Raw genomic sequence first — 52,467 nt, 5'->3', positions numbered from 1 at the left:
GGTCCGCCGTAACCGCGGTATCCGCCCGAGGTCTGACCGAACCGGCCGGAACCGAAACCGGCGCCGCCCTGCTGGTCGAACATCGAGAAGAAGTCGTCGAAGCCCCCCGGAGGAGCCCCGGCGCCGCCACTGCGCGGTTGACCGAACCGGCTGAAGACGTCGTCGAAACCGCCGCCGCCGCCGGTACCCGGTGCCGAGAAGCGCGCCCCCGAGCCCATGGCCCGGATCTGGTCGTACTCCTCGCGCTGCTCCGGATCGTTGAGCACCGAGTAGGCCTCGCTGATCTCCTTGAACTTGGCCTCGGCCTTCGCGTCACCCGGGTTCGAGTCGGGGTGGTACTGGCGCGCGAGCTTGCGGTAGGTCTTCTTCAGATCGGCCGCGCTGACGCTCTTGTCGACGCCGAGGACCTTGTAGAAGTCCTTGTCGAACCAGTCCTGACTCGCCATGTGTCCTCCTCTTAGGCCGGCACGGCGACGACGACCTTGGCCGGTCGCAGCTCGATCGAGCCGAGGCGGTAACCGACCTCGACGACCTCGAGGATCGTCGTCTCGGTCACGCCGGGGGTGGGTGCCTGGAAGATGGCCTCGTGCTGCTGCGGGTCGAAGACGTCGCCGACGGCGCCGTACGACACGACACCGAGGCGCTCGGCCACGGCCCGCACCTTGTCGCCGATGGCGGCGAAGGGCGTGCCCTCGACGAGGTCGCCGTGCTTGACCGCGCGGTCGAGGTCGTCCATGACGGGCAGCAGGCCCTTCACGGCTTCGCCCTTGGCCCGCTCGATCTCGCGCTCGCGCTGGTCTTCGGTGCGCCGGCGGTAGTTGGCGTACTCGGCCTGCAGTCGCTTGAGGTCGATCAGCAGCGAGGCCTCCTTGTCGGAGGAAGCCCCCTCTGCCGCGGCCTCGGGCGTCTGCTCGGCGCCGAGGATGTCGTCGATGGTCAGACCGTCGGCATCCGCGTCGGTCGTCTCGGACTGCTCGCCCGACGGCGCGGGGCCGGAGGTGTTCTCCTCCGGCCCCGTCTCGTCAGGACCGGCGCCCGAGCCCGTGGGCTGTTCGTCGTCCTTGTGTGCCATGGTCTCTGCTTACTTCTTCGTCTCGTCGGTCGGCTCGTCGTCGACGACCTCGGCGTCGATGACGTCTTCCTCGGGGTTCGGCGTCTCACCGTTGCCGGGCTGGCCGACGTTGGGGTCGGCGGGCTCGCCCGCGGCCTGCGACGAGGCGTAGATGGCCTCGCCGAGCTTGCCCTGGCTGGCGTTCAGCTTGTCGAACGCGGTCTTGACCGCGTCGTCGTCATCGCCGGCGAGTGCCGTCTTGAGCGCGTCGACATCGCCCTGGACCTCGGTCTTGACCTCGGCGGGGAGCTTGTCTTCGTTCTCTTTGATCAGCTTCTCGATCGAGTACGACAGGGTCTCGGCCTGGTTGCGGGTCTCGGCGGACTCGCGGCGCTTCTTGTCGTCGGCCGCGTTCTCTTCGGCCTCGCGCACCATGCGCTCGATGTCTTCCTTGGGCAGCGACGAGCCACCCGTGATCGTCATCGACTGCTCCTTGCCGGTGCCCTTGTCCTTCGCCGAGACGTGGACGATGCCGTTCGCGTCGATGTCGAAGGTGACCTCCACCTGCGGGATGCCACGGGGGGCCGGGGCGATGCCGGTGAGCTCGAAGGTGCCGAGCGGCTTGTTGTCGCGGGTGAACTCGCGCTCGCCCTGGAAGACCTGGATCGCGACCGACGGCTGGTTGTCGTCGGCGGTGGTGAAGGTCTCGCTGCGCTTGGTCGGGATGGCCGTGTTGCGCTCGATGAGCTTGGTCATGATGCCGCCCTTGGTCTCGATACCGAGGCTCAGGGGGGTGACGTCGATGAGCAGCACGTCCTTGCGCTCACCCTTGAGGACACCGGCCTGCAGGGCTGCGCCCACGGCCACGACCTCGTCGGGGTTGACGCCCTTGTTGGCGTCCTTGCCGGTCTCCTTCTTCACGAGCTCGGCGACCGCGGGCATGCGGGTCGAGCCGCCCACGAGCACCACGTGCGCGATGTCCTCCACCTTGACGCCGGCCTCGCGGATGACGTCGGAGAAGGGCTTGCGTGTGCGGTCGAGGAGGTCCTTGGTGAGGTCCTCGAACTTGGCGCGCGTGAGGGTCTCGCTGAGCGAGACGGGGCCCGAGTCGGTGAGCGACAGGTAGGGCAGGTTGATGGAGGTCGAGGTCGAGCTCGACAGCTCCTTCTTGGCCTGCTCGGCCGCTTCCTTCAGACGCTGCAGGGCGATCTTGTCGCCTGAGACGTCGACACCGGTCGTGTCCTTGAACTGCTTGATGAGGTAGTCGACGACCCGCTGGTCCCAGTCGTCGCCACCGAGGCGGTTGTCGCCCGAGGTGGAGCGCACCTGGATGGTGGAGAAGTCGTCGTCCTTGCCCACTTCGAGCAGCGAGACGTCGAACGTTCCGCCACCGAGGTCGAACACGAGGATGAGCTCGTCTTCTTTGCCCTTGTCGAGGCCGTACGCGAGAGCCGCGGCGGTGGGCTCGTTGATGATGCGCAGCACGTTGAGGCCCGAGATCTCGCCGGCCTCCTTGGTGGCCTGACGCTCGGCGTCGTTGAAGTACGCGGGGACCGTGATGACCGCGTCGGTCACGGTGTCGCCCAGGTACTCCTCGGCGTCGCGCTTGAGCTTCTGCAGGATGCGGGCCGAGATCTCCTGCGGCGTCCACTTCTTGCCGTCGACGTCGAACGACCAGGTCGTGCCCATGTGGCGCTTGACGCTGGAGATGGTGCGGTCGACGTTCGTGACGGCCTGGCGCTTGGCGGTCTCACCGACGAGCACCTCGCCGTCCTTCGTGAAAGCGACGACCGAGGGGGTCGTACGGAAACCCTCGGCGTTGGCGATGACCTTGGGCTCGCCACCCTCGAGCACGCTCACGACGGAGTTGGTCGTACCGAGGTCGATTCCCACTGCACGGGGCATATGTGTCTCCTTGCTTGTGAGCCGGACGGATGCCACGACTCGGGGTGTGATGAAAGTCTCTGCGGGGGTTGAGCCCCGATGACTCAAGGTTATCGGGGCCGCGCATCGAGGTCAAGCCGAGTTGATATGAATTGGCTCAACTTCTGGATGCCGTGTGTCGCACGCCGCCGGCCATGTCCCGAAATGTGCAGCAGCGAGGGGTCTAGGCAGCACGAAGTGGGACATGCCCCGCCCCACAGCGTGCCCAGCGTCTCGCGCAGCGCAAACCGTGTCCCGAAATGTGCAGCCCCGAAGGGCCCAGGCAGCACGAAGTGGGACATGCCCCGCCCCGCAGCACGCACGCGGCGTGAGGACGACACCGGGCGGCGGCCGCGCCTGCGACGCGCTGCACGCACGACGCCCCCGCGACCCGAAGGTCAGCGGGGGCGTCGGACGGATGCCGCGGGGTCAGTCGCGATCGCGGTCGCTCTCACGGCGCTGCGGGCGGTCGCTGCGCTTGGCGGAGCGTCCGCCGCCGTCGAGGCGCAGGTCGATCAGCTGGCCCGAGATGCGGGTGTCGGCGAGGCGGCCGATCGTGTCGCTCGACAGGTCGGCGGGCAGCTCGACGAGCGAGAAGTCCTGACGGATCTGGATCGCACCGAAGTCGTTGCGACGCAGCCCACCCTCGTTCGCGAGAGCGCCGACGATCTGACGCGGCTCGACGCGCTGGCGACGACCGACCGCGATGCGGTAAGTCGAGAAGCGCCCCGAGGTGTCGCGGCGCGGACCGCTGTCGCGCGATCCACCGTCACGCGAACCCCCGTCGCGGGAACCGCCGTCGCGCGCGGGACGCTCGCTGTCGAAGCGCTGCTGACGGAAGGCCTCGGCCTCGAGCAGCAGCGGGGTGTCGCCCTGGGCGACCACGGCGAGCGCTGCGGCCACGTCGGCCTCGGGCACGTCGTGGTGCTCGACGTAGTGGGCCACCACGTCGCGGAACGTCGCGATGGCCGCGGTGTCCTCGAGGGCGGTGGTGATCGCGTCGTCGAACCGGGTGAGGCGCGTGGCGTTGACGTCGTCGACGCTCGGCAGCGACATCTCGGTCAGCGGCTGGCGCGTGGCCTTCTCGATCGCGGTGAGCATGCGGCGCTCGCGCGGGGTGACGAAGCTGATCGCGTCGCCCGTGCGGCCGGCGCGACCGGTGCGGCCGATGCGGTGCACGTACGACTCGGTGTCGATCGGCAGGTCGTAGTTGACGACGTGGCTGATGCGATCCACGTCGAGACCGCGCGCGGCGACGTCGGTGGCGACGAGGATGTCGAGCTTGCCGGACTTCAGCTGGTTGACCGTGCGCTCGCGCTGCACCTGGGCGACGTCACCGTTGATGGCGGCGGCGGTGTATCCGCGGGCACGCAGCTTCTCGGCGACCGTCTCGGTCTCGTTCTTCGTGCGGGTGAAGACGATCATGCCCTCGAAGTTCTCGACCTCGAGGATGCGCGTGAGGGCGTCGATCTTCTGCTGGTACGACACGATCAGGTACCGCTGGCTGATGTTCGTCGAGGTCGCGGTCTTGGTCTTGACCGTGATCTCTTCGGGGTTGTTCAGGTACTGGGCCGAGATGCGGCGGATCTGCGCCGGCATGGTGGCCGAGAACAGCGCGACCTGCTTCGTCTTGGGGGTGTCGGCGAGGATCGTCTCGACGTCTTCGGCGAAGCCCATCTTGAGCATCTCGTCAGCCTCGTCGAGCACGAGGTACTTCAGCTCGCTCAGGTCGAGGGTGCCCTTGTCGAGGTGGTCCATGATGCGACCCGGGGTGCCCACGACGATGTCGACGCCGCGGCGCAGCGCCGACAGCTGCTGGCCGTAGCCCTGACCGCCGTAGACGGGGAGCACCGAGACGCCCTTGATGTGGGCGGCGTACTTCTCGAACGCCTCGCACACCTGGAGCGCGAGCTCACGGGTGGGGGCGAGCACGAGGGCCTGCGGGTTCTTGTGGCCGGTCTCCATCTGCGACAGCACCGGCAGCGCGAACGCCGCGGTCTTGCCGGTACCGGTCTGCGCGAGACCGACGACGTCGCGACCCTGCAGGAGCACGGGAATGGTCGCGGCCTGGATGGCCGACGGGGTCTCATACCCGACGTCCTTGAGGGCTTTGAGCACGTTGGCATCCAGACCCAGGTCGGAGAAGGTGAGCGGGGCGGGGGTGGTCTCCGCCTCAGCGGAGTCGACGGGGTTTTCGGATGCCATGACTCCACGGTAGTCGGCTCCGCGCCGCCGTGCGGGCTCGGCGGTAGCCTGAATGAGCGCGCCAAGGGTGGCGCGGCGTCGTCTCGGGGGTACCGGGCGTTCACCGGAGGGGCCTAGCGTGACCCATATGACCCCTCCCGAGCCCGCCTCCGCCCCCGTCAGCACCCTCCGTCGGCCGGTGCTCGCCTGGGCCCTGTGGGACTGGGGATCCGCCGCCTTCAACGCGGTCGTGACCACGTTCGTGTTCAGCACCTACCTGGCGAGTTCGCTGTTCGTCGATCCCGCCGTGGTGGCCGCGGCGAACGGCAACGACGACGACCCCGCCCTCGTGCGCGCCCTCGCCGACAACGCGAGCCTGGTCGGCGTGGCGCTGATGATCGCCGGCATCGTCGTGGCGCTCGTCGCCCCCGTGCTGGGCCAGCGCTCCGACGGTACGGGGCGCCGCAAGCTCTGGCTGGGCATCAACACCGGCCTTATCGTGCTGTCGATGGCCGCGATGGTCTTCGTCGAGGGCACGCCCGAGTTCCTCGTGCTCGGCGCCACCCTCATCGCGGTCGGCAACGTCTTCTTCGAATTCGCCAGCGTCAACTACTACGCGATGCTCACGCAGGTCTCCACGCGCGAGAACATCGGCCGCGTCTCGGGCTTCGGCTGGGGCATGGGGTACGTGGGCGGCATCGTGCTGCTGCTCCTGCTGCTGGTGCTGTTCATCCAGAGCTTCGGCGCACCCGATGCCGGGGGGCTTCTCGCCGTGCCGAAGGAGGGCGGGCTGAACATCCGCCTCGCGGTCCTGGCATCCGCGGTCTGGTTCGGGGTGTTCGCCGTTCCCGTTCTGCTGCGCGTTCCCGAGATCCCGCCGCAGCAGCGCCGGGTGCGCGTCGGCTTCTTCCGCTCGTACGTGGTGCTGTGGGGCACGCTGCGCTCGCTGTGGCGCGACAGCCGGCAGGTGCTGCTCTTCCTGGTGGCCAGCGCGGTGTTCCGCGACGGCCTCGCCGGCGTGTTCACCTTCGGCGCGATCATCGCCGCGCAGGTGTTCGGCTTCAGCTCGACGGAGGTGCTCTACTTCGCGGTCGCGGCGAACGTGGTGGCCGGTATCAGCACGTTCTTCTCGGGGCGCCTCGACGACCGCTTCGGACCGAAGCGCGTGATCGTCGTCTCGCTGATCGGCCTGATCGTCCTGGGCAGCGTCATCCTCTTCATCGGCACCTCGGTGCCGGCGTTCTGGGTGGCGGGCCTCGGGCTCGGCCTGTTCGTCGGACCCGTGCAGTCGGCCAGCCGGTCGTTCCTCGCCCGGGTGGCTCCGGAGGGTCGCGAGGGTGAGATCTTCGGACTCTACGCCACGACCGGGCGCGCGGTGTCGTTCCTCGCCCCCGGCCTGTTCGCTCTGTTCGTCGGGATCACCGGCGACACCCGCCTCGGCATCGTGGGCATCGTGCTGATCCTGGCGGTCGGGCTGGTGCTGATGGTTCCGGTGAAGGCGCGGCCGGCCGTCATCCGCTGAGGCGGGCCGGGGCCCGGCACACCGTCAGCTCAGTCGCGCGGCCAGGCGTCGGCGAACTTGCCGAGCAGCCGGGCGAACTCGACGCGCTCATCGTCGGTGAACAACTCCAGCGCGGAGCGCACGGCATCCCGTCGTCGACCGCGAAAACCCGAGACCATCCCCTCGCCCTCGGGCGTGAGGCGCACGCGCGTGCGGCGGGCGTCGTCGGGGTCGGGCTCGCGTGCGACCAGACCCATCTGCGCCGCCTGCTGAACCAGCCGCGAGGCGCGGGGCTGGTCGACGCCCACCGCCTCGGCGATCTCGCTCACCGACAGCGATCCGGATGCCGCGATCAGAGCGTCGAGTAGGCGCAGGCGTGCGGGTCCGCCGAAGCGACCCTGTGCGGGGTCGGCCCAGGGCGCGGTGCCGCGCCCCCAGGGTCCGCCGAATCCCCCGCGTTCGCCGTGAACGTGCGGGTGATGGTGCCCCTCGGCGCCGAAGGGCGGGCGCGGGCGGCGTCCGCGCAAACGCCCGAGGGCGGCGGCGATCTCGTCGGCGGGGTCAGTGGCCATGCGGGAATTTTACATGTCGCTTGACAAGCATCAGAGATACATGTCACAGTACATCTGTTGTCACATGACATGTATCGGCGGATGGACCGCCCCGAAAGGACACCCCATGAACACCTCCACATCACCTGACGCCCGCAGCCTCGCCCACCGCCTCACGACGGTCGGTCACGCGCTGCACCACCGCCTCTTCACGCAGCTGCGCGACAGCGAGCTGCACCCCAAGACCGTGATGATCCTCAGCGCCATCGACGGACGGATCGACGCCCCCTGGGTGCGCGACCGTCTCGCCCGCGGCGGCAAGCGCGTCGACGCTCTCGCCGAGCGCGGCTGGATCGAGCGCGGCGACGACGGCTGGCGACTGACCGACGGGGGTCGCGAGATCCTCGACCGGGTGGATGCCGACCGCGCGGCCCTGCTGGCCGACGTGCCGGCCGAGCAGCTGGAGCGCCTGGCGACGGCTCTCGACGCCCTCTCGGACGCGCTGGGAGTCGACGCGACTGCGACGTCACCGGAGCGCGGCTTCCGCGGCCCGGGACGCGGCGGTTTCGGCCCCGGTTTCGGTCCTGGTTTCGGCCCCGGCCCGCGCGGGTTCGGTGCACGCTTCGGCCGGGGTTCCGGCCACGGCGATCACGAGGCCGAGCACGGCGGTCACCGCGGACACACCGCGGATCGACCGTGCGCAGGCAACGAGCGCGACCACGGCGGCCGAGGCTTCGGCCGGGACGGCCACAGCCACCACCGTGGTCACCGAGCCGCGCAGCACGCGTTCGAGCGCGGCTTCGACGCCGGGTTCCGCCGCGGCCGCGAGTCGTCGGCATCCGAATGATCCCGCGAAACCACGAAGCGGCGAGGACTCCCGAGGGAGCCTCGCCGCTTCGTCGTCGGGTCAGCGCCCGACGGACCCGGCCTCGGTCGAGCCGACGTCGGTGCGGTGGAAGTTGAGCGCGGAGCGCGAAGCCGTCGGCCCGCGCTGACCCTGATACCGGTTGCCGTACGGGCCCGAGCCGTACGGGTTCTCGGCAGGCGAGGTCAGGCGGAAGTAGCAGACCTGTCCGATCTTCATTCCCGGCCAGAGCTTGATCGGCAGGGTGGCGACGTTCGAGAGCTCGAGCGTCACATGGCCCGAGAAGCCCGGGTCGATGAACCCCGCGGTCGAGTGCGTCAGCAGCCCCAGGCGGCCGAGAGACGACTTGCCCTCGAGGCGCGCGGCGACGTCGTCGGGAAGGCTCACCCGCTCGAAGGTCGACCCGAGAGCGAACTCGCCCGGGTGCAGGATGAACGGCTCGTCGGGAGCGACCTCGATGAGACGTGTCAGCTCGGGCTGCTCCTCGGCGGGATCGATGAAGGGGTACTTGTGGTTGTCGAACAGCCGGAAGTAGCGGTCGAGTCGCACGTCGACGCTGGAGGGCTGCACCATGGCCGGGTCGAAGGGGTCGAGCCCGAGGCGTTTCGCGTCGAGTTCGGCTCGGATGTCGCGATCGGAGAGCAGCACGGCCCCAGCCTAGGGCGAGGGTCGTTTTCGCGGGGGTCTGTGACGGACGACGGGGAGCACGACGACCGGACGCTGTTATGCTGGCCGGGCTGCCGCAAGGCGCACGGGGCTGTAGTTCAATGGCAGAACTTCTGCTTCCCAAGCAGATAGCGCGGGTTCGATTCCCGTCAGCCCCTCCAATGATTGCAAGGCATCGCGGGCCGTTTCCGGTCCTGTGCCTACACATGGGCCTACATGTCGGAGGTCACGCCTAGAAATAGGGAGTGACCTTCATGACCCCAAGCATCCCCCGCGACGCCAATGAGGCCGCCCGTGGCTAGCCTCGGCACGCGCACGCTCGCCAACGGCGAGTTGCGATTCCGCGTACAGCAGCGCGTGAACGGGCGCATGCAGCAGAAGACCTTCACCCGCATCGAAGGCGCCGAGCAGTTCAAGGCACTTGCCGAGCGACTCACATGGGAACACGCCGTCTCGGTCCTCGAAGCGCGCACCCGCGACTCGACCATGCCCACCCTGCGGGATTGGGTGGCCCAGTACCTCGACTCCGACTCGGGCATGCTCACCGGGGTTGAGGAGGGCACCCGGGACGATTACAAGCGTGCCGCGCAGCGGTCATTCCTGCAGGTTCTCGGCGACATGCCGGTCGACGCGATCACGAAGGCCGACGTCGGTCGTTGGGTGACGTGGCAGGAACGCCAGCTCACTCAGGGCACGAAGAAGCCCGTGTCGATGAAGACGGTTCAGAACTACCACTCGATCCTGTCAGCGGCTCTACGCGCCGCCGTTGAGCACAAGCTGCGCGGCGACAATCCCGCATGGAAGACGCGCATCACCCGCGGCGAGAAACGCGAGGGCGTCTTCCTCACCGCGGACGAGTTCGCCACCATCCTCGCCGTTGCCCCCGCCCGATACGAGGGGCTACTGATGTTCCTGGCGGGCACCGGCTGCCGCTGGGGCGAGGCCACCGCACTGACATGGGACCGCGTTGACCTCGAGAGCTCTCCGCCCACCGTGCGCATCGACCGGGCATGGAAACGCGCCCCCCGCGGCGGGAAGATCCTGAAACAACCCAAGTCGAAGCGGTCACGACGCACCGTCAGCCTCAGCGCCGACGCCGCCCATGCGCTCGGCACACCCGGCGCACCCGACGACCTCGTGTTCCTGAGCCGCACCGGCCGCGCGATCGACCACCGCAGCTTCCGCTCGAACGTGTGGCTCCCCCTAATCGGTCGAGCCCGAGACGCGGCGCTCTGCGCAGAGCTGGGCGTGCGCCCCCTGCAGAAGTCCCCGAACCCTCACGACCTCCGCCATACGCACGCGTCATGGCTGATCGCATCCGGGGTGCCATTGCCTTTCGTGCAAGCTCGGCTTGGGCACGAGTCCATCACCACGACGGTCAACACATACGGCCACCTGCAGCCCGACGCACACCAGCAGATGTCGGACGTCATCGGAGCGACACTCGCCGGCGTGCGCCCACTTCGACGGGCCATTCCTGGTCCCGCCGACAACACGACTTGACACGGCGGTAATTACCGCTCCATACTCGAACCATGAGCAACGACACCACCAGGCCGGTGGCGGTGAACGCGGGAACGCATCACGCCAGAAGATGAGCAGGGGACGACGGAGTCCCCGCCAACGGCAACGCAAGTCCCCCTCCCCACCCGAGAGAGCCCCATGGGAACCCTCCACAGAAGAACACCCCCTGCCCGCCGCCGATAAGCCGACCGCTTATCCCCCGGCGACCATAAGCCAGACGCTTATCCCCTGGAAGTACAGCCCCCGACTCGCCGAGCGGGGGCTTTCTTCACGCCGCCCGACGCCCACGATCGAGCACGCGTCGACACAGCATGGGGTCCAGCCGTGCCCCCTCCGCCGAGCGTGCGGCGTGCAGCAGCAGCATGTAGTACCTCGCCGGCTTCACCCCGAGCTCGTCGACGATGAGCGCTTCCTTCTGGCTGGTGTGCCGGGGGTGAGCGTTCTCGAAGGCGAACAGCTCGGGGGCGGTGGGCATGCGGATAGTGTCGCGCGGACCTCCGACATTCCCCGTGTCGGTGGGGTGACGTAGCATCACCCGTGGCCGGGGAAGGGGACCGGTCTATGGGTTCGACGAAGGTCAGCGACGAGAAGATCGCGAGAGCGGCGGCCGCTGTCGCGCCGGTGACGCTCCCACCGCAGGCGTGGGGGTCGACGGAGGTCGAGTGGTTCGACTCGCCGCGGCCGGTGTGGGTGTGGGTGTCGTGGCCGAATCGTGCGGCGGAACGCTGCGAGGGGTGGGCCATCGGGTCGAACGATCGCGTCGTCATCGTGAACGTGCCCTGCGACGGAGGCCACTGGCAACCTGTCGTGTGGCGAAACGCCGTCACCGTGCGCACCATACGATGACCGGATGATCGGAACCATCCGCCCCGTCGAAATTCGCACCGTCAACGTGGAGGCGCACTCCCTCGCCGACGTGCACACCGTGCTCGAGCGGCAGCGCCCAGACGGATTCGAGCTCACCGATGCCCCCGTGCGCATGTCGAACGGGACCACCGCGCTCACCGCTACCGGGGTATTCGCCCGCCGCGACGGGACCCGGGAGATCGAGGGTGCCGACATGCCCGCGCTGCGGGGCCAGGTCCCCGACGGATGGGCGCTCGTGAGCGTGCGACAGGCTTGACCACGGCGGGTGTACGCTCGCCGAACCCCAGAGGAAGGGAGGTGACGCTATGCACCGTGGAACACAATCGGATCTCGCGCTCGAGCAGGACATCGCCGACGAGATGATGTCAGACTTCGCTCCCGGCGAGGCGCAGCTTCGCGAGAAGTGAGCCGCAACGACGGAACGCCCCCGGCGTCACCTCCGAAGAGGGACGCCGGGGGCGTTGTCGGTGAGGGTCAGGCCGCGAGGCCGTAGGTGGCGCCGAGGGTGGAGTGCAGGGATGCGATGTCCGCGTTCGTCAGGGCGCGGGAGAACATCATGACTCGGGCGATGTCGCCGCCGAAGAACTGCGCGTTGGCTGCGGAGTTCGTGAACAGCGTCACCCGCGGTAGGTTCGCCAGAGTCGGCGCCGCCTGACCGGTGACGCCCTGCGACTCCACCGTGTCCACCCGCAGGAGGCCGTTGAGTCCGTGACGGATGGTCACGACGTGGAACCCCGCGGTGTCCGCGGAGCTGCCGTTGACGATCTCGCCCGTCGCACCCGCACCGCCGTCGTAGCCCGTGGAGATGCGACGGATACCAGCGAACGCGGACGACGACGTGAAGTTGCCCGAGATGATCGACCCGGTGCTCGTCGCCGCCGCCCGCACCACCACCACCTGAGTCAGCGGAAGCCCCACCGGGGACCCGAACAACGCCGTGCGGAGGTACTGGCTGGATGCCGCGTCCGCACGGACGGCCTTGTGCCCGTTCGGGCCGGCGACGACCGTCGGCTTCGACGTGGACCCGCCGGTGAGGTTGGCCGCCGCGCCGAGGGCGCCCGCGGAACTCGCCCAGGTGCTCACAGCCGCGCCGACAGCGCCGAGCGAGTCAGCGTTGTAGTCGAGCAGCAGTCCCGTGGTGATGTCGGGGAGGGCGATGATCGGACGGCTCGAGGGGAACCCGGAGTCGTCGCCGTAGATGCGCTGAACGGTGGTCGTCATGATGATGCCTCCAGCATCCAGTTGAGGGTGACGGTGAGTGCCCGTCCGATGAGGTTGTCTACGACGGCGCCGCGAGCGGGGATGGAAAGGTGGAGCGGATCGACGGTCCCGGACGGCCATGCGCCGGCCGAGTATGCGGAGATCTGCGGGGCCTTGTTGCCGAGCGTGATCTCGGCGAGGTCGGCGCTGTCGGGGGTGAGCCCGAGATCGGTGAAGATCTGTGTCGATGCGACGTAGGCGCCCATGTCGACGAAGCGGGCGCCGAAGGTGGAGCGCATGGCGTCGTTGTACGCCTTGATGCGTGTGCGGGCCGCGGAGTCCGCCGGGGTGCCGGTGTCCTGGTAGTGCCCCACGACGAGGACGCTCTTCCCGGTGGACGTGGCCCACGCGTACGCGTCCTTCGTCCACTGGATGATCTGCGCGACGTCGGTGGTGACCCCGTCGACCCCGCCGGAGAGGTTGTTCTTCCCGACGTTCAGCAGGATGATCGCGTCTCGGTTCGCATTCGCGTCGGGGATGAACTTCGTCCCCGCGGGGACGGTGAAGCTCGCGCCGTCTGTGTCGCGTGTGAAGGCCCACGACGCGGCTCCGCCACCGCCGGGCTTGCTGATCGTGCCGTGCACGTTCGAGAAGCCCTCGAACGCTCCCGACACGGACCAGGCGTTGAAGATCGACGCGGGCACGTTCGACGACGCGAGCGACGTCGACCCGGTCCCGGCGATCGTGGTCGAACCGGACGTGACGAACGGTCGAGATCCGAGCTTGGCGAGCGTCTGCTCCGCGCCGACGCCCGCGGTGGCCGTGTTTACGAGCGTCGCACCGCGCGCGCCCCCGAACGCCGTGAACTGCGACGCCATGCCCGCGAACGTGGACGTCCCGTTGATAACGAGACGAGTGCGGTCGGTGGGCACGAGTCGAGACCGGATGCCGGTGGTGATGTCGGTGAGGTAGGTGACCCCGTTGACGGTGTCGGGGATGACCGCGGACCCACCGCCGGAACCTCCGCCGCCGATGAGGCCGGGGAGTTCCTGCGTGCCGTTGTCGTAGATGATGCGCGTCGCGTAACCCGAAGGGGTGAGCTCCAACCGGTAGACGCCGGGGATCTTCGCCGCCTCGACGATGTCCGAGACCTGCTCCTTGAAGAACGCCCGCGTCCACGTCGACAGGTCACCGTTGCTCTTCCAGCCGATCAGCGCATAGCCCGACTGAGACCCGAGGTACACGGCCCCGTCGTCACCGGCCGCGCTCGGCGCGTCGACAGCCTTCACGAACCGACCCTCGGCAGCAGCCGTCGTCACCGCGGCAGCCGCAGCATCCTTGATCGTCGGGTCACTGGTGATGATGTTCTCAGCGACAACGCTGATCAGCCCCTCGACCGTCGCGCGGGACTTGGACCCGGGGGTACTGATCACCAGCGACGTCGTCCCGTCGCCCGCGGCGGCGAACTCGTCCACATATTCGAGCGCCATCAGATCAGGGCTCCCTTCGGGGCGTACAGCTTCGGTCGGTCACCGGACACGTCGAGATAGATCACGCCGCTCAGCGACGACGGAGGCGGGCCGTACCCATAGAGGATCGATCCGGGCCGGGGGGTGAACTCCAGCAGGCTGGAGATGTCGCCGCCCGCCGCCGGCACCCGCAACTGCCCGGGAAGCTCGGACCACCCAGATGACGCCCACTCCCCGGTGATGGGGTGCGTCGCGAACCACTCGAACCGCACCGCGTACCACGCGTCAGGTGTGACCGCCGTTGTCGCAGCGAGATTCAGTGTGAACGAACCGTCCGGGCCGGGCTCGACATGTTCCTGCCGCAGTGGCAGGAGGGCGCTGACGCTCACCCCGGCCGAAGACGGTGCGAAGCTGACCAGCAGTCGCTCACCAGCAGGGAATGCGTCGAAACCCCACGTGCGTACGTTCCCGGACACAGCGGGCATGGTGGTCTCCTCTCAGCCCTCAGCCGGGCGGGGAATGTGGGAGTAGAGGGCGGCGGCGGCCCACACGAAGAGGACCGCCGCCAGGAACCGGGTCACTCGTTGTGCGCGCCGTCGACGCGCGCGGGCACGGATCCGAGCCCGACACGGACCAGCAGGTCGTTCACGCCGGGGACGGCCATGATCCGCGCCGCGAGACCCATGAGCAGCGCGGTTACCGCTACGACGGCGTTCACCCAGACGAAAACGACCGGGGCGACTGCGACGTCGGTCTGCGTGTTGAGGTAGTTCGCGACGGCCAGGGCGACGCCGTTGACGATGGGGACGAGGACGATGAGCGCCTGCACGATGGTGCGGAGCACTCGCTGACCCTTGAACCAGATGTCGGGGGTGGTGTTCATAGTTGCTCCTTACGAGCTCGAGATCGAATGTCGACCGGTTCGGTCTTGCGCCACGACGCCCACAGCACGTGCACGAGGTGGCCGATGGTGACCGCGACGGACCACCATGTGGCGGGGCGGAAGAACTCTCGTCCCCAGTAGTCGGGCCCGAGCCACCGTCCCGCGCCAGCGAGCAGCGCCACGGACGCCATCGCGATGAACACGTACATGAGCGCTCGACCCGCGGGTGTGGCACGCCAGTTGAAGAACGTGGCGTACGAGATGACGAATATGATCGCGCCGGCACCGGCGAAGAGGATGCCGATGTCGGCGATGAGGTCGGTCAGTTCGAGTGCTTCACGCATGGCCCCTCCGGGTGAAAGTGATCTGGATGCTTTCCCCGAAATGGTTCAGCGCGCGTCGTTCGACGAGCTTCGAGGTGAGGCGTGACACTTCCTGCCCCTGCACCTTCAGCTCGCGGTGTTGTTCTGTGGCCGCGGTACGCATCTCCTGCGCCTCGGCGACGTCGTCAGGAATGACGGTCGGCGGCTTCTTCTTGAAGGGCCACATCACGGGCCCCCTACCGGCGAGGTGTCAGCGGGTGACGGGCCGGCAGAGCGGAGGAACGCCTCCACCACCTCATTCGCCTTGATGAGCTGCGAGTTCTGCGAGAGCACCTCGGCGTTGACCTTTACGGTCTCCTCCGCGGTCTGCTTCCACTCGTCGCCTCGGGTGATCGCGGTCTTCATCTCGCGATCGTGCGTGGCCTTCGGGATCAGGCGGCCGGTGATGATCATGAGCACGACGAGAACGAGGATCGCGCCTGCGCCGATGTCGCGGAGGGTGGGGTTTGCCAACAGGGAGAGTGCGTCCATCAGCGCCCCCCTTGGTGACTCGCGCGCCCGACCGCGGCGAGCCATCGCATCAGTTCGCCAGGCGCTTCGCGAGCTCAGTCGCGAGGTCGGCGCCGAGATCCTTGCGGATGCTCTTCGCGAGCGCGTCGACGTCGATCTTCCCGCCGCCGAGGCTCAGCTTGCCGACCGCGGACAGCGCAGCGGCCGAGGAGGCGCGGGCCTCGTTGGACGCCACGAGCACGCCGATCTTCGGGTCGGCGATCGCGTTGCGCACGTCGGCCAGGATCGACTCGACGTTCTTTGCCGTCGCCTGGGTGCCCTTCGCGAGTTCCTCACCGCGCACGGCGGCGCCAGCGGCCTCGTTGGCATTGTGCTGGATGCCGTTGGCCTTGTCGCTGATGGCGATGAAGATCGAGCGCAGCATCTCGTCCTGCTCGGAGTTCATGTCTTCCTCTTCCTTCTGGCCCGCGGGGGCCGGGTCGTTGCGGTGGTTGTCGCGCCACCACTGGTACTCGAAGTGGTGCTGCTCGGTGGGGTCCCAGGCGGCGGTGCGGATCCAGCCGTGGTCAACCATGAAGGCGATGAAGCCGGCGACGGTCCAGAGATCGGTGTCGAGGGCGATGCCGCTCGTGTGCCGAGACTGGTCGGGGTGCACGGCGCGGGAGTGGTTCGGCTTCGGGCCGCGGCCCTGCGTCCACGCTTCCCACGCCTGCCACATCGAGAGCTGCAGGCCCCAGTCGCGGTAGGTGGAGTTGCAGGGGATGCGCCCCCACTTGGCCTCCGCGCGGCGGAACGATGCCGCAGCATCCGGGGTGAATCCGACCCCGTCGCGGACCCACTCGATAACAGGTGCGGCCATGAACAGCCCACCGCCTTTCGCTCGTCGGTCAGCGATGTGAGCCAGCACCGCACACGCGGGCTGCTCGTATCGCGAGTAGTGGTTCGGGTCCGCGTTGATCTGCGCCCGGTGGATGGCGAGGGTCGGCGGGAGGGTCGCCCAGTCGCGCACTCTCACGAGCGCGGCGAAGAACGCACCGGCCGCATGCCGCGCATCCATCCGCTCAGCCGGGGTGCCCCACCACCGCTGCTGCTGGAACAGGCCGATCGACGACGTCGGCGAACCGTCCGGGTTGCGGACACCGTTCGTCTCCCAGTCGCCATAGTCGATGTTCCGCAGCGACGACTCACCCATCGCGCACATCACACCGAGCAGCGCGCCGCGATCGCCGAGACCCATCCCGTGGGCGACGTCGGCGATGATCGCCGCGTTGCGCACCTGGGGCTCGTCGTATCCGGCTGCAGCCATGGCGTCACCGTCTTTCCAGTAGGCCCGGGCATATGCCACGAGCGCGGAGGGTGAGTAGGGTGAACGGCATGAAACGTGGACTCGTCGCCGCTGGCGCTGTCGCCCTGCTGCTGCTCACCGGATGCAGCGCAGGCGAGATGAGCGCTCAGCCGGTGCCGACCGTCACGCGGACGGTGCTCGTGCCGGCGCCGGACTACACGCCACCGGACGACGCGGCTGTCGCAACCGAGGCGGGCGTGTCCGAGTTCGCCGTGAGCCTCGCTCGCACGTACAACGCCGATGCTGTCGACGAGGTCACGCCTGCTCAGGCGCAGATCATGGCCGACGCGGTGTGCTCGGAGCTCGCGGCTGGGCAGCCTCCCGAGTCCGTCTCCGTGCTCGGCGGGATCACAGATTCCGTGCTCCGCGGCGTGCTCGCGAAGGGCATCGACTCTTCGTACTGCCAGGCTCCCTAGCTGTACAACTCGAAGAACTCACGCGGGTTCACCGGGACGCCGTCGACAAGGATCTCCAGGTGCAGGTGCGGATCAGTCGAGAGACCCGTCGAACCAACACGACCGACCGTTTCTCCGGTCGTCACCAGGGTGCCCACGGGGGCGCCGGCTTCGATCATGTGCGCGTACCTCGACACCACACTCTTCCCGCGGAGCAGCCCGTGATCGACGACGACCAGGTTCCCGAAGCCACCGGATAGCTGGGACTCGGTCACGACGCCGCGACCAATCGCGCCGATCGGCGTGCCGGCCGGTGCACCGAAATCGAGGCCATTGTGCATCGTCTCTTCGCCGGTGATCGGGTGCGTGCGCATCCCAAACTCGGAGGTCACGAGAGTCAAACTGAACGGGGGTTCGAATCCTCCGCCGGGCCCGCCGACTCCGGGCGGTACGACGTAAAGGCGTTTCGTGATCTTGTGCCGGCCAACCCACTCGATGTCGTCCAACGACTCCGTCGAGGGGAGATCGTCGATGGTAACGACGGGGGCGGAGATGTTCACCTGGCTGGTGCTCACCGTCACCGACGCCCCTAAAGCCCGCATCCAAGCGAGGAGGGCGTTCGCCGAGATGTCGACGACACCACCCTCCGGCACAAGCCCGATGCTCGAGGTGCCACCGGTGAGCCCGACCTGCACCTTCGCCCCATTGCCGAGGGTGAACTCCCCATTCTCGAGAGTCGCCGGCATGAGACCACCGATGGTGATCTTGTCCTTCTCCATCACCACGTTCCCCGCGGTGATCTTCCCGCCCTCGATGACCACGTCACCGATACGGATCTTCCCCGTCCCGGTCACGACAATGTCACCCGTGACCGTCATGATGCCCGTCAGGTCCACGTCACCGGTAATCTCAACCGGCCCCGAGATCGTCAGCGCACCGGTGATCGACCCGTCCCCGTTGAACGTGAACGGACCATCCACCGTGAACTGCCCCGTGACGGTCGACTCGCCGTCGACCTGCAGGGTGCCGACAATCTCGACACGACCACCGGAGTCCACCCGCAGGAGCCCGCCGATGAACCGCATGCGGCCGTTGCTGATGGACGAGTTTTCGAGCATCGCGCCGCCTTCGAGGCGGTCGACGCGGAAGATCAGTCGACGGATCCACCAGAACGCGTCGGAGAGGTCACGAAGCTGCATTCTGCACCTCCGTTTTGAGCTCGAGTCCGTTGCCACCGGACACCTTGATCACTCGTAGCGAGTGCACGGTCGGCGTCTCGAGCACCCACCCGTTTCCGGGCAGGGCGAGCATCGGAGGGTTGTCGTCGCTGATCGTGAACGACCCGACGGTCCACTGGGTGACCGGCCCGGAGTTTGCCTCGTAGTACCGCGTCACCGCGGCCTGCAACGCATCGCCAGTCAGGTCGGGGAACGACTCTTTGGTGTCCCGGATCGGACCAGCGGGCGAGCCTGCCCAGCGGGTCTCCTGGTCATGCCCGGTGCCGTTTCCGACGCCGAGGATGCCGGTAACCTGGCGGCGCCAACTCTTCCGGCGCTTCACCCCGGACAGGGGGCTCTCATCCGCTTTGAGCCTGAACACGGTGCGCCCGTAAACGATCGGGGTGCCGACCACGACTCGGAATCTGATGTCCCGGCCGCCGGGGCTGTAGACCTGCAGGAACGTCTCACATCCGGTGCGGTCCTCGATCTGCTTGAGGATGTCGGAGATGCGAAACTTCTCCCAGAACCTCCACGTGCCGCCGACATCACCCGCACCGTCCGGGGGAAGGTCCAGCGGGTATTGCCAGTCGGGTCCCCACTGCGTCATCCGCTCGAACACAGCCCGGACCGCGCCGGCCGCGGACCGACCCGTGATGGTCAACGTGGAGTCTTTGTCCGCGAGCACGCCGTCGATCATTCGCCAGTCGGCCTCGCGGATGAGGTCGGACGCTGACACCTTGACCTTCATGGTGTCGTAGTCGATATCGTTCTCTTCGATCTTCTGCGCGTAGATGGGAGTGTCCCCCCACCACCGGACGAGGAGTCGACTGTTCCCCTCGAACGTCTCGTCGATCTGCTCTTCGGTCCAGGGTTCGTCGGCGTCACCCATCACGAATTTCTCCGTGCTGGTGCCGTCACCGGCGAGGCTTGTGGACCAATCCGACTCGGCGGGCTGCACGTGCGAGCGGAACGTCCCTGTGATGGAGTCGTTCACGGTGAGGGACCACTCGGTCACGGTTCCTCCTCAGATCCAGGTGGGGGCCAGCAGGATGCGGCCCGGGGCGGACATGGAGTGCTCCCACTCGGCCCCATTCGGTACGGCCCAGAGGGGGCCCGTTCCGGCGTCTTGCAGCCACACGCCGTCGCGGTAGACGCGACCGGTGCGGGTGTCGAGTCGGTGCAGGCCCCCAGCGGGAACGCCGGAGACGGTGAACGTGCCGGCGGGTGAGGTCACGCTCCACGCGGACGGCGCGTCAGGGATCTCGACAGTGGGGTGGGCGGGATAGTTTCCCCGCGACTCAACCTTCACCGTGCCGCCGGGCGTGAGTACCGGGTATGTCTCAGTGGTCCCGTACTGGCGGGGGTCTGCCGCATGAAACTGCACCATGAACCGGCCGTAGAAGTGCTCCCCAGCGCGACGCTGCTCGTTGACACCTTCGGCGGCGATGACCCGGACGTTGATGGTGCGGGTGTCCCCGTCGACGTTGTGCGAGAGGGGGAACCGACCACCCGATGCGCCCCATCCGTTCACGGAGTCGCACCAGCGCTGCACGTCGTACTCGGATTCGCCGAGGATGACACCCGGTTCGATGGTGACGATGCGCGCCGGCAGCCGCACGGGGACGTCGTACTCGCCCGCCGACAGGGGTCGCGCGAGCGCCTCGCGACGCCGGGCGGGGAGCCCCTGCAGCCCCTTCAGCCCGCTCGGCCCGATGAACAGGCCCGTCCGATGTGCGGAGGAGGGGACGCCGCGAACGACGCGCCCCTCCCCGTGAATCTCGACCACGCTCACACGCCCACCGCTTCCGCTATCGCTTCTGCCCGATGGCTCACCGCCTCGATCGCGTCGGTCGGGTCCATCGCAGCGAACTGGTTGATCTGCTGGAAGGCCGGGCCACGGTCACCTTCGGTCGGTGCCGAGGCGCTCCGTGCCTGTGGCGAGATCGCCGATGCGGGCGGCACAGCCGACAGGGCGACCATCGCGCGCTGCACGACCGTCGACGAGTCGGTGACGCCGAGCGCCATCCCTTCGCCGACCATCTGGCCGACCTCGGTGCGGAACACCCGCGAGGGCGACTGGATGCCGAGGGTGTCCTTGGCCCAGCCGATGACGCCGTCGAAGAACCCGCCGACCTGCTCCATGAGCCAGCCGCCCATGCCGGAGATACCCTCCCAGAACCCGCGGACGACGTCGGCGCCCGCGTCGAGCAGCCAGGTGCCGGCGTTACCGATGGCACCCATGACGGTGTCGAAGATGCCCCCGACGAACCCACCGATCTGAGCAATCGCGCCAGACACGGCACCGACCATCCCGTTCCAGATGCCGGCGAAGAACCCGCTGATCGCGGACCACACGCCGTTCCACCAGTCCGACAGCGCCTGCACAGGCCCCTGCACCGCGCCGACGACGGCCGCGATGATCGGGACGAGGAACGCGACGAGCGCGTTCCACACGCCGGTGAAGAAGTCGACGACCCCGGTCCACACGGCCACCCAGAACGCCCACAGCCCGGTGAAGTACCCGACGACCATGCCGACGATGAACTCGACGATCGGGCCGAGGAAGGCGACGATCGCGTTCCACACAGTGGTGACGACGGAGACGATGCCGTTCCAGATCGTGACCAGCACCGCGGCCATGACGAGGATGATGTTGACCCACGTCTCGACGTACACCCGGATGAGGGTGGCGATGAAGTCGAAGATCGGCCCGAGGAACCCGGAGACGTTGTTCCACACCGTGGTGACGACGTCGACGATCCCGTTCCACACGTCCGTGAAGAACGACGCGAGCGCCGTGAACACCGTCGTGGCGACGGAGACGATGTTCGCCCACGCCTCACCGAGGAAGCGGGTGAACTCACCCCAGATCGCCTGTCCGAGCTCGGTCTGCGTGAAGAACCACACCAGCCCCGCCACCAGCGCCACGATGGCGGCGATGATGAGCCCGATCGGGTTCGCGGTCATGGCGGCGTTGAGCAGCCACTGCCCGGCCGCCGCGACACGGGCTGCCGTGTTCGCCGCGATCGTCGCTATGGTGCCGCGCGCGGTGGCGGCCGTGTTGACCGTCGTCGCCGTGGTGGCCGCGCTCGTGGAGCCGGCTGCTGCGGCCTTCGCGATTGCGAGCTGCCGCTCGATGCGCACCGAGTTGTTGCGCATGATGTTGTTCGCGAAGTACACCGGCGTTGCCGCGAGCTCCCCGGCGCGCAGCGCGAGGGTGGCGTTGGCGACGGCCGTTGAGGCGACGCGCCAGGCGATGAACCCGGCGACGATCAGCGGCATGAACTGGATGATCGTGTCGACGTTGTCGGCGAGGAACGACAGCACCTGCGTGAGCACGGTGATCCCGCTCGCGGCGAGCTTGCCGATCGCCTCGCCGATCTTCGGCATCTGACCGGCGAACGACGCGAACGCCGGCTGCAGCGTCGCCAGGGACGCGCCGACGGATCCGATCGAGGTCGAAACGCCCTCGACTCCACCGCTGCCGCCGCGGAACGCGTCGAACATGCTCCGCACGACACCCGCGACGCTGGCGAAGACGTCGTGCGCGATACGCAGGCCCTGCACGACACCGTCAGGCAGGAGCGTCTCGTTCTCGGTGAAGCCGGTGAGCAGCAGATCCTTGACGTCGACGGCGCCGAGGTAGAACTCGCGGATGCCGTTGACGATGGCGGAAAAGTCGATGGAGTCGACCCATGCGCCCATCGCTGCCATCGCAGGCCCGATGCGCTCGGACAAGGACGCGGCGAACGGTTTGAGGGACTCCGCCGCGCGGTCGACGGCGTTGGCGATCGTCGTGAACAGCGACGGCGCCCCGTCCACCCCGGACTGCACGAACATCGCACCCAGGCGAGAGAACGCCGCGCCGATGTTGGCGAGCGCGCCGCGGGCGGTGGTGCCCGAGGACAACGCCGCGCCGCCCACGGAGGACTCGAGAGCGTTCTGGAAGGCCGCGAAGTCGACCTCGCCGCGGGAGACCATGCCCGCCGCCTCGTCAGCGGTCACGCCGAACTGCTTGGCGACGGCCTGCAGGATGGGGATGCCGCGGTCCTGGAACTGCTGCATCGTCTCGGTCGTGAGGCGCTGGTTGGTCGCGACCTTGTTGATGATGCTGCCCATCTCGGACAGCGGAGCCTTCGCGATCGTCGCGGAGTCGGCGGTGAGCTTGAGTGTGCGGGTGAGCGCCTCGCCGGGTGCGATGCCGGCGGCGACGGAGGATGCGGCGATCTGAGCGGACTGGTCGAGTCCGAAGGCAGTGCCCTTCACTGAGGCGAGGGCGGACTCCATGATCGTTCCGACCGACTCGGCCGAGTGCCCCAGACCGACCAGCTGCGCCTTCGCGTCCTGGATGTTCAGCGCACGGTCGAGGCCCTTGCCGCCGATCGCGGCGACGCTGGCGGTGGCCGCGGCGACGCCGACGGCGATGCCCGCGCCGATGCCGCGCGCGGCCGCGCCGAAGGCTGCCTTGAAGCGACCTCCGGCTTCCGAGGCGGTCGTGTTGATCTGGTCGAGCACGTCGCCCCGGAAGCCGGGGAAGGTGGGACTGATGGGGACTTCGCCCGCGCCGACAATTGTCATCAGCACCCCCGTGTGGATCAGTGAGCGAACGCGGACCGCGCCTTCAGCTCGGCGCGCAGCTCGGCGCGTTCCTCCGGCGTGACGTCGACGTCCTGCTTGTCAGGCCAGGGGGTCGGCAACTCCACCGGATCGGGGTGGGTTGTCGTGTCGCGGTTGGCGTTCATGAACGCCGTGGCGTGCGTCCAGGCGAGGAACTCGCCGTAGGTGACGGTGTGCTTCCACCCCGCCACGGACGCGTTCGTGTGCGACCCGAACTCACGCTCGAGCTCGGCGACGTAGTCGAGCGCCTTCCGATAGGAAAGGGATCGACCGATGTCTTCGAGCTCTAGGCGGAGGTAGCGTCGGAAGTCGAAGCGGACTGCCCCTCGGTGTCTTCCGACGAAGACGTAGAGGGCGAGGATTCCCCCAGGCCGGCTCCCATCCGCTTGCCGACCTCTTCGGCGTAGCGCATGAGCATGCCGAACGCCTTCGCACCGTCGCGCATGTTGACGATCTTGTCCCGGTCCTCGGGCCAGAGGATCTCTTCGCGGAGGTACTTCGGGAGCAGCTTCTCGTCGATCTCGTCCATGTTCATGAACAGCTCGAGGCGCTCGATCGGGATGCGCAGGTCGAGGGAGACCTCCCCCTCGGGGGTCTGGCACTTCAGGTGGTCTTCGACGACGAAGAAGTCGGGCTTGGGTCCGGGCTCGGGCTTCGCGCGCGGCGGGCGCTTCGTGACGGTCTTGTCAGCGGTGGTCATGATGGGCCTTTCGGTTCGCGATGGGCGGGGTGGGTGTGACTGCTGGCCGGGGTGCCCATCACGGCCCCGGCCAGCAGGTAGGTCACGCGCGGGTGTAGGCGCGCGCGGTCGACGCGCCGGCGGGGCCGGTCACGACGATGGGAGCGGAGCCGGCGGAACCGGCGGGCAGGGCGGCCTTGATCTGCGTGGACGAGGTCACCTGGAACAGCGGCGACTCGACGCCGCCGAACGTCACCGACGTCGCACCGTAGAAGTTGGTGCCGGTGATCGTGACCGTCTCGCCGGCGCCCTTCGCGGTCGGCAGGGCCGATGCGATGGTGGGGGCGACCGTGCTGACGGGCGGGATCAGCCACTCGCCGACGTGCTCGTTGTTCAGGCGCGGCGAGCGGCGCAGACCGAACGTCAGCTCGAGGCCGCGGACCTTGCCGCGCTCGGACTTGTCCATCTTCGCCTTCATCAGGAAGACGTCCGCGACGCGGCGGACGATGACGCCACCCTTGAAGATCTCCTCGGTGAAGACGGAGAGATCCTGGACGTAGCCGCCCGCGTCGATGGTGAGGTACCCGTTCCCGTCGGGCGTCTTGCCCCACGCGATCTTCCGGGCGAGCCGGTCGTACTGGGCGAGCTTGACGACGAGCGTCGGCTCGGACAGGCCGCTGGGGATCGAGTAGCCCTCCTGGAAGAACTTCTGCCGATCACCGTCGGGCTCGAGCATCCACTCGAAACCACCGTCCTCGGTGAGCAGACCCGCCTTCTCGAACGCAGGGTCAAGGGAGAGGGACTGGGCGGCGCCTTCGGCCGCGGTGGGGAAGGTCGTGCCTCCCGGGGCGATGCCGAGGGACCCGGTGACCGGGATACCGACGGCGGAGATGTCGTTGCCGAACGCGTCGACCATGCTGGTGCTCCTTCGAAGCGGTGGGCCCGTCCGGGCCTGGGTGGGTGGGTTAGAGCGCCTTGCCGACGACGCTCAGGGAGAACGTCATGTAGCGCCGGGCGCGCGGCTGTGACTCGTTGACCTCGTACGGGCCGAGCGAGCCGAGCACCGCCGCGACAGGGTTGTCGGCGTCGACGCTCGGGATCTGGGTGCGGAGGGCGTGCACGATGGCCGCGAGGTCTTCCGCGTCCTTCGGGTTCTCCTCGTTGCCCGCTATCACGGACAGACCGACGTTGCGCCGGCCGGTGAGGATCGACGTGTCGGGGCCGCCGTCGTTGCGGATGACAAGAAGCCGGGCGGGGAAGTCGCCCTTGGGTTCCCGGTTGTCGACCTCGACGCCGCGGCACACGTCCTCCGGGCGCGCCTCGAGCGCGGCGCGATACCAGTTGACGAGGAACAGGACGAGGTCGGCGTGGATCACGGCCGGGTCAGACACGGCTCGCTGCCTTGCCGAGGGCGCGGGCGAGGGTGCCCTCGCGGGATTCGACGATCATCGCGTGCCGCACATCGGCGACGACGGTGGCGACGGTTCCCTCGTCGGTCTGTGTGACCTCGACGTGGATGCTGTCGCGGTACTCGCCCGACGCGATCGGGGCGTCGGCGCGAGCGATGTCGCGTACCTCGCCAGCGGCGTCGGTGAGGAGTCCGCGGACACCGGCGGATCGGGCGATCTCATCGAGGGCGTCGTCGAAGAACTGAGCAGCCATTCATCCCTCCCGATCTTCGAGGGGCACCTCGAGGTACGGCTGCCATCCCGTGAACGGGTTGCGATCAGCGGCTGGCTTGACCTTGACGTAGTAGGAGACCCCGTCGGCGCGGATGCGGTCGCCCGGCTTGATGTCCGCGGTAGGCCCGCAAAACAGGCTCTTCTCGGTGAGGATCTGGTCGCGTGTGGCGGTCTCGCTGAGGGTGCTTGAGCTCGCGGCGACCCATGCCCCGCGGATCTCCACCGTCTCGGCGTCGCCCCAGGGCCCGGGGACCGTGCGCTCGGGGTTGTACGGGTCCGGGATGCTCTGTCGGCGGTCGCGCTGCACGGTCTGGCCGTACGCGAATGTCATCCGATCCACCCCACCCGGTAGGCGTCGAGCTGTGCCATCTCGTGCGGGAGGAGGGTTCCGCCTGCGGCGACGTTGGGCGAGACGTGCGAGTAGCTCACGGAGCCGGTCGCGACCTGCTGGCGGATGACGTCGAGTGGGTTGCTCAGTGACCGCGCGACGAGCTTCATCGTCAACTTGACGAGGTCGGCGGGCACCTCTTCGAATCCGGCGGTGTAGGTCACGTCGACGACGGAGCCGCGGAGGCTGGTCCACCCAGTGTCCGGGTCGATGTCGATGTTGGTGAGGTCGTCGACGTTCTTCCCGTCGAGTTTCACCGCGGTGATCGCGGTGATCTGCGTGGCGGGCAGCCACACGTCTTCGCGGAGGCGGGTGCGGTGGCGGTGCTTGAGGTCCGTTTCTGTCCGGGCGATGTGCCACCGGCAGTAGCTGCGGATGACGGCCGTGGCTGCGTCGAGCTCCTCACTGAGGAACAGGGTGTCGGCGGGGATGGCGCCTTGCGAATACTCGGGCATCTGCAAGGTCCTCGCGAATGCGTCCATCCCCGCCCCTCCTCAGTCCTCGGTGTCGCCGGTCTTCACGCGCTTGGTCTGCGCGCGTTTGGGCTTGGTGGTGGGCTCCGGGGTCTCCGGCGCCTCCACGGGCTTGGTCTGAACCTCGGACAGCCACGACACGCTGGTCGTGATGGGGCCGTCGACGCTGGTGTTCACCACGACGGCGTCCGAAGGGTAAGTGACCTCGGTGGTGCCCGGCGGGACGAACGACACGGCGTCGGTGCTGGCGTTGTCGGCGACAGCCTCGGTCGTGGTGGGTGAGGCATCGAACGTCACGGCCCCGGTGCTTCGGGGGGTGACGACGTCCTCATCGGTCTGAACGGACATGGCTTCTCCTTCGCTGCGGCGAGGCGCCCGACGCGGTGAAACGTCGGGCGCCTCACCGGTCAGCCGTTGAGGGCGGTGACGCGTCCGAACGCGCCGGGTCGGTACACGGCCAGCGCCAGGCGCTCCTCCGCACGAAGAGCCGTGAGGTTCTTCTGGAAGTAGTCGGCGTGGCTGTTGCTGGCCTCGACCGTAATACCGCCCTTGCGGAAGATCTGGCCGCCCTGCGCGAACGCGCCGACCAGCGCGCTGGACTCTGCGATCGCCGGGGTGCTGACGACACGCTTGCCCCACAGGCTCGGGGTGGCCTCCTGCACGAACGGGCCCTGCGCGTAGTACGCGCCCTGGCTGTTCTTGGACAGGACGATGCCCTCCCAACCGAGCGGGTCGATGACAACCGCGTCGGGCTCGAGGAACTGCGTGGTGCGGATGCGCGTGATCTGGCGGTAGATCGCGTCCATCGCGTTGTCGTCGGCGGTGGACGGCGCGGTGCCACGCACGATCGGCGTGGCCAGACCGGGCCGGTTCAGCAGACCGACGAGGTTCGCTCCCGTCCCGTCGCCGTTGAGCAGCTGCGCCTCTTCGGCGAGCTTGACGAACAGCACCAGGCGCGCGTCGATGTAGGAACGCGCCTGCGCCCAGTCCTCGAGCATCTCGTCCGAGATGGGCAGGAACGTGGCGATCTTGTGCAGCACCTCGTCGACCTTGGTGAACGCCAGCGCCGACTCGGGCTTGAGCCCACCCTCGGCGACGGCGGCGGCACCGTTGGTGACGACCGACTCGACGAGGTAGCGGATCAGCGGTGAGGTGGTCGTTCCCGAGGGGAACAGATCGGCGATGGTCAGCTGCCGGAAGCGCTGGTCGATGATGCCGGGCTGCACGGCGGGCTGGTTGGTGACCTGGTAGCCACCGCCGGGCGCGCCCGCGTTGCCCTGCAGCAGCGGTGCCTTCAGCTCGACGTCACCGGATGCCCAGTTGCCCTTGAGGCCCTTGTCGAGCAGCGACTTGTACGCGGCCGACTCGACGAACTGCTCGCCGAACGACTTCGACACGGCCTCGTTGCGCGCGTCCGCGGACGCGTCGTCGAGGGTGCTGCCAGCGGACGCGGAGAACGACTTGCGCTTCTCCTCGATGTAGTCGAGGTTCTGCACCTCGTCGGTCCACTTCTTGATGTCGGCCTCGAGCGGATCGAGGGCCGCCTTCTGGTCGGCGAACGACTTGTACTCGCCACCGCGGTTCTCCGCGACGTCGAGTGCCTTCTGAGAGAGCTCGCGGACCTTGTCCTGAGCCTCCTTGAGCTTCGTGCTCATTTCCCCTCCTGGGAGTTGGTTCCTGCGAGTGTGTTCAGTGCGCGGATGCGCGCCATGCGGACCTGAAGCTCGGCCTGTTCCGCGTCGTCCGCGGCAGGCGCGTCGTCGGCGGGCGCGGGGGCCTTACCGTCGGCGCCGGCGTCGGCCGGGGGCGTCATCGACTTGCTGTCAGGGTCGGGAGTGAGCACTTCGACCACTCCCACGGTCGACCGTTCACCCTGAAGGGTGATGACCGAACCGTCGTCTGTGTAGCTCTGGCGGTAGAGCTCGGATTCGTACGTGTCGCGGTCCTCGACCTCGAACACGAGGGTGCCGCCGCCGTCGGCATCCGGGAGGGTCCCGCGAAGCCACACCCAGTCGCCCGGGTTCGCTTCACGCAGCGCCGCGCGAGCGCGTTCCTGGACCGCCTCGAGCGAACCGGCAAGCGTCTTAGTCCCGGGCCGCGCGCGGAACGCCTTCTCTGACGGCAGCGACGCCCCCAGGGACACCGCGGCGTCAAGGATCGCCTGGATCAGCTCGCCGTCTGCAGCGCTGTTGCGGGCGCCCGCCTTGTGCGTGGCGGACTTCGACGTGAGCACGACCGCCTCCCGGTTGGAAGGGATCGCGACGAACGCGCCGTTGAGCAGCTCGCGCTTGGTTACCGCTCCCGCGCCCTTCCCCTCGGTGAGGGTCATGAACGCGACCGAGGTCGTGCGGATGTGCCCCTCGTTGACGAGTGTGCGCACCTCCTGCGCGCGCGGCAGCGAACTGTACGTGCCTGCCACGATCAGGTTGCCCGACTTCTCGTCGATGCGCGGCACACCGGATCCGACCGTGGTGGCCACGGACATGCCATGGTCGGAGTCGAAGGTGATGTGCTCGGGCAGCGGCTGCACCCACTCCTCGGACTTGAGGGTGTCACCGTCGCGGTCCAGGGTCGGCGCGGACAGGATCACCTCGAAGGTTCCGGGGAAGTCTCCCTCGGTGCCCGTGGCCGCGATCGTGGCGTCCTTTCGGATGATGTCCATCACGTCTCCTGTTCGATCTGCTTGCTGGCCTCTATGGCGCGGGTGAGCCGCTCGAGCTCGAGCACCTTCTCGCCCAGCGACATGCGCGCGAACGCACGCTCGTCGATGGGCTGCGGGATGAGCGTCCCGTCGGTGGCGACCGGGTTTGCTCGGGGGTTGGAGCCGAGCGGGATGAGCGCGGCGTTCGCGTACAGCACGTTCGCCTCGTCGCCAGCGGGCGGGAGGTTGAACAGCGGCCGCGCCTCGGAGGGCTTCATCACGCCACGCTCGATGAGCTTGCCGACCGCCTCCGCGCGGGTCTCGAAGTCGCCTCGGAGGACTTCGTCCATGTTGAACTTCGAGAACACGCCGCCGACGGTGTAGAAGTCGGGGACGAGCTGGTGGTCGACGACCGACTCGAACAGCTCGAACCGGGGCGCCATCGTGTCGCGGTACATCGAGCGCAGCTGCTCGGTGATGTTGGAGAAGGTGGCCTTGTCGAGGATGTGCACCACGGGCGGCGGGACGTCGTACGCCCCGCACACCTCTTCGCGGTTCAGCTTGCGCGACTCGATGTACTGCATCTCCTCGGCGGAGAGCTGCACGACCGTCGCCTCCATGGCCTCTTCGAGGATGAGAGGGCGGCCGGCGTTGTCGGTTCCGCTGTACTGCCGATCGATCTGCGACGACAGGCGTTCGACGGCGCCCTGCGACAGCGTCTTCGGGTGCTTCACCACCAGCGAAGGGCGCGCGCCACGGTTCCACCAGGACGCTGTCGCACGCCGGGAGGCGTCCTCGTTGAGCAGCGTCATCCGCAGACCCTCGAGGTTGGACAGGCCGCGGCGGAGGTTCTCGGGGTTGTAGTTCTTGAACACGACGACGTCGCGCTCGGGCCACTCGATGTCGGTGCGGCCCCGGTACGCGTAGACGGTCTCGCCGGCGTCGTTGCGTCGCACGACGACGTTGGTCGGGTGGATGGGGTGAAGCTCCCGTACCCGGTCGTTGCGGTCGCGCAGTTTCAGCCAGAACGCTTCGCCGTACAGGTCGTAGGTGGATGAGGTCCACAGCCACAGGTCGAACCCGGAGAGGCGGTCGTTGGGCCGGGCCATGAGCGCGGCGAGGTTGCCGCGCTCATCTGCCTGGCCGCCGTCGGGGGTGACGACCTTGACCTCGAATGGGTTGCGGGCGGTGGCCATGGCGAGCTTGCGGATGACGACGCCGACCCACAGCTGGTTCTTGTAGATCTCGCTGTAGGCCGCCCAGGCGCCGATGAGGGGGACGTCGCCGGCGCCGTAGTAGGTGCCGCCGAACGATCCCCCGGTGTCTGCGAAGTCGCCCTGCTGGGGGGTGGAGATCACCGATCCGTTGGACAGGAGCACGCGGGCACCTCCTAGGTGGTCAGGGTCTGCAGGTACTTGACGCCCAGTCGGGGCAGCCAGAGGTGCCCGTCAACGTCGAGGCGGTCGCCGTTGCTGGCGAGGGAGACGACGTCGGCGAGGATGATGTGACGGTCGTCGACGTCGATGAGGACACCTTCGAAGGTCTCCTCGGTGTCGAGGGTGGCGATGTACCGCTTGCGGATCATCGAGCGGATGAGGCGGTCGGGTCGGGCCATTGGGTGTCCTCCTAGACGGTGGTCAGGCCCCGCTCCTCGTAGATCGAGGGGCCGTCGCCGGGGTTCTTCAGCAGCCAGTGCGCACCGGCCACACCCCACAGCGGCGAAGCGTCGCCGGGCGAGTTCTTCGCGTCCACGACGTAGCCGCCGCCGAGTGACTTCATGACCGCGGTATTGGCGGCGATGTCGAGCAGAGGCTGGTTGCGGTGCTTGATCTTGCCGAGGTTCACCCCGTCGAGCAGGAGACCGGTGGCGCGTCCGAGGTCTGCGCCGCCCCAGTCGGTGACGTCGATGCCGGCGTCGGTGAACTCAGTGATGAGCGAGGACACCGGCGCACCCTTGGTCTGGAACGTGATCCCGGCCGGGGTGAAGGTGCGCTCGGGGCTCTGCAGCCATTCGACGATCCAGTCGGTCCCGGGGCGGGACTTCATGATGCCGACGTGCACGAGGCCGTCTTCGCGGTACGTCGCAAACGCGATGTGCGCGTAGCTGCGGTCGTGGGACACCTCGATGCAGAGGTAGACGTCGCCGCCGTCCTTGCGCTTCGAGAACCGGTCGAACCCATCGGCCCACTTGCCCGCCTGGAACGGCCCGCCGACGGAGGAGTCAACGAAGAGGTTCGCGACCTCGGACTCGAACACGGGTCGCGGGTCGCTGATCCAGTACGCCCGGAGGTTCTCCTCGGGCAGGTTGTAGTTCAGCGACGGATTGGAGTACGCCCACGCCTCGGGGGTGTCCAGCGGCATGCCCGGCGGCGGGGACCACCAGAACAGCCCGATCGTGGTGTCTTTGTCGTCGGCTTCGATGGCGTCCATGCCCTGCTTGTGCAGGAACCGTTGCACCACCGCGGACGTGTCGCCGGCGTTGGCCGCGGCGATGAGCTGCGACCGCCGGCGTGCGGCGGTGGTCTTGGACAGCGCCGACCACGCCGAGAAGTTCTTGTGCTTGAGGATCTCGTCCACGAACACGAGGTCGAAGGTGAGGCCGCGGCCGCCGTTCTCGGCGGAGTCGACCCAGTACCGCTGCCCGTCCTTGAGCTCGAACCACAGCTCGCCATTGATCGAGTTCGTCTTGCCGCGCTCACGCTTTAGCCGCGGGATCGCGTCGATGATCTTCTGCGCGTGCTCGTACGTCTTCTTCGCCGTCGCCAGCTTCTGCGCGACACCGATGACGATCGCATCGCCGTCGACGTACATGCGGAACAGGATCAGCAGCGCCGCGATGAACGTCTTGCCGTTCTGGCGGGCCACCCACAGCAGCACCGTCTTGAACCGGTAGGAGCCATCGGGGTTCAGCTCGAGCGCGTGGATAAGGAACCACCGCTGCCACGGGTTCAGCTTCGGCGCGAGCTCACGGTGACGCGTGTCCTTCAGCGCCTCGTGCAACTGCATCGCAAAGATGATCGCCGCGTAGCCAGCGGAGGTCTGCGGATTCAGCGGACGCCGCGGCGGGGTGAACACACGGGGCGCCATGTGCCCCAGGACCCGCCGCGGCCGAGCGCTACGCCTTCTTGCGGGCTGGGCGCCGCTGGGGCGCTTCCGGGTCGTCGTCGATGTCATCCACGCCTCCGGTGTAGAAGGAGCGGCGGAGCTCGTCCAGCTCGTCACGCTCGATGGGCTTCGAGGCCGCGACGAGGCGGTCCATCGTCTCCTCGTAGCGCTGCGCGATCGCCGACCGCTGCGCGATCGCGTCGGAGTCGAGATCTCGGGCCAGAGTCACCAGCAGGGCGATATGCGGCTGCGCCGAGGGCGGCACCGCCAGCGACTCGACGAACGCGAGCGCCGCCACCTCATTCGACAGACGCGGCGAAGATGTCCCGGCTTCTGTCCCACCCGATGTCCCGCCAGCGTCCCGACCAGCAGGACCGATTCGGGGCAACGCCTCGAGCTGAGCTTTTTCCTTGGCGGCCTGGCGTTGCTTCGCCTTGCGCTCACGCTCACGGCGGCGCTTCTCGTCGGGCGTCATGGCCATTCTGACCACCTCCCGGGGGGTGGGACACGGGACACGAGCCCGCGGAGGGGGACAGGTCACACCCGGTGGACTGACGGCGCCCTAGTGGTAGGGATTCGGACACCCCTACCCCTCGGTAGTCACCAGACTTCGGAGGGGTCGCCGAGACCGGGACGGGATGAGCCCGAGCCTTTCGCGCGGTTACAGCGCAGATGCTCAGGCTGACCGTTTGCGGGATCGTCGGCTAGCTCGGGGTACGCCTTCACGGACTTGATGTGCCCGTACTCGAAGGCATCCTTGTGACCGCGCGGGAGGGTGGTGTCGATCTTCTCGCCACACTCAGCGCAGGGCAGGTCATGCTCGGCTACCGCGGCCTTGAGGTTGGCGCGGTTCTTGCGGTGAGCAGCCGTGGTGCGGCCCGGTACTCCGGCCGCCATCAGTCGCTCCCTCGCACGACGGTGTCCCCATCCTCATCAGACAAGTCCGCCATCAACACGTCACAACACACACCCCATGAAGGCTCACCACACACACCACAGCGAGGCATCAGCGGCAGTCATCCGAGTCGAACCCACACGGGCAGGGCTTGCCGTTCACGCTGCACGGATAGCCGCTTTCGGTTACGACGACCGGCGAAGCGAGTTCCCAGCGGATGCGGCCGCCCTCGCCTGCCATGCCATGCATGCCCTCGTGCCCAGCGTCGAGGTCGCAGTCGACCGAATCGAAGTCGATGACCACCGCCGCGTCGCAGGTGCCCATGTCACTCCCCGTTCCCGAACAGCCACCACAACAGGCGACAGAACGACCGCCGCCCGAACAGGACAGCAGAAGCACCAGCCATCGCACACGCGGTGCAGAGCAGGGCGAGTCTCATGTGCGGCTCCCTCGCCGGCTCTTGCGGTAGGGGTGCTCGAGGTCGTCACACCCGAGCACCCCACCCATCACGTCTGCGTCTCACACGCACGGCAAGGCTCCACATGCAGAAGGTGGTGCACCACGCGGGCCCGCAGTAGATGTCGGGGCCGGCGTCGCGCCGCTCGTGCGTCAAATGACAGCATGCGGCGAATGAGACGAGATCCCACCCGGGGCACCGGGCGAGAAAGGTAAAGGCGGGGACGGCCCGCTCCGGCGATCCCCGCCTGTCAGAAACGGCGGAAGCCCCGGCCGCTTGAGCGACTGGGGCTTCCGGTTTTCACCAACCCGATTTTGGGCGGACTGGTGGAAGGCACTTCATTATTGCATACGATCAGCCGACCTTCTCGTTCAGTTCATCGGCGAGTTCCACGACCGCGTCATGGTCCTGCCACACCGCCTGACAGAACCGGCAGCGGGCGATCTCATCCGCCATCACCCCGTCCGTGTTGAGCCGGTAGCGGACCTCGATCGGCCACGTGTCGCCGCCGTTGATCGCATCCCCGTAGCCGGTCGTCCCGCAGACGGGGCACGGTGCGGTGATAGTGAAGGATCGGGGCGGGTTCAGGTGATCCCGGATGAGGTTCGCCCACCCGGTGAGCATCCGCACATGCCACGCGTCGTCCCGGTCTCTCTCCGCCAGGCGGGACGCATACCACCGACGCAGCGCCACCACGGGATCTTTGTGCGGGGCGACGCCGGCGATCAGGCACCAGTCCTTGATCTGCGACGTCATCTTCGCGTACTCGAACAGGGCATCGAGGTCCAGTGGCGCACGGGTCGACGCAGACGATGCCGACGATGTATCCCGATTCGACGAGGGCGTGACTGCGTCATGCATCCGCTGCAACAGGCACGGGTGCTTCACCGTGTGCGCCTTCAACCAACGGCCGTCATCGTTCTTCTGGGCGATGTGCTCATGCTGCTCCTGAGTGAGCGCATCCACCGCATCGAGCAGATCCATCATGCGTTCTCCCCCACCTTCGTCGCTCTGTCGCATGTCGCCCAGTGCACATCCCTCACAGTGCACCCACGAACACATACCCGGTCGCTCATGCGTCCCCACCGATCTGCGCGAGGATGCGCCCGGTCGTGTCTTCGTCGAGGCGGCGGAGGCCGAGGGCGCCGGTATATGGGATCGGCTCGGACAGGGGTCGCGGGTTCGTCAGTGTGAGGTGAAGCGAGTCCGGGTGTGCCCACTTGGAGCAGGGACCGAACGGCTTCTGGGGCTGGTAGCAGGAACGGACAGCCTTGAACCTGTCCTCCTCCGTGTTGTGCCCCTCGTGCACGTCCACTAGGTCGACGACGCCGATGATGTGCCCGCCGTGGCGCGCTCCGCCAGCAATCAGATGCCGCACCTCCTGGGCGGTGTGCAGGTACACCTCTTGCAGTGCAGCTTCGCGTTCGTTCCAGGAGCCGACGTTGTGTGCCACGTGAATGGCTACGGGGCCGCGGTAGGTTCCCGCGATGTTTCGTACGCGGTTCTCCACGTCCTTCCCCCCGTGGATAATCGCCCATGCCCACGGCTGACGAACGGTCAGGATCCTCATCTCAGAACGGGGTGTCGTCTCCATAGCTCCCCTCCCCCGATCAGACATGACCCGTCTTCCCCACCACGCCCGCGCGCTCCGCGACGCGCACGATCTTGCCGTCGAGCTCACCCAGCGCGCGTCCCTGGTGCCCGTCGATGTGCTCGTAAGCGCCGAGGGCCGTGATAGCCACGTCCAGCAGTTCGTCGAGCACCTTCTCGAAGGTGTTCGTCACGCCCTTGCGCGGGTTGGCGCCGAGCGCCCCGATAGTTGCGGTGACGACCTCGCCGGATTCCTCGGTGAGCTTGATCAGACGGTGCAGGGTCAGGGCCTCGGGATCGCGATCGGCATTCCCAGCGTCGATCCATTGGCTGAGGGCGACCAGCGCCGCCTGGCTGAGTTCGGTCATTTCGGGCTCCTGTCGGTGTTGCTGTCCAGTGCTCTCTGCCGTTCGGCCGCCCAATGCGTCACGTCGTCTTGGAAGCCGAGAATGCTGGCGAGCCGGATTAGCTCGTCGTACTGCGCGAGTGTGTACTCGCCCTGCCACGTAGCCATCAGAACGGCGTCTCGTCGCTCGGGGTGGACCACGCATCGGAGTCACCCGGCTGCGCCGACGCCCACTGTTCGGTCTGCGCGGGCTGCCCGCCACGGTTGGACGCTGCACGCGTCACCGTCGCCGTCGCATACCGCAGGGAGGGGCCGATCTCGTCGACCTCGAGCTCCATCGCCGTCCGGTTCTGCCCCTCACGGTCCTGGTAGGTACGCTGCTTCAACCGGCCCGTCGCGATCACACGGGAACCCTTCACCAGCGACCCGGCGACGTGCTCCGCGAACTCACGCCACACCGACGCACGGAGGAAAAGGGCATCCCCGTCCTTCCACTCATTCGCCTGACGATCAAACGTCCGCGGGGTCGACGCGATGGTGAAGTTCGCCACCGCCAGCCCGTTCTGCGTGTACCTGATTTCCGGATCAGCCGTGAGGTTCCCCACGACGGTCAGAACTGTCTCTCCGGTCACTTCTTCTCCTTGCTGCTGCGTGCACGGTCGCGAGCTCGCTCGCACTCGATGCACTTCCTGGTCTCGGTGTTGGTCTTCCGCTGCACCCGGGTGTTCTCGGGCGTGTACTCATGGCCGCGAGGGCAGTGCGTCTTGCGTGCGTTCGAGTTGTGCGAGCGGTTCACGTTCTCCGCGGACGTGCGCCGCCGGTGATGGCTTGGGTTGCAGCAAACGCGGTGCAGGCACGGTCCCGGCGCACATCCCGAGTTGTTGTGGCACTCGTGGTCAACGTGCTGAGAAGGGTCGGCGAGGTCGATGACGCCGGCAAGATGCGCCGCGAACCGATGGGCGCTCACCGTCTGCGGGTACCCCGACGTTCGAGATGGGTGGAATACCCCGTATCCGGTCTTAGCGTTCACCGCGGCCGTCCACGGCCAGCACGACTCGGCACCGCCCGTGCGATCCACCTTCGACCAGAACGCCTCTACCTGCTCAGGCGGTCGAATAGGAGCGCTCACGTCTTCACCTCAATCCCCTGCCATGCACGGTGGGCGCGTCCCTTCCGCCACCCCAGCTCGCGACGCGCCTGCTGGACCCGGCACTCTTCGCAGGCACAGCGGTGGCGCTGGTAGCAGTTACTCGATGCCCCGTGGGGGTGATTCGTGGGGCACGTCGGGCGGGGCCCACGACTCATCGACGTGGGTGACTCGGCGTGCAGCCGCCGGCGGTACAGGGCCGACGTGTTGTACTGCGCCGTCACCCGGTACAGGAACTCCGCGAACGCGAGCTCCGGGTCTTCACCACGCCTCCGTGTCATTGGATCGCTCCCACTGCTCGACGCGTTTCGCGTACCGCTGCTCGGTGAGCCACAGGTCGTGACGTCTTCGTGCCGTGCCGCAGGCGCCGCAGTCGAGGGTGAACCGGTTGTGCGGATGCTCCGGGCACCCAATCGGAGGAGCGTCCAACAGCAGGGGCCTCTCCGGCGGTGCGACACCCTCCTGCTCCACCGCCCACGACGCCCACAACCCCGCACGCTCCGCACCCTCGGCCTGCACACGCTCCCGCGCCCGCTCCCCCGCTCCCCCCATAGCCATGAAGACTCCGGAAGACTCCGGAACAGGCGGTGCGGGATGCTCCGACACGGTCGGGCGTTGCGTCACCAACGGTCTCGACAAAGCGAACCACGTCGCCCCCGCCACCGTGTAGATCGTCAGGAACCCGGCCTCGTCGAGCATCAGCATCCACGTCTCCACCTCCGACGCGGTGATCGCCGGATCCCCCGGGAACGCTGCCCCCGCGATCAACTCCGGTCTCAACTCCGACCGGCCCTCGTCGTCCACCAGCCCCCAGAGGCACATCCCCGTCAACCGGGCCATGTACGACGGCACCTTCAGCAGGCTCGCGTCCGTCCAATGCGACGGCCGGACCTGCCGGATTCTCACCCTGTTCATTCCCTCGTGCGAACCCTTCGAAAATCAGATCGACCGCAAGTTCCAGGTGATGCTCAGCGACTGTGAAGCACTCCGTGAAACCTCGGCCCATGAACAGCAGCCCCTTGGCCTCGTCCTCCGTGCGGAACGCGCGCGGGAACCACTTCGCCAGCTCGGCCAGCGCCTCCCGCTCCCACGTGGCATCCGTGCCACGCGCCAGGAGAATCACCAGACCACCGGAGCGGGTCATCATCTCCACCCGGTGCGACTTCCACGCCCGACCCACCTTCAGCACGCCGGCTTCGGGCCACCAGATCGCGTAGGTCATCGCGTACTCAGGCATGACACTCATGACTGGTCCCCCGGGATTGCGAGCTCCGCGAGCTCCGACTCAATCCGTCGGCGCATCCCGGTGAGCTTCTCCATGAGCGACCCGAACTCGCTGAGCGTGCCGACTTGCTTCACCGCGCGGTCGAGTCGGGCAATCATGTCGGCGGTGCGCCGTGCGACGACGGCGTGGTCGAGTGCAGCGGCGACGATGGTCGCGGTCTCCGGCCGGGCGTATCGGTACAACTCACCGACACGGGCTTCCCGAAGCCCACGTATCAGGTCCTGTGCGAGCTCCCGCTCGTAACCGAGCTCGCCCAGTGCACTCAGCTTTGAATATGCGTCGTGGTAGCGCTCGCTCCAGGCGCCCGCATCAGCCTTCGCGCGCTCGGCACGCTCCTCAGCCGCAGCAATGCGCGCCTCTGCGTCGTCGCCGGCGAAGAACATCCGCGCCAGGACGGTCGCGAGCGCGTCCGCCGCATCGTCGGGTCTCAGCTCAGGCGCCGGGCGAACGATGGTCATGCTGCGACGGCGGCGGCCCGACGGTGGCGCCATGATGCCCCAGCGGTCCGGAATTGTCAGGCCGTCCACAAGAGACGGGTCTGCGACTACCAGCCACCACTGCGAGCAGTAGCGGGCCCACGCGTCCGCCTTGGTCGGGTCGGCCAGCTCTTGCACAACGTCTGCACGCGAGACCTTCACCTCGTGCCCGACGATGCGGCCCCGCTCCTGACTCGTCAGCGGCAGCCAGATCAGGTCTGCACGACGTGAGCTATTCGGAGCCGTGAGCTCCGGCGCGAAGTACCCGCCTGCCGGCTTGCTGGGGGCGATGTAATGCCCGTGCAGCAGCTCGACCATCTCTTTCGCAGTCCGGCCGCTCATGCTGCGGTCTCCCATCCGCCGGCGTCATCAAGACGCACCCACCCGAACAACGCATGACGAACACGCACCACACGGGGGTTGTCCCACGACTTCAACAGGAACCCCGACTCGGGTTCCTTGTAGCCCTTGTCGTGGACGAGGTTGTGACACGTGCGGCACAGGTGCACGAGGTTCGCCGGGGCGTGGTCGCCGTGGCGGCGCAGCTTCCGGTGATGGATGTCCGTCGCCGCCTGCAGTCCGCACTTCTCGCACCGACCCTTCGACCGGGACTGCACCGCCGGACGAGCCTTCGCCATCGGATCGCGGGTCATGACGCGTCACCTCCGCCCGCTTTGGCTACCTCGGCCGCTCGACGCACAAGCTGCGCCTCATCCCTGCAGTCGGCCGCGATGTCCTGCACCTGCTCGAGCGAGAGGGTGCTGTCGAGCCACACCTTGGTGACCATGCCGGCGAGGTGCGCGGACCGGTCGGCTCGGCGCTTCTGCATGCTGACCGCATACCAAAGGTCATCGCGCGCTTCGATGGCGGATGCCTCTTGCGAGCAGTAGCCGTCCTGGCAGATGCAGGCGTACCCGACCACCGCCGCCATGCACAGCAGCGCGTCAGCCTCGTCACTCCATCGGTGCACGCCGTCCTCCGCGTCCGGGTCCTCGGGCACGTCATGCCCGCAGCTCCCCGCGTACGCGTACAGCGGGTCGGTCTTCTTGTGGTTCGCGCACGCGTTGCGCAGGTCGACACGAAGCTGGGCCCACTCGGTCTCGGTGAGCGGCAGCGTCAGGTCATCCTTGCGGCGCTCCCACGCCAACATTTCTTCGACTTTCCTCAGCTGCACCGTGGCAGGAGAGAACTCACCAGGCTTGGTCATGCCTGCACCGCCGTCCAGAGCTCGAGCGGCGCCACACGCATACCGAGGGTCGCCCCCACCGTTGCCTCGAGCCGTGCGCCTCCCGACTTCTCCCACTCCGGGAGGAGCGCGACGCCGTCGCAGGTGATGAGCTGCGCGAGGCCTGCCCGGAGCCACCCGTGGTAGTCGTCCGGCGTGGGGTTGACGTTCTCGGACGGGTCTTCGACGTCGAATCCGTGGGCTCGGAGCTCGGACGCAGCAGCGCGGAAGGCTGGGTAGTTGAGCTCGGGCAGTCCGGTCATGGGCCCGGCGACGTAGATGCGGGTCATGCTGCACCTCCGTGGAGGCGCGGGATGTGAGCGGACGGCGGGCGCGGCACGGGCCCGGCGGGCGCCGGTTCCCACGGGAGGGCGGCGACGGCCGCGTCGACCTCAGCGGCCTGCTCGGGGGTTACCGGCGGTGCGGGCTCCCCCTCAGCCGGCTCCGTCGGGACAGGGCGGGGGACGCGGGGCTTGCCCATGTCGAACCGGTCACCGATGACATCGGGGTAAGCGCGGGCGAGGGCTGCGCGGAGGACGTACGACTCGAATCTCTCGGTCTGGTTCTCGAGCCAGATGTCCATCCAGCGGCGGCCGGTGTCGGTGAGGGCTTCCTCCCCGGGGAGGGCTTCGACCCAGCGGCGGATGACGATCGTTTCCACCCCGTCACGGCGCACGGTCGCTCGGGCGCCGGCGGGGGGTTCCTCGTTCAGCCACAGGGGCACCCACGTCTCACCGTCGGCGGTGAACTCGACCGGGTCGATCTCGAGGCGCGCCCCCGTGGACAGGGCGACGCGGGTGTACTCGGCGAGTGTCTGGGCGACGTCATCCACCGGGATCGGTGCGGCGGGGGTGACGGTGCGGCGGATGCGCGACGGACGATCGTCGGTCGGCAAGGCGATGTCGGTCATGCTGCGCTCTCTTCCGAATCCTGGTGGTCGTAGATGGCCCACATCGGGGGGCGGGCGATCTGAATCTCACCCGGGTAACCGGGCCACACACCCGTCTCCGTGCCGATGGCGAACAGTTCCCGGGCACGCTTCGCGCGGGCGCTCCCGATCTCACGGAAGTCCTGGTCGAGGACGATCACCGCGGTGAGGAACGGGGGTTCCTTCTCGACGACGACGAACGCGAACGCGTCGTACTCGATCCCCTCGAACCCGGCGGTGTCCTCGTAGTGGGCGTCCTGGACGTGGTAGCCGTGGTCGGCGACGGTCTTCGCGAACGCGACCGGGGTGGCCTCGGCGCGGTCTGTCTTCAGGTCGACGGCGACACGACGCCCCCCACCGGTGGGGAGCAGGTCGAACCGGCACCGGCAGTCCGCACCCGTCACCGGGTCGGTGCCGAACACGGACGCCTCACGAAGCCCCTCCTGCTCGAGCAGCAGCCGGGCCATCGGATTCGACAGGATTGCCTCCGCCATCGCATCCACGTGGGCGATCTCGTGCGCCTTCAACGGGGTGACACCGTTGGCGCGGGCGTTCGCGATGAACTCGCGCGCCGCGTCCGTCCCCGTCGTGCCCGTCTTCGACAACACCGACGCGGGAATCTCAACCGTCCCCGCACCCACACCCAGCACCTTCGAATGCACCGCCGTGCCCGCGTCATACGCCTTCTTGTGCGGCGACGGGTGCGACAGGAAATACTCGAACTTCGCCGGCGCCTTCAGCAGCTGCCGTGCACCGGTCGACGACAGGGCAGGGTGTGCGTGGTACACCTCCTCGTCCAGGTTGGGGACGAGACCGGACAGCACGGCGCTCATGCCTGTTCACCTGTGGGCTGCAGGATGGCCTCGGCCACGCCGGAACGGATGTAGACCGGTCCGAGGCGGTCGTTCTCGCCCTTGGTGAACTTGATGTGAGCTGCTCTCACGCCGTCGCTGATCGCGGAGACAGAGGCGAGGTAGTCGGTGCGCAGGTTTCCTTCGACCGGCTCGGTCTCAGCGTCTCGCGCCTTCACGATGAGGCGGATCACGGGCGGGAACCGATCCTCCGTGAAGCGCATCCGCACGACGGGCGTGTAGGGGCTGCGGCTCCGGGAGAAGACTCCAGCGTTCTTCGTGATCCACGTGAGCGCCTGGCGCGGGACGATGACGTCGAGCTCCTTGGGCACCCGGTCATTGGGGCGGACGATGACGGTGTGGGCTCGGTATCGGTCGGAGCTTGTGACGCGAAGCTGCCCGTCTTCCATCGAGAAGTGCGCACCAGTGAGGACCGGCGTGATGTCGTCGCGGGACACCGCGGGGAGAACTGCGCTCGCGATGTAGCGGGCGACGTGGGCATCAAGGGTGATGGTCTTGGCGCTCATTAAGCGGCCTTTCTGGGGAGGTTGTTGAGGGTGGTGGTCCACCGCATGCCGTGGTTCGTGGTCGACAACGCTTCGAGCTGCACGGCCTTCGTCTTCGCGTTGAGGGCGGTGATCTTCCACCGGGTGGAACCGGAGACGAGGGCATCCCCCACCGCCCACACGGGCTTCGTTTTGACGGTCATGCGGGGCGCCTTTCGTTGCGGCACGCGCACGTGCGGCGGTTGCAGAGGAACCCGTACCCGTGCGGCTCATGCGCACACGACGGGCAGGAACGAACGATGTACTTCGGGTCCGGTTCGGTGCACACCTCACGGCGGAGCTCGTCACGCTCACCTGCGACACGGATGAGCAGGTCGACCTCTTCGTGGCCGAGGGTGTACTTGTCGCGGCGGGCGACCGTCAGCCACCACTCGCGAAGGTGGGAGAGGATGCCGGCGTCACGCTCGGCATCCGTGGACTCACGGAACACCTCGACAGTCACGAGCGGGCCCACCGCGCGGCTTCGAGCGCGGCGCGCATAGCCTCACGCGGTTCGAAGCGGAGCATTGCGTCCCAGAAGACATGCGCTGCACGGTCCACCTCGGCGTCGGTGACCGTCCCACGCGGGCGGACCTCGAACGCAGAGAGGATGCGGTCAGCAGCCTCGAAGTAGCCATCCAGGTGCGAGTGTCCGTCCGCCGTCGCAATGGCCCACTCACGGTCATCGAGGCCGGTCAGGATTTTCGCCAGCGCTTCGCGTACGCCGTCCGCGGGCGGGGTGGACAGGGCCGCGACCAGTTCCTCAAGTGCGGTCTGCACGCGAGCCGGGAGCGTCGACGACTGGCACGCGCACCATCCCTCTTGATGGAGCGTGGTCAGCTCTGCGAGCACCTGCTTCGCGTTCTCGAGCGCGGCGCTCATGACGCCACCCGCTCACGAACTTCAGCGGGAATGGACGCCTGGAAGTGCTGGGAGCGGAGCCACCGACGCGGGTGACGTTCCGCGTTGTGAGAGTGCGCCCACCGTTGCGCCCGAAGGAACGACGGGGACATGATCCGCTCGAACAGGCGAGGCGTGTAAGTGACCCGACATGCGGGGCAGTGGGCGAACCCGTTCACCTCAGCAGCGATCTCCCGGTCAGGGTTCGCGATCAGGTACGGGCTGGTGTTGCGGGTGAGGGACCAGATGACGCGCTGCGGGCGTTCCCGGCGGGGCGGTCTGGGGGTGCGAACGGGTCGCGGAAAGATCTGCACGATGTGCCCTTCGTGAAGGAAATGAAAAGAGGTGAGTGACGCTTCTGGGCGTCAGGGGGTGGGTGGGGTGATCCGCTCCACGTCGAGAGAACCCAACGCATCCGGATGATCCGGGGCCACCCAGTCGAAGAACGGGCCCGCACCGCGCAGCGCGACCACGGTCAGGGCGACCCCAGTCACCCCGGCGACCACGAACGCCACACCCGGGACCACCGCCAGCAGGACGATGAACCCCACCAGGGCGCCCATCCCCGCCACGACCACCAGGTACGGGCGGAACACGGGAGCAGTCACGACGACACCTCCGGCCAGATGCGGCGACCAGCGGTGATGAGCGGCCAATCGAAGTTGACGGCGGTAGTCCCCGTGTTCGGCATCACCGGCGTGAAGTACCCGTTCATCGACTTCGACGGGTAGAACGCCGCAGGTTTTTCACCCTCAAGCGTCAGTTCCCACACCTCGCCGGGCTTGGCGTCGTGCCACGGCTTCGGCTCCGGGTGAGCATCGAAGTAGGCCCGGGCGGCGAACTCACCCCACCCGATGGAACCCACCGGGTCTTCGAGGTGACGACTCGCAATGCGGTCCGGTGTCTTTTTCGGTCCCGCTTCGTCCACGACCACGGCGTACCCGTCCTCGATGTACACGACGTAGTTGGGGTTCTCGGGCCAGCGCCACCGGCCCAACCGTTCGTCAGCCTCCGCCTGGAAGAACTCACGCAGAGCCTCGAGGCCCTTCTCGGATGCGGTGGCGTGCAGCTCGGGAGTGAATCCGACTTGGTCCACCTCGTTTGGGACAGTGCCGTGCAGGTACTTGTCGCCTCCTAGGTCGGTGGTGATGCGAATCTCGATGCCGTTGGATGCGGTGAAGTCGTTCACGACGCCACCCCCGCACGTACCGCGTCGGCCGCGATCTCGCGACTGCTCTTGCCGCACCCACCGCAGCGCTGCGCCGCGGCTCGCTCAAACTCTTCGATGGCGCGGGCGAGATCCTTCTCCCACTGCGCGGGTTCCATCAGCGGCTCACTCACGACGCCACCTCCACGAAGCGGCCGGCGTACCGGTTGACGAAGTACGCCTGACCCTTGCCCGTCACCTTCGGGGTCTTCGAGATGGTGACGTGCCCGTCACTGTGCGTGACAGCGGTTTCCTTCACCCGGAACAGCCCGAGCTCCATCGACCGCTGAGTGGGCATGTTCCAGTCGGTTCCGCGGCGGCGGATGAGGAACCCGTCCGCGCGGAGCATGTCGAACAGGCGGTTCGCGCCGACCGGGATGCCGTTGCCGCGGAGGATCTTCGCGAGGTCGCCGACGAGGATGTCCGTGTCGGCGGTGGCGACCGCGTCAGCGAACAGCACCTTGGGGGCGTCCTGGGCGACCTTCGCCTGCAGGGCTTCACGCTGCTCCACCTCGGCCGCGTACGCACGGAGAGCTTCGGGGAGCGTCTGCGGCACTGCCATCGCGGCGAGCTTGCGACCCATCTCGAAGAACGTGCGGACGAGTACCTTCTTGAACTCCCGCACCTGGGGGGTGTTCCGCTGGAACGTCATCAGCAGAGTCGCCTGCTGCTCGTTCAGGAGGGCGAAGCGGACGGTGGAGTTGTTGTAGCCAGGTCGCGTTTCAAACGCGACCTGTCCGAACTCGGCCAGATCCTCGATGTTCGACAGGACCAGCTCGAGGACGTTCTTGTGCTGCACACCCGAGCCGCCGGCGACGGCCTCGGACGAGACGCGCATCTCGCCATCGCGTTCGATGACCTGCACGACGGCGGTCATGATGCCACCGCCCACAGAGCTACGGCAGCGACAGCAGCGGCGGTCAGGACACGGCGGGCGATACGCTTCCGACCATGGCTGTCCAACTGCACTACTACGGATCCGTTTTCGACCTTGACCCGGCCAACCCGGACGACTTCTGGGTCGACTACCTGCATGAGCGCATGGGCGCGATCGACGCCGACGACGCTGACGGGGTGCGAGGTTTCGTCGTTGCCCTCGTCGGAGACCGTCAGGCGCACATCCCCTACGAGGCGGGTGACCGAGTCGTCATCGTCACGCCCCGCACCGTGAGCGTCGGTAAGCCGTCCGAGCCAGAACCTACTCAGGGCTGACTCGTACGCCTTCTCCGCGTCAGCGTGGCGGCGACGGTCACGGCACGGTCCGCACATGGTCGCGGTCCCGAACGGGTGCACCGCGCAGAACGGGGACGGGGCGGTCATGATGCCACCGCCCCGGCGATGGTCTTACGCCGTGCGCGGGCGGGCTGCTCCCACGCGTCGACAGGGAGCGCAGCCTCGACCTCATCGGTTCTGACGTGGGAGACATCGGCAGCGAGATCGTTGAGCCGCTGGGGAGTCATCTCGAGGAACGCGGACACCTTCTCGATGTCCGACGACTTCCAGTCGAGCTGACCGTTGATTCTGCCGTAGGCGGTGGGAAGCGAGCACCCGAGCACAGCGGCGAGATCCTTCTTGTCGACGCGACGCTTCGCGAACTCGGCTCTCACCGCCGACGCGATGGCCCGACTGTAGTCGGTGGCGGTAATTGCTGACATGCCCCCAAGGTAAGCGGTAATTACCGCCACGTCAAGCGTCGTTGTCGTTAAATGGCGACAGGTCGCTACGATGATGTCTCGTGGGTAAGACATCGCACGCGACACCAGGCCAATACGCCAACGAACTCGGCAACTACTTGCGGCACCTTCTGGCTGCCAATGGCAAGGAGGACCGTTCTGGCCGCTGGCTTGAAGCCGTGACCTCCGGGGCTCGCAAGCGCGACTATTGGGCAGGTCTCGTCAAGGGCGATCGCGAGATGACCAGCAACGATGTCGACGTCATCACCAAGGCATTCGGCTTGCCCACCCCATTCGACTACGTCCGCTTTGCGCACGAGCTGGCCGAAACCGGCATCGCACCGACGTTCAATGTCGGAACCCACGCCGAGGATTACGAGATCAGCGAAGACCCGGGCGAATACGGACTGGCAGCAAAGAAGCGGCCGACCCCCGGGAGCTAGACACCCCGGGGGGCGACATCAAGGAGCTACTGTCCATCGCAGCGGGCTACGGTCTCCGCGTCCATGGCGCACACCTCGACGGCGACAAGATCGGCGCCTACGCCCCCGAGCTCGACCGCATCTACTTCGACTTGTCGCTTTCCCAGGCCGAACGCCGGTCTGTCATCGCCCACGAGATCGGCCACCACATCCACGGCCACCTCTGCGACTCCACCGGCAACGAGTGGCAGGCGGACACCTACGCCGCGGCGCTGCTCGTCGAGCCCGAGTGGTACGCCCACCTCGAGCGCATCAACCACGACGCCGAGTGGATAGCCGAGGAGATGCACGTCGCACCTTGGACCATCACGGACTATCGGCGTTACTGCCTGCAACGCCTCGCCCACGTCACGTACGCACGCCCAAGGATGGGCGCCGGCCAGTGGGACTACAGCGCGCGGACCGTGTAGGCCGGGCCTACAGGCAATGACGGTAATTACAGGCACGCCTTTGTTTCCGGGATGTCTTACGACGTCGCGCCGACGTCTGTAATTGTCGCCACACCTGTGCAACTATGGTCTGAAACCGCGTGATTCTGCGGCTAGATAGGTCATGCGGCTGACCGAAGCGTACTGATTCGATTCCCGTCAGCCCCTCCATGTGTGACTCCCGGACTTGTGCCGGACTCTCCCGCGTCGCTTCAGACTGACGCTCCTCTCGCCCGGCGCTCGCTGTTCCCGCACTGCGCTCCGACGACTCCTCGTGGATCGATCACGATCCCGTCGGTGCGTGGTCGAGGGTGACGACGAGTTTCCGCGCCGATACGCCGAGGCGAAGGGTGTCGATGGCCCCCTGGATCGCCGGGAGGCCGTGTCCCGCGATGTGGGCTTCGGGGTAGAGGTGGTGGCTGCCCGAGGCGAGAGCGGCGGGGAGATACCCGCCCCAGACGGCCGGGCCGACGGGAGACGTGGCGATGGCGCTTCCCCAGATGAACGATGCTCCGATACCGCGGGTGCGACTGCGCACCTGGAGAAGAGCAGTCCGCGTTCCGAGCTTCAGGAAGAGGCGGATGCGAGCGAGGGAGAGGCCTCGACGGCGCGGTTGATCGTAGAACGAGACGGGAGGGCTCGCCATCGCGATCTGCGTGGCACCGGTTGCGCGCGCGATCCTCAGACAGGGCTCGGCCGAACCCGTCGCGACGGCGAGGACCCCCGCCACCGCGGAGCCGCCGACCTCATCGATGATCCGATTCGCAGCGTCCGGGTCGTGGTAGTCGAAGACGGCTTCCGCCCCCAGCCGCCTCATCCGTTCGTGGTTCTTCGCCGAGGCTGTCGTGACGACCCGATAGCCGGCCGCTCGGGCGAGCTGGATCGCATTGCCTCCGACCGCCGTCGCGCCGCCCCAGATCACGACGACCTCGTCGCGAGGCGCCGAGTTTCCGAGACGGGAGTAGTCCAGTCCCAGTTGGTCCTTCTCGAACAGGCCGGCCGCCGCGGTGGATATCGCCAGAGGCAGGACGGCGGCTTCCTCGAAGGCGATGGCGGCCGGCAGGACGGCGGCCAGGCTCGCGTCGACCGCGACGTAGGCCTGGAAACCGCTCTCGGAGACGGCGTCCCGTCCTTTCTCCAGGCCCATCGCGTACGCCACGACGCGGTCTCCGACGGCGAAGTCGTCCACGCCGGCACCGGTTTCGACGACGACGCCCGCGACGTCCTCCCCCAGGACCACCGGGTAGCGCAACCAGCCGTACATGACGGTGCCGTTGGACTGGATGATCGCGTCGAGCGGATTCACCGCCACCGCGCGCACCTCGAGCAACAGCTGCCCCACCCCCGGCTTCGGCATCGGCGCAGCTCGGACCGTCAGGTCTGCATAAGGAGAATCGATCCACGCCGCCGCGTTGTCGCTCATTCTTCCGCTCTCCGATTCTGATGACATTGCGTGTCATCGTGACCGATCTTACGACAGTTCGTGTCATCATGGGTCCATGCCTCGATGGTCACCGGACGCTGCCTTGCGGATGGAAGCCGCGGCGATGAACCTGTTCGCCGACCGGGGGTACGCGGGAACCACGGTTCCCCAGATCGCCGAGGCGGCGGGGCTGACCACACGGACGTTCTTCCGCCACTTCGCCGACAAACGCGATGTGCTGTTCCTCCGGGATCGCGAGTTCCCGCAGGCGGTGAGCGACTTCATGGCATCCATCCCGCAGGAACGCGACGCAGCGGCCATCGTGCGCGAAGGTCTGGCCGCTGCATGCCGAGGCATCCAGGGCTGGCGAGAACAGATCGCACGTCGACGCAGCATCATCCAGAGCGAACCGGCGCTGCACGAGCGCGATCTCCTCCGCAGTCACTACCTCGCTCGCGCCATCGAAGGATCATTGAACCAACGGGGCATCGCCCCCGGGCCTGCGCACGCCTGGGCAGCCCTCGCCGTGACCTGTTTCGACCTCGCGGTGGACCGATGGCTGGAAGGCTCCGCCGATCTCCCGCTCGAGGACGCCCTGACGACGGTGTGGACCGACACGCGGGAATGGTTCACCGCATGACAGGGCGCACATCTCGAAACGCCAGCGGAGCACGTGGGCATCCGGCATCCGATGACCATGAGGCAGCCCGGCGTCCGGGCGGCGCCCGCGAAACGGCGGAGCCGCCCGGACTGTCCGGGGCTCACACGCCGGGACGGTAAACCGGCCGCCGTCGGCGTGGATCCCTCACGCTACGTCGGCGCGCGGTGGCGAGGGTGGGCTTGACGAGCTCCCCCCTCGGGCGCGGGCTCAGGCGCGCGTGAAGCCCTCGAGGTCGGGGTCCCAGAAAGCGTCGGGATTGGTGTCGTCGCTCGTCTGCTCGTGGGCGACAGCGGTCGACTGGGGGTAGCGCCGGTGCTGACGGAGCTGCTCCGCGGCCCAGCCGAAGTCGGGCTCCTCGCGCTCCCACGCCGCCGGCGCGCTCAGCACATCGTTGCCCACACCGATGACGAGCTCCGCCTGTTCGGTCTCGCCGTCGTCGGTGACGATCGGGATGCTCACCGCTTCGGCCTGCCCGTCGGCGGCGATCGACGCGGTCAGCTGCACCAGCGCCTCGGCAACGTCGTCGGTCGTGGTCACGGTCTCGCCCGCATAGGTCACACATCGCATGCATCCATGACACCGGATGCCGAAGGCCGCCGGGGGCCGCTTGCCTCGGACGTGCCCGCTCCGATAGGGGGCGCCGTGTCGGAGGTGCGCGTTATCGTGCTCGTGCGGCCCGCGCGAAGGAGGCACTCCACATGACCGACCCCCTCGAACTCACCGTCGTCGACGCCGACGCCTGGCGGGCCTGGCTCGACGAGAACGAGAGCACGAACGACGGCGTGTGGCTGGTGCTCGCCAAGAAGGGCACCACCGCCCCGACCTCGCTCACCTACGCGCAGGCCCTCGACGAAGCACTGTGTAGCGGCTGGATCGACGGGCGGAAGCAGTCGCGCGACGCGGCCACGTTCCGCCAGCACTTCACCCCGCGCCGTGCGCGGTCGATGTGGTCGACGCGCAACGTCGGAATCGTCGACCGCCTCGCCGACGAGGGACGAATGCGCGAACGCGGTGCCGCCGAGATCCGGCGCGCACAGGCCGACGGCCGCTGGGAGCGCGCCTACGCGGGGTCGGCGGCGATCGAGGTTCCCGCCGAGCTGCAGGCGGCACTCGATGCCGAGCCCGCGGCCGCACGTCGCTTCGCGGCGTTGAACAAGTCGGAGCGATACTCCGTGCTGCACCCCGTCGTCACGGCGACGTCCGAGACCTCGCGCGCGGCGCGCATCGCCCGCCACGTCGCGCGGCTCGCGGCGCCGGCCGCCGACCACCCCGAGACCCCTGAAAGCGGGTCCGCGCTCGGCGCATGACGCGACGGCACGCGCCCGGCGCGATCCGACACGGTTCACCCTGGACGGCCCCGCCCCTCGCATCCGCGCCGACAATGAGAGCATGCGCGCGCGACGACTGCTCAGCCTCATGGTGGTGGCATCCGCGATCCTGGCGGGCACGGCCTGCTCGGCGCAGACCTCCCCCGCCCCCGTCCCCGCTCCGACGGGCGACGGACCTGTCGTGTCGTTCTACGGCGACTCGTACACGCGCGGGACCGGGGCGAGCTCGTCCGACCACCGGTGGTCGACGATCGTCTCGGTCGAGCGCGGGTGGCAGGAGATCAACCGCAGCGAGAACGGCCTCGGCTTCGTCAACCGCCGAGCCACGATGGGGGCGGGTCTCGACGACATTCCCGCCCTCGTCATCGACGACCAGCCCGACATCGTGTTCGTCACGATGGGCCTGAACGACAACTTCAGTTACGACCGCGCGGCCGACCAGATCCGCGCGACGATCGACGACGACCTGCAGCGCCTGCACGACGGTCTGCCGCAAGCGCGCATCGTCGTCGTGGAGCCGTTCTGGTACACCGCGGAACGCCCCGCCTCGGTCGACGTGATCGCCGGGTGGGTCGAGGACGCGGCCGAGAGGATCGGCGCCGACCACATCGAGGGAGCGAGCCACTGGCTCGACGGGCACTACGCCGACGACGCCGACAGCTGGATGGCATCGGACGGCTTGCACCCGAACGACACCGGATACGCCGTCATGGCCGAGAAGATGGATGCCGCGCTCCGCGCCCTCGACCCGCCGCTGTGACCGGTAAGGCGATCACCCGCCCGCCCTGCTGAACGGTTCGACCGCCGTCGCGGCGGTGAAGGGATCAGCGATCGCCCGCCGTGCGGGCCCGGAACCAGACCGTCAACTCGCGCACCGCCCGCGAGCTGATCTCGTCGTCGGCGGACTCGAGGTCGTCGAAAGTGTCGCGGAACCCCTCGGGGGGCGGCGTCGACGGCACGCCGATGGGCTCGTAGCCCATCGTCCACTCGTCGAAGCGGCGGTCGTCGAGGTTCTCACGGAGCAGGATGCGGATGTCGTGGTGCCGCGCGTCCTCACGGATCTTCGCGATCAGGGCGTCCACCGCGTCTTGCGGCCCCTCCAGCACCTGGAAGAAGCGCCCGCGGCGATGCAGCAACATGCCCGTGAGGTCGTGCTCGTGATTGGAGCGCCGACTCTGCGCGAGCAGCGCGGCCAGACGCTCGTCGTCGAAGGGGTCGGTCTCGGTGCTGACGTACGAGACGGAGACGAGGGGAGCCGCCATCAGCGCACCCCGCCCTGGCCGAGCCCGCGCGGGGCCGGTACGCGAACCTGCTGCAGGGTGATCTCGGCGTCCTGCGGGGGCTGCCCGTTGGTGACGGCCGCCATTGCGGCGGTCAGCGCGTCGAAGCGTCCGACGACGCGCGAGCGACCGTCGAAGGCGAGGAAGCCCCCGTCGGCCTGGCGATCGATGTACCCGAGGAAGGCGCCGTTGCGGCTGCCGACGTGGAACCCGTCTTCGACACGAGCCCACACGACGCCCGCGCCGGGGCGTTCAGTCGCGTGCATGGGACACCGCTCCTTCTGCCCGTTGAATGACCGGGCACGAGCGAAGCTACCCGGCACCTCCGACACCGCTGCGCCCTTGACAGGCGAACCGCGACCCGTCCGCCGCCGGCGCGGCCTCCGGACCCGTCGCCGCGCCCACTCCGGCGATGGCAGTGGGAATCCTCAGCCCAGGAGCGCGCGCACCTGGGCAGCGTCATCGGTTCCGGATGCCTCGACGACACGCCCCCGCTCGATCCGGTACATCGCGAACGCGGCGATGCTGGCGCGCCGACGCGTGGGCGCGAGGTGCCCGTACGGGCCGGTGTGCGTCCCGCCCCCGCGCAGGTGCACGGCGAGGCGATCGTCTTCGACGAGCAGCTGGATGCGCTTCCACTGCCAGTCGGGGAAGCCCCGCAGCAGGTCGGCGTAGTCGGCGATCCACGCGTCGGCGCCCGCGGGGAGGTGCGCACGACGGACTCCGGGGTCGAGGAAGCCCCGCACGTCGTCGAGATCGTGGCGGTTGAGGGCGTCGAGGAAGTCGGCGAACCACTCTCGCGTCTCCCAGGATTCCACCCGTCCATTATCGGCGGGGTGGGGCGGGCGGGGATCGGCGGGCGGGGTTCGAGGCGGGATGCGGGGAGGGGTTCGACACCTCGCGGGCGGAGCGCGGGGCGTACTGCCCTGCGGGGGAGGGCGCCAGGACCGTGGCGGCGCGGCTCTAGGCTCGCCTCATGGATGACGCACATCGCACGCGGGCGGGTCGCGAGGGCGACGCGCGACCGGGCGGTTCGCGGGCCGGCGGTTCGCGAACTAGCGCCCGCTGGCGCGACGTCCTGCGGGCGGCGGCGCGAGCCTGCGCGATGTTCCTGCTGGCCATGCTGGTCGTCATCGTGATCGACACGAGCGTGCAGGCCATCCAGCAGGCCCCGTCGCTCGGCGTCAGCCCGGTGCACGCGTTCACCACCCTGGCCATCACCCTGACCGCGGTCGTGGGACTCGTCGGGGGCGCACTGACCGTCGCCGTCGCGGCCGT

At 68.0% G+C, this 52,467-nt stretch carries 73 protein-coding genes and 1 tRNA gene (2 of these 74 cut by a window edge); 14 read left to right on the top strand and 60 right to left on the bottom strand.

The genetic code is table 11. The features are described 5' to 3' along the window. From ASG45_RS02705 to ASG45_RS02690, 4 genes are all read right to left on the bottom strand, one after another. Positions 1–446: the beginning of a DnaJ C-terminal domain-containing protein gene (locus ASG45_RS02705; protein WP_055832708.1), read on the bottom strand. It extends 550 nt beyond the left edge of the window; the window shows 446 of its 996 coding nt (coding positions 1–446); it begins with the start codon at positions 444–446; its stop codon lies beyond the left edge, outside the window. A gap of 11 nt (positions 447–457) precedes the next feature. After that, entirely contained in the window at positions 458–1,072 is a 615-nt protein-coding gene (locus tag ASG45_RS02700) for a nucleotide exchange factor GrpE (protein ID WP_055832707.1), read from the bottom strand. A gap of 9 nt (positions 1,073–1,081) precedes the next feature. After that, the gene (gene dnaK / locus ASG45_RS02695; protein ID WP_055832706.1) at positions 1,082–2,956 is read right to left on the bottom strand and encodes a molecular chaperone DnaK; all 1,875 of its coding nucleotides are present in this window, start codon (positions 2,954–2,956) and stop codon (positions 1,082–1,084) included. Positions 2,957–3,403: 447 nt separating this feature from the next. Further along, on the bottom strand, positions 3,404–5,179 hold the full coding sequence (locus ASG45_RS02690; RefSeq protein WP_055832705.1) for a DEAD/DEAH box helicase: 1,776 nt from the start codon (positions 5,177–5,179) through the stop codon (positions 3,404–3,406). Positions 5,180–5,306: 127 nt separating this feature from the next. Between ASG45_RS02690 and ASG45_RS02685 the strand changes: the two genes are divergently transcribed. Beyond that, positions 5,307–6,680, top strand: a complete 1,374-nt coding sequence (locus ASG45_RS02685; protein ID WP_055832704.1) for an MFS transporter — start codon at positions 5,307–5,309, stop codon at positions 6,678–6,680. 29 nt (positions 6,681–6,709) lie between these two features. Here the strand turns inward: ASG45_RS02685 and ASG45_RS15805 are convergent, their stop codons facing one another. Next, on the bottom strand, positions 6,710–7,231 hold the full coding sequence (locus ASG45_RS15805; protein ID WP_082516425.1) for a MarR family winged helix-turn-helix transcriptional regulator: 522 nt from the start codon (positions 7,229–7,231) through the stop codon (positions 6,710–6,712). A 106-nt stretch (positions 7,232–7,337) separates the two neighbouring features. Here ASG45_RS15805 and ASG45_RS16440 point away from each other — a divergent pair, with 106 nt between their 5' ends. Beyond that, positions 7,338–8,057 carry a MarR family winged helix-turn-helix transcriptional regulator gene (locus ASG45_RS16440; RefSeq protein WP_055832703.1) on the top strand — a complete coding sequence of 240 codons (720 nt, stop codon included), beginning with the start codon at positions 7,338–7,340 and terminating at the stop codon, positions 8,055–8,057. A 60-nt stretch (positions 8,058–8,117) separates the two neighbouring features. On the opposite strand, the gene dcd is transcribed toward ASG45_RS16440, so the two are convergent. After that, the gene (gene dcd, locus ASG45_RS02670; protein WP_055832702.1) at positions 8,118–8,723 is read right to left on the bottom strand and encodes a dCTP deaminase; all 606 of its coding nucleotides are present in this window, start codon (positions 8,721–8,723) and stop codon (positions 8,118–8,120) included. Positions 8,724–8,828: 105 nt separating this feature from the next. Between dcd and ASG45_RS02665 the strand changes: the two genes are divergently transcribed. Continuing rightward, a tRNA-Gly gene (locus tag ASG45_RS02665) sits at positions 8,829–8,902 on the top strand. Positions 8,903–9,110: 208 nt separating this feature from the next. Next, positions 9,111–10,244, top strand: a complete 1,134-nt coding sequence (locus tag ASG45_RS02660; RefSeq protein WP_162242831.1) for a tyrosine-type recombinase/integrase — start codon at positions 9,111–9,113, stop codon at positions 10,242–10,244. 289 nt (positions 10,245–10,533) lie between these two features. On the opposite strand, the gene ASG45_RS02655 is transcribed toward ASG45_RS02660, so the two are convergent. After that, positions 10,534–10,740, bottom strand: coding sequence for a DUF3263 domain-containing protein (locus ASG45_RS02655; RefSeq protein WP_055832700.1), 207 nt, complete (start codon positions 10,738–10,740; stop codon positions 10,534–10,536). 86 nt (positions 10,741–10,826) lie between these two features. Here ASG45_RS02655 and ASG45_RS02650 point away from each other — a divergent pair, with 86 nt between their 5' ends. Together ASG45_RS02650 and ASG45_RS02645 are read left to right on the top strand one after the other, a co-directional pair. Beyond that, positions 10,827–11,111, top strand: a complete 285-nt coding sequence (locus ASG45_RS02650) for a hypothetical protein (protein WP_055832699.1) — start codon at positions 10,827–10,829, stop codon at positions 11,109–11,111. Between the two features lie 4 nt (positions 11,112–11,115). Next, positions 11,116–11,388 (top strand): hypothetical protein, encoded by a 273-nt coding sequence (locus tag ASG45_RS02645; RefSeq protein WP_055832698.1) that lies wholly within the window; start codon positions 11,116–11,118, stop codon positions 11,386–11,388. 218 nt (positions 11,389–11,606) lie between these two features. Here ASG45_RS02645 and ASG45_RS02640 read toward each other — a convergent pair whose 3' ends face one another. The 8 genes from ASG45_RS02640 to ASG45_RS02605 form a co-directional block, all read right to left on the bottom strand. Then, positions 11,607–12,353: a LamG-like jellyroll fold domain-containing protein gene (locus ASG45_RS02640; protein WP_055832697.1), complete on the bottom strand. Its 747-nt coding sequence runs from the start codon at positions 12,351–12,353 to the stop codon at positions 11,607–11,609. Further along, positions 12,350–13,822, bottom strand: a complete 1,473-nt coding sequence (locus ASG45_RS02635) for a hypothetical protein (RefSeq protein WP_055832696.1) — start codon at positions 13,820–13,822, stop codon at positions 12,350–12,352. The genes ASG45_RS02640 and ASG45_RS02635 overlap by 4 nt, the downstream gene beginning before the upstream one ends. Continuing rightward, the gene (locus ASG45_RS16070) at positions 13,822–14,286 is read right to left on the bottom strand and encodes a hypothetical protein (RefSeq protein WP_156459343.1); all 465 of its coding nucleotides are present in this window, start codon (positions 14,284–14,286) and stop codon (positions 13,822–13,824) included. Before ASG45_RS16070 ends, ASG45_RS02635 begins: the two co-directional genes overlap by 1 nt. Positions 14,287–14,378: 92 nt before the next feature. Then, positions 14,379–14,684, bottom strand: coding sequence for a hypothetical protein (locus tag ASG45_RS02625; protein WP_055832694.1), 306 nt, complete (start codon positions 14,682–14,684; stop codon positions 14,379–14,381). Continuing rightward, the gene (locus tag ASG45_RS02620; RefSeq protein WP_055832693.1) at positions 14,681–15,028 is read right to left on the bottom strand and encodes a putative phage holin; all 348 of its coding nucleotides are present in this window, start codon (positions 15,026–15,028) and stop codon (positions 14,681–14,683) included. Before ASG45_RS02620 ends, ASG45_RS02625 begins: the two co-directional genes overlap by 4 nt. Next, the gene (locus ASG45_RS02615; protein WP_156459342.1) at positions 15,021–15,233 is read right to left on the bottom strand and encodes a DUF7620 family protein; all 213 of its coding nucleotides are present in this window, start codon (positions 15,231–15,233) and stop codon (positions 15,021–15,023) included. Before ASG45_RS02615 ends, ASG45_RS02620 begins: the two co-directional genes overlap by 8 nt. Continuing rightward, positions 15,233–15,538: a hypothetical protein gene (locus ASG45_RS02610; protein ID WP_055832691.1), complete on the bottom strand. Its 306-nt coding sequence runs from the start codon at positions 15,536–15,538 to the stop codon at positions 15,233–15,235. The genes ASG45_RS02615 and ASG45_RS02610 overlap by 1 nt, the downstream gene beginning before the upstream one ends. A gap of 49 nt (positions 15,539–15,587) precedes the next feature. Continuing rightward, positions 15,588–16,823: a hypothetical protein gene (locus ASG45_RS02605; protein WP_055832690.1), complete on the bottom strand. Its 1,236-nt coding sequence runs from the start codon at positions 16,821–16,823 to the stop codon at positions 15,588–15,590. Positions 16,824–16,891: 68 nt separating this feature from the next. Here ASG45_RS02605 and ASG45_RS02600 point away from each other — a divergent pair, with 68 nt between their 5' ends. Next, positions 16,892–17,278: a hypothetical protein gene (locus ASG45_RS02600; RefSeq protein WP_156459341.1), complete on the top strand. Its 387-nt coding sequence runs from the start codon at positions 16,892–16,894 to the stop codon at positions 17,276–17,278. On the opposite strand, the gene ASG45_RS02595 is transcribed toward ASG45_RS02600, so the two are convergent. From ASG45_RS02595 to ASG45_RS15800, 39 genes are all read right to left on the bottom strand, one after another. Next, positions 17,275–18,456 carry a M23 family metallopeptidase gene (locus ASG45_RS02595; RefSeq protein WP_055832688.1) on the bottom strand — a complete coding sequence of 394 codons (1,182 nt, stop codon included), beginning with the start codon at positions 18,454–18,456 and terminating at the stop codon, positions 17,275–17,277. The genes ASG45_RS02600 and ASG45_RS02595 overlap by 4 nt on opposite strands. Continuing rightward, on the bottom strand, positions 18,443–19,492 hold the full coding sequence (locus tag ASG45_RS02590; RefSeq protein ID WP_055832687.1) for a hypothetical protein: 1,050 nt from the start codon (positions 19,490–19,492) through the stop codon (positions 18,443–18,445). Before ASG45_RS02590 ends, ASG45_RS02595 begins: the two co-directional genes overlap by 14 nt. Positions 19,493–19,501: 9 nt before the next feature. Further along, the gene (locus ASG45_RS02585) at positions 19,502–20,263 is read right to left on the bottom strand and encodes a hypothetical protein (RefSeq protein WP_055832686.1); all 762 of its coding nucleotides are present in this window, start codon (positions 20,261–20,263) and stop codon (positions 19,502–19,504) included. A 2-nt stretch (positions 20,264–20,265) separates the two neighbouring features. Further along, positions 20,266–23,055: a tape measure protein gene (locus ASG45_RS02580; protein WP_156459340.1), complete on the bottom strand. Its 2,790-nt coding sequence runs from the start codon at positions 23,053–23,055 to the stop codon at positions 20,266–20,268. Positions 23,056–23,072: 17 nt separating this feature from the next. Beyond that, positions 23,073–23,285 carry a hypothetical protein gene (locus tag ASG45_RS02575; RefSeq protein WP_055832684.1) on the bottom strand — a complete coding sequence of 71 codons (213 nt, stop codon included), beginning with the start codon at positions 23,283–23,285 and terminating at the stop codon, positions 23,073–23,075. A gap of 95 nt (positions 23,286–23,380) precedes the next feature. After that, on the bottom strand, positions 23,381–23,794 hold the full coding sequence (locus tag ASG45_RS02570) for a hypothetical protein (protein WP_055832683.1): 414 nt from the start codon (positions 23,792–23,794) through the stop codon (positions 23,381–23,383). Positions 23,795–23,876: 82 nt separating this feature from the next. Continuing rightward, the gene (locus ASG45_RS02565; RefSeq protein ID WP_055832682.1) at positions 23,877–24,689 is read right to left on the bottom strand and encodes an IPT/TIG domain-containing protein; all 813 of its coding nucleotides are present in this window, start codon (positions 24,687–24,689) and stop codon (positions 23,877–23,879) included. 49 nt (positions 24,690–24,738) lie between these two features. Then, positions 24,739–25,164 carry a hypothetical protein gene (locus tag ASG45_RS02560; RefSeq protein ID WP_156459339.1) on the bottom strand — a complete coding sequence of 142 codons (426 nt, stop codon included), beginning with the start codon at positions 25,162–25,164 and terminating at the stop codon, positions 24,739–24,741. Further along, a complete protein-coding gene (locus tag ASG45_RS02555; RefSeq protein WP_055832680.1) occupies positions 25,157–25,435 on the bottom strand; it encodes an HK97 gp10 family phage protein in 279 nt (92 codons plus the stop codon). The genes ASG45_RS02560 and ASG45_RS02555 overlap by 8 nt, the downstream gene beginning before the upstream one ends. After that, the gene (locus tag ASG45_RS02550) at positions 25,436–25,786 is read right to left on the bottom strand and encodes a hypothetical protein (protein WP_055832679.1); all 351 of its coding nucleotides are present in this window, start codon (positions 25,784–25,786) and stop codon (positions 25,436–25,438) included. It lies immediately after the preceding gene. Continuing rightward, entirely contained in the window at positions 25,783–26,298 is a 516-nt protein-coding gene (locus tag ASG45_RS02545) for a hypothetical protein (RefSeq protein WP_156459338.1), read from the bottom strand. The genes ASG45_RS02550 and ASG45_RS02545 overlap by 4 nt, the downstream gene beginning before the upstream one ends. A gap of 39 nt (positions 26,299–26,337) precedes the next feature. Further along, positions 26,338–26,664 carry a hypothetical protein gene (locus ASG45_RS02540; RefSeq protein ID WP_055832677.1) on the bottom strand — a complete coding sequence of 109 codons (327 nt, stop codon included), beginning with the start codon at positions 26,662–26,664 and terminating at the stop codon, positions 26,338–26,340. 59 nt (positions 26,665–26,723) lie between these two features. After that, complete coding sequence (locus tag ASG45_RS02535) at positions 26,724–27,971, bottom strand: phage major capsid protein (RefSeq protein ID WP_055832676.1); 1,248 nt, start codon at positions 27,969–27,971, stop codon at positions 26,724–26,726. Next, the gene (locus ASG45_RS02530) at positions 27,968–28,978 is read right to left on the bottom strand and encodes a hypothetical protein (RefSeq protein ID WP_055832675.1); all 1,011 of its coding nucleotides are present in this window, start codon (positions 28,976–28,978) and stop codon (positions 27,968–27,970) included. The genes ASG45_RS02535 and ASG45_RS02530 overlap by 4 nt, the downstream gene beginning before the upstream one ends. Then, positions 28,978–30,336, bottom strand: coding sequence for a phage portal protein (locus ASG45_RS02525; protein WP_055832674.1), 1,359 nt, complete (start codon positions 30,334–30,336; stop codon positions 28,978–28,980). Before ASG45_RS02525 ends, ASG45_RS02530 begins: the two co-directional genes overlap by 1 nt. Before the next feature lie 11 nt (positions 30,337–30,347). Beyond that, positions 30,348–30,572 (bottom strand): hypothetical protein, encoded by a 225-nt coding sequence (locus ASG45_RS02520; RefSeq protein WP_055832673.1) that lies wholly within the window; start codon positions 30,570–30,572, stop codon positions 30,348–30,350. Between the two features lie 11 nt (positions 30,573–30,583). After that, positions 30,584–31,963, bottom strand: a complete 1,380-nt coding sequence (locus tag ASG45_RS02515; protein WP_055832672.1) for a terminase large subunit domain-containing protein — start codon at positions 31,961–31,963, stop codon at positions 30,584–30,586. Between the two features lie 109 nt (positions 31,964–32,072). After that, positions 32,073–32,543 (bottom strand): hypothetical protein, encoded by a 471-nt coding sequence (locus ASG45_RS16065; RefSeq protein WP_156459336.1) that lies wholly within the window; start codon positions 32,541–32,543, stop codon positions 32,073–32,075. A 119-nt stretch (positions 32,544–32,662) separates the two neighbouring features. Beyond that, on the bottom strand, positions 32,663–32,959 hold the full coding sequence (locus ASG45_RS02505; RefSeq protein WP_055832670.1) for an HNH endonuclease: 297 nt from the start codon (positions 32,957–32,959) through the stop codon (positions 32,663–32,665). 109 nt (positions 32,960–33,068) lie between these two features. Next, positions 33,069–33,281: a hypothetical protein gene (locus ASG45_RS02500; RefSeq protein ID WP_055832669.1), complete on the bottom strand. Its 213-nt coding sequence runs from the start codon at positions 33,279–33,281 to the stop codon at positions 33,069–33,071. Between the two features lie 487 nt (positions 33,282–33,768). Next, on the bottom strand, positions 33,769–34,401 hold the full coding sequence (locus tag ASG45_RS02495) for a DUF7341 domain-containing protein (RefSeq protein WP_055832667.1): 633 nt from the start codon (positions 34,399–34,401) through the stop codon (positions 33,769–33,771). A gap of 85 nt (positions 34,402–34,486) precedes the next feature. Further along, positions 34,487–35,008: an ASCH domain-containing protein gene (locus ASG45_RS02490; protein ID WP_200943381.1), complete on the bottom strand. Its 522-nt coding sequence runs from the start codon at positions 35,006–35,008 to the stop codon at positions 34,487–34,489. 16 nt (positions 35,009–35,024) lie between these two features. After that, a complete protein-coding gene (locus ASG45_RS02485; protein ID WP_055832663.1) occupies positions 35,025–35,372 on the bottom strand; it encodes a MazG-like family protein in 348 nt (115 codons plus the stop codon). Between the two features lie 145 nt (positions 35,373–35,517). Further along, positions 35,518–35,982, bottom strand: coding sequence for a single-stranded DNA-binding protein (locus tag ASG45_RS02480; protein ID WP_055832661.1), 465 nt, complete (start codon positions 35,980–35,982; stop codon positions 35,518–35,520). A 776-nt stretch (positions 35,983–36,758) separates the two neighbouring features. Then, complete coding sequence (locus ASG45_RS02475; protein ID WP_156459335.1) at positions 36,759–37,403, bottom strand: hypothetical protein; 645 nt, start codon at positions 37,401–37,403, stop codon at positions 36,759–36,761. Between the two features lie 336 nt (positions 37,404–37,739). Next, complete coding sequence (locus ASG45_RS02470; protein ID WP_156459334.1) at positions 37,740–38,600, bottom strand: hypothetical protein; 861 nt, start codon at positions 38,598–38,600, stop codon at positions 37,740–37,742. After that, positions 38,597–38,911, bottom strand: coding sequence for an HNH endonuclease (locus tag ASG45_RS02465; protein ID WP_055832656.1), 315 nt, complete (start codon positions 38,909–38,911; stop codon positions 38,597–38,599). The genes ASG45_RS02470 and ASG45_RS02465 overlap by 4 nt, the downstream gene beginning before the upstream one ends. After that, complete coding sequence (locus ASG45_RS02460; protein ID WP_156459333.1) at positions 38,908–39,465, bottom strand: hypothetical protein; 558 nt, start codon at positions 39,463–39,465, stop codon at positions 38,908–38,910. The genes ASG45_RS02465 and ASG45_RS02460 overlap by 4 nt, the downstream gene beginning before the upstream one ends. After that, positions 39,462–39,773: a DUF4406 domain-containing protein gene (locus tag ASG45_RS02455; RefSeq protein ID WP_055832653.1), complete on the bottom strand. Its 312-nt coding sequence runs from the start codon at positions 39,771–39,773 to the stop codon at positions 39,462–39,464. Before ASG45_RS02455 ends, ASG45_RS02460 begins: the two co-directional genes overlap by 4 nt. Next, positions 39,770–40,393 carry a hypothetical protein gene (locus ASG45_RS02450; RefSeq protein ID WP_055832651.1) on the bottom strand — a complete coding sequence of 208 codons (624 nt, stop codon included), beginning with the start codon at positions 40,391–40,393 and terminating at the stop codon, positions 39,770–39,772. Before ASG45_RS02450 ends, ASG45_RS02455 begins: the two co-directional genes overlap by 4 nt. Then, the gene (locus tag ASG45_RS02445; RefSeq protein WP_055832649.1) at positions 40,390–41,244 is read right to left on the bottom strand and encodes a PD-(D/E)XK nuclease-like domain-containing protein; all 855 of its coding nucleotides are present in this window, start codon (positions 41,242–41,244) and stop codon (positions 40,390–40,392) included. The genes ASG45_RS02450 and ASG45_RS02445 overlap by 4 nt, the downstream gene beginning before the upstream one ends. Then, positions 41,241–41,789: a DNA polymerase III subunit beta family protein gene (locus ASG45_RS02440; protein WP_055832647.1), complete on the bottom strand. Its 549-nt coding sequence runs from the start codon at positions 41,787–41,789 to the stop codon at positions 41,241–41,243. Before ASG45_RS02440 ends, ASG45_RS02445 begins: the two co-directional genes overlap by 4 nt. Next, a complete protein-coding gene (locus ASG45_RS16360; protein ID WP_055832645.1) occupies positions 41,789–41,971 on the bottom strand; it encodes a hypothetical protein in 183 nt (60 codons plus the stop codon). Before ASG45_RS16360 ends, ASG45_RS02440 begins: the two co-directional genes overlap by 1 nt. Continuing rightward, complete coding sequence (locus tag ASG45_RS02430) at positions 41,968–42,270, bottom strand: hypothetical protein (RefSeq protein ID WP_156459332.1); 303 nt, start codon at positions 42,268–42,270, stop codon at positions 41,968–41,970. The genes ASG45_RS16360 and ASG45_RS02430 overlap by 4 nt, the downstream gene beginning before the upstream one ends. After that, positions 42,267–42,689, bottom strand: coding sequence for a hypothetical protein (locus ASG45_RS02425; RefSeq protein WP_055832641.1), 423 nt, complete (start codon positions 42,687–42,689; stop codon positions 42,267–42,269). The genes ASG45_RS02430 and ASG45_RS02425 overlap by 4 nt, the downstream gene beginning before the upstream one ends. A 383-nt stretch (positions 42,690–43,072) precedes the next feature. Then, entirely contained in the window at positions 43,073–43,315 is a 243-nt protein-coding gene (locus ASG45_RS02420; protein WP_055832639.1) for a hypothetical protein, read from the bottom strand. Next, complete coding sequence (locus ASG45_RS02415; RefSeq protein ID WP_055832638.1) at positions 43,312–43,896, bottom strand: hypothetical protein; 585 nt, start codon at positions 43,894–43,896, stop codon at positions 43,312–43,314. Before ASG45_RS02415 ends, ASG45_RS02420 begins: the two co-directional genes overlap by 4 nt. Continuing rightward, on the bottom strand, positions 43,893–44,048 hold the full coding sequence (locus ASG45_RS16060) for a hypothetical protein (RefSeq protein WP_156459331.1): 156 nt from the start codon (positions 44,046–44,048) through the stop codon (positions 43,893–43,895). Before ASG45_RS16060 ends, ASG45_RS02415 begins: the two co-directional genes overlap by 4 nt. Next, the gene (locus ASG45_RS15800) at positions 44,045–44,791 is read right to left on the bottom strand and encodes a phage antirepressor KilAC domain-containing protein (RefSeq protein WP_156459330.1); all 747 of its coding nucleotides are present in this window, start codon (positions 44,789–44,791) and stop codon (positions 44,045–44,047) included. The genes ASG45_RS16060 and ASG45_RS15800 overlap by 4 nt, the downstream gene beginning before the upstream one ends. Before the next feature lie 74 nt (positions 44,792–44,865). Between ASG45_RS15800 and ASG45_RS02405 the strand changes: the two genes are divergently transcribed. Then, a complete protein-coding gene (locus ASG45_RS02405; protein WP_055832636.1) occupies positions 44,866–45,126 on the top strand; it encodes a hypothetical protein in 261 nt (86 codons plus the stop codon). A gap of 104 nt (positions 45,127–45,230) precedes the next feature. Here ASG45_RS02405 and ASG45_RS02400 read toward each other — a convergent pair whose 3' ends face one another. After that, positions 45,231–45,569, bottom strand: coding sequence for a hypothetical protein (locus ASG45_RS02400; RefSeq protein WP_156459329.1), 339 nt, complete (start codon positions 45,567–45,569; stop codon positions 45,231–45,233). An 80-nt stretch (positions 45,570–45,649) separates the two neighbouring features. Here ASG45_RS02400 and ASG45_RS16355 point away from each other — a divergent pair, with 80 nt between their 5' ends. Together ASG45_RS16355 and ASG45_RS16695 are read left to right on the top strand one after the other, a co-directional pair. Continuing rightward, positions 45,650–46,030, top strand: coding sequence for a hypothetical protein (locus ASG45_RS16355; protein WP_162242829.1), 381 nt, complete (start codon positions 45,650–45,652; stop codon positions 46,028–46,030). Beyond that, on the top strand, positions 45,988–46,479 hold the full coding sequence (locus ASG45_RS16695) for an ImmA/IrrE family metallo-endopeptidase (protein ID WP_268772944.1): 492 nt from the start codon (positions 45,988–45,990) through the stop codon (positions 46,477–46,479). The genes ASG45_RS16355 and ASG45_RS16695 overlap by 43 nt, the downstream gene beginning before the upstream one ends. Positions 46,480–46,780: 301 nt before the next feature. Here the strand turns inward: ASG45_RS16695 and ASG45_RS02385 are convergent, their stop codons facing one another. Then, positions 46,781–47,854 carry a zinc-binding alcohol dehydrogenase family protein gene (locus ASG45_RS02385; protein ID WP_235561549.1) on the bottom strand — a complete coding sequence of 358 codons (1,074 nt, stop codon included), beginning with the start codon at positions 47,852–47,854 and terminating at the stop codon, positions 46,781–46,783. 190 nt (positions 47,855–48,044) lie between these two features. Here ASG45_RS02385 and ASG45_RS02380 point away from each other — a divergent pair, with 190 nt between their 5' ends. Beyond that, on the top strand, positions 48,045–48,560 hold the full coding sequence (locus ASG45_RS02380) for a TetR/AcrR family transcriptional regulator (protein ID WP_162242828.1): 516 nt from the start codon (positions 48,045–48,047) through the stop codon (positions 48,558–48,560). Positions 48,561–48,788: 228 nt separating this feature from the next. Here the strand turns inward: ASG45_RS02380 and ASG45_RS02375 are convergent, their stop codons facing one another. Next, on the bottom strand, positions 48,789–49,118 hold the full coding sequence (locus tag ASG45_RS02375; RefSeq protein WP_235560490.1) for a hypothetical protein: 330 nt from the start codon (positions 49,116–49,118) through the stop codon (positions 48,789–48,791). A 161-nt stretch (positions 49,119–49,279) separates the two neighbouring features. Between ASG45_RS02375 and ASG45_RS02370 the strand changes: the two genes are divergently transcribed. Continuing rightward, positions 49,280–49,888, top strand: a complete 609-nt coding sequence (locus ASG45_RS02370; protein WP_055832623.1) for a YdeI/OmpD-associated family protein — start codon at positions 49,280–49,282, stop codon at positions 49,886–49,888. An 82-nt stretch (positions 49,889–49,970) separates the two neighbouring features. Next, positions 49,971–50,669 carry an SGNH/GDSL hydrolase family protein gene (locus ASG45_RS02365; RefSeq protein ID WP_055832620.1) on the top strand — a complete coding sequence of 233 codons (699 nt, stop codon included), beginning with the start codon at positions 49,971–49,973 and terminating at the stop codon, positions 50,667–50,669. 64 nt (positions 50,670–50,733) lie between these two features. Here the strand turns inward: ASG45_RS02365 and ASG45_RS02360 are convergent, their stop codons facing one another. The 3 genes from ASG45_RS02360 to ASG45_RS02350 form a co-directional block, all read right to left on the bottom strand. Next, on the bottom strand, positions 50,734–51,171 hold the full coding sequence (locus ASG45_RS02360; RefSeq protein WP_055832618.1) for a BLUF domain-containing protein: 438 nt from the start codon (positions 51,169–51,171) through the stop codon (positions 50,734–50,736). Further along, positions 51,171–51,455 (bottom strand): hypothetical protein, encoded by a 285-nt coding sequence (locus ASG45_RS02355; protein WP_055832616.1) that lies wholly within the window; start codon positions 51,453–51,455, stop codon positions 51,171–51,173. The genes ASG45_RS02360 and ASG45_RS02355 overlap by 1 nt, the downstream gene beginning before the upstream one ends. Positions 51,456–51,617: 162 nt before the next feature. Continuing rightward, positions 51,618–52,007: an ester cyclase gene (locus ASG45_RS02350; RefSeq protein ID WP_055832614.1), complete on the bottom strand. Its 390-nt coding sequence runs from the start codon at positions 52,005–52,007 to the stop codon at positions 51,618–51,620. A 158-nt stretch (positions 52,008–52,165) separates the two neighbouring features. Between ASG45_RS02350 and ASG45_RS02345 the strand changes: the two genes are divergently transcribed. After that, positions 52,166–52,467, top strand: partial view of a hypothetical protein gene (locus ASG45_RS02345; RefSeq protein ID WP_156459328.1) — the 5' portion only. Its footprint extends 271 nt past the window's final position; 302 of the gene's 573 nt are visible here — the first part of the coding sequence; it begins with the start codon at positions 52,166–52,168; its stop codon lies off the right edge, out of view.

This window comes from Microbacterium sp. Leaf436 (assembly GCF_001424715.1).
Classification (GTDB): Bacteria; Actinomycetota; Actinomycetes; order Actinomycetales; family Microbacteriaceae; genus Microbacterium.
The sequence above is the reverse complement of the archived record's forward strand: the minus strand, read 5'-3'. Positions and strand labels throughout refer to the sequence as shown.

Coding starts and splice junctions, on each gene's coding strand:
- ASG45_RS02700 (WP_055832707.1), bottom strand. CDS start 1,072: ATGGCACACAAGGACGACGAACAGCCCACGGGCTCGGGCGCCGGTCCT.
- dnaK (WP_055832706.1), bottom strand. CDS start 2,956: ATGCCCCGTGCAGTGGGAATCGACCTCGGTACGACCAACTCCGTCGTG.
- ASG45_RS02690 (WP_055832705.1), bottom strand. CDS start 5,179: ATGGCATCCGAAAACCCCGTCGACTCCGCTGAGGCGGAGACCACCCCC.
- ASG45_RS02685 (WP_055832704.1), top strand. CDS start 5,307: ATGACCCCTCCCGAGCCCGCCTCCGCCCCCGTCAGCACCCTCCGTCGG.
- ASG45_RS15805 (WP_082516425.1), bottom strand. CDS start 7,231: ATGGCCACTGACCCCGCCGACGAGATCGCCGCCGCCCTCGGGCGTTTG.
- ASG45_RS16440 (WP_055832703.1), top strand. CDS start 7,338: ATGAACACCTCCACATCACCTGACGCCCGCAGCCTCGCCCACCGCCTC.
- ASG45_RS02660 (WP_162242831.1), top strand. CDS start 9,111: ATGCAGCAGAAGACCTTCACCCGCATCGAAGGCGCCGAGCAGTTCAAG.
- ASG45_RS02655 (WP_055832700.1), bottom strand. CDS start 10,740: ATGCCCACCGCCCCCGAGCTGTTCGCCTTCGAGAACGCTCACCCCCGG.
- ASG45_RS02650 (WP_055832699.1), top strand. CDS start 10,827: ATGGGTTCGACGAAGGTCAGCGACGAGAAGATCGCGAGAGCGGCGGCC.
- ASG45_RS02645 (WP_055832698.1), top strand. CDS start 11,116: ATGATCGGAACCATCCGCCCCGTCGAAATTCGCACCGTCAACGTGGAG.
- ASG45_RS02640 (WP_055832697.1), bottom strand. CDS start 12,353: ATGACGACCACCGTTCAGCGCATCTACGGCGACGACTCCGGGTTCCCC.
- ASG45_RS02635 (WP_055832696.1), bottom strand. CDS start 13,822: ATGGCGCTCGAATATGTGGACGAGTTCGCCGCCGCGGGCGACGGGACG.
- ASG45_RS16070 (WP_156459343.1), bottom strand. CDS start 14,286: ATGCCCGCTGTGTCCGGGAACGTACGCACGTGGGGTTTCGACGCATTC.
- ASG45_RS02625 (WP_055832694.1), bottom strand. CDS start 14,684: ATGAACACCACCCCCGACATCTGGTTCAAGGGTCAGCGAGTGCTCCGC.
- ASG45_RS02620 (WP_055832693.1), bottom strand. CDS start 15,028: ATGCGTGAAGCACTCGAACTGACCGACCTCATCGCCGACATCGGCATC.
- ASG45_RS02615 (WP_156459342.1), bottom strand. CDS start 15,233: ATGTGGCCCTTCAAGAAGAAGCCGCCGACCGTCATTCCTGACGACGTC.
- ASG45_RS02610 (WP_055832691.1), bottom strand. CDS start 15,538: ATGGACGCACTCTCCCTGTTGGCAAACCCCACCCTCCGCGACATCGGC.
- ASG45_RS02605 (WP_055832690.1), bottom strand. CDS start 16,823: ATGGCTGCAGCCGGATACGACGAGCCCCAGGTGCGCAACGCGGCGATC.
- ASG45_RS02600 (WP_156459341.1), top strand. CDS start 16,892: ATGAAACGTGGACTCGTCGCCGCTGGCGCTGTCGCCCTGCTGCTGCTC.
- ASG45_RS02595 (WP_055832688.1), bottom strand. CDS start 18,456: ATGCAGCTTCGTGACCTCTCCGACGCGTTCTGGTGGATCCGTCGACTG.
- ASG45_RS02580 (WP_156459340.1), bottom strand. CDS start 23,055: ATGACAATTGTCGGCGCGGGCGAAGTCCCCATCAGTCCCACCTTCCCC.
- ASG45_RS02570 (WP_055832683.1), bottom strand. CDS start 23,794: ATGACCACCGCTGACAAGACCGTCACGAAGCGCCCGCCGCGCGCGAAG.
- ASG45_RS02565 (WP_055832682.1), bottom strand. CDS start 24,689: ATGGTCGACGCGTTCGGCAACGACATCTCCGCCGTCGGTATCCCGGTC.
- ASG45_RS02555 (WP_055832680.1), bottom strand. CDS start 25,435: ATGGCTGCTCAGTTCTTCGACGACGCCCTCGATGAGATCGCCCGATCC.
- ASG45_RS02550 (WP_055832679.1), bottom strand. CDS start 25,786: ATGACATTCGCGTACGGCCAGACCGTGCAGCGCGACCGCCGACAGAGC.
- ASG45_RS02545 (WP_156459338.1), bottom strand. CDS start 26,298: ATGCCCGAGTATTCGCAAGGCGCCATCCCCGCCGACACCCTGTTCCTC.
- ASG45_RS02540 (WP_055832677.1), bottom strand. CDS start 26,664: ATGTCCGTTCAGACCGATGAGGACGTCGTCACCCCCCGAAGCACCGGG.
- ASG45_RS02535 (WP_055832676.1), bottom strand. CDS start 27,971: ATGAGCACGAAGCTCAAGGAGGCTCAGGACAAGGTCCGCGAGCTCTCT.
- ASG45_RS02530 (WP_055832675.1), bottom strand. CDS start 28,978: ATGGACATCATCCGAAAGGACGCCACGATCGCGGCCACGGGCACCGAG.
- ASG45_RS02520 (WP_055832673.1), bottom strand. CDS start 30,572: ATGGCCCGACCCGACCGCCTCATCCGCTCGATGATCCGCAAGCGGTAC.
- ASG45_RS02515 (WP_055832672.1), bottom strand. CDS start 31,963: ATGCAGTTGCACGAGGCGCTGAAGGACACGCGTCACCGTGAGCTCGCG.
- ASG45_RS16065 (WP_156459336.1), bottom strand. CDS start 32,543: ATGGCCATGACGCCCGACGAGAAGCGCCGCCGTGAGCGTGAGCGCAAG.
- ASG45_RS02505 (WP_055832670.1), bottom strand. CDS start 32,959: ATGGCGGCCGGAGTACCGGGCCGCACCACGGCTGCTCACCGCAAGAAC.
- ASG45_RS02500 (WP_055832669.1), bottom strand. CDS start 33,281: ATGGGCACCTGCGACGCGGCGGTGGTCATCGACTTCGATTCGGTCGAC.
- ASG45_RS02495 (WP_055832667.1), bottom strand. CDS start 34,401: ATGATGGATCTGCTCGATGCGGTGGATGCGCTCACTCAGGAGCAGCAT.
- ASG45_RS02490 (WP_200943381.1), bottom strand. CDS start 35,008: ATGGAGACGACACCCCGTTCTGAGATGAGGATCCTGACCGTTCGTCAG.
- ASG45_RS02485 (WP_055832663.1), bottom strand. CDS start 35,372: ATGACCGAACTCAGCCAGGCGGCGCTGGTCGCCCTCAGCCAATGGATC.
- ASG45_RS02470 (WP_156459334.1), bottom strand. CDS start 38,600: ATGAGCGGCCGGACTGCGAAAGAGATGGTCGAGCTGCTGCACGGGCAT.
- ASG45_RS02465 (WP_055832656.1), bottom strand. CDS start 38,911: ATGACCCGCGATCCGATGGCGAAGGCTCGTCCGGCGGTGCAGTCCCGG.
- ASG45_RS02460 (WP_156459333.1), bottom strand. CDS start 39,465: ATGACCAAGCCTGGTGAGTTCTCTCCTGCCACGGTGCAGCTGAGGAAA.
- ASG45_RS02455 (WP_055832653.1), bottom strand. CDS start 39,773: ATGACCCGCATCTACGTCGCCGGGCCCATGACCGGACTGCCCGAGCTC.
- ASG45_RS02450 (WP_055832651.1), bottom strand. CDS start 40,393: ATGACCGACATCGCCTTGCCGACCGACGATCGTCCGTCGCGCATCCGC.
- ASG45_RS02445 (WP_055832649.1), bottom strand. CDS start 41,244: ATGAGCGCCGTGCTGTCCGGTCTCGTCCCCAACCTGGACGAGGAGGTG.
- ASG45_RS02440 (WP_055832647.1), bottom strand. CDS start 41,789: ATGAGCGCCAAGACCATCACCCTTGATGCCCACGTCGCCCGCTACATC.
- ASG45_RS16360 (WP_055832645.1), bottom strand. CDS start 41,971: ATGACCGTCAAAACGAAGCCCGTGTGGGCGGTGGGGGATGCCCTCGTC.
- ASG45_RS02425 (WP_055832641.1), bottom strand. CDS start 42,689: ATGAGCGCCGCGCTCGAGAACGCGAAGCAGGTGCTCGCAGAGCTGACC.
- ASG45_RS15800 (WP_156459330.1), bottom strand. CDS start 44,791: ATGACCGCCGTCGTGCAGGTCATCGAACGCGATGGCGAGATGCGCGTC.
- ASG45_RS02405 (WP_055832636.1), top strand. CDS start 44,866: ATGGCTGTCCAACTGCACTACTACGGATCCGTTTTCGACCTTGACCCG.
- ASG45_RS02400 (WP_156459329.1), bottom strand. CDS start 45,569: ATGTCAGCAATTACCGCCACCGACTACAGTCGGGCCATCGCGTCGGCG.
- ASG45_RS02385 (WP_235561549.1), bottom strand. CDS start 47,854: ATGCCGAAGCCGGGGGTGGGGCAGCTGTTGCTCGAGGTGCGCGCGGTG.
- ASG45_RS02380 (WP_162242828.1), top strand. CDS start 48,045: ATGAACCTGTTCGCCGACCGGGGGTACGCGGGAACCACGGTTCCCCAG.
- ASG45_RS02370 (WP_055832623.1), top strand. CDS start 49,280: ATGACCGACCCCCTCGAACTCACCGTCGTCGACGCCGACGCCTGGCGG.
- ASG45_RS02365 (WP_055832620.1), top strand. CDS start 49,971: ATGCGCGCGCGACGACTGCTCAGCCTCATGGTGGTGGCATCCGCGATC.
- ASG45_RS02360 (WP_055832618.1), bottom strand. CDS start 51,171: ATGGCGGCTCCCCTCGTCTCCGTCTCGTACGTCAGCACCGAGACCGAC.
- ASG45_RS02355 (WP_055832616.1), bottom strand. CDS start 51,455: ATGCACGCGACTGAACGCCCCGGCGCGGGCGTCGTGTGGGCTCGTGTC.